The following is a 57122-nucleotide window of genomic DNA, read 5'->3' on the forward strand; positions in this document are numbered from 1 at the left end:
TCGTCACTGTGACGCCGACCTATTCAGGGTGTCCCGCAACATCCATCATCAACGTCGACATTGAGCGTGCGCTGGTTGAGAAGGGGCTTGAAAACGTCAGGCTGGAACGCGAGCTTTCGCCTGCGTGGACCACGGACTGGATCACCACTGAAGGCCGCGAAAAACTGAGGTCGTACGGGATTGCGCCGCCTATAGACGGTACCGCAGCCAATGGCGTGCTCATGAAACGGATTGATCGGCTGTCAGGCCGTTCGAACCTGTCAATCGCTTGTCCGCGTTGCGGATCGACCAACACCGAGAAAGTCAGCCAGTTCGGTTCCACGCCTTGCAAGGCGAGCTACCGCTGTAGCGATTGTCTCGAACCCTTTGATTACTTCAAGTGCATCTGACCCGAGGGCTCGCATATGGCAAGATTTCACTCGCTGACTGTCACCGATGTCCGCCACGAGACGCGAGATGCCGTCGTCGTCACACTCAAACCTAGCGACGAAGATCGCTCGGTTTTCGACTTCACCCAAGGGCAGTACCTGACATTTCGCCGAAAGTTCGATGAAGAGGAACTTCGTCGATCCTATTCGATTTGCGCTGGCAAGGATGAGGGCGTCCTGAAGGTCGGTATCAAGCGCGTTGATGGGGGCTCGTTCTCGACCTGGGTGAACGAAAATCTCAAGGCTGGCGACGTCCTTGAAGCCATGCCTCCGATGGGGACGTTTTTCACCGCTCTCGATCCCGATGCGCCGCGCCATTATCTTGGCTTTGCCGGAGGAAGCGGTATCACGCCGGTCCTTTCAATTATCAAAACCGTTCTGTCACGGGAGCCGAAGGCCCGGTTCACGTTAGTCTACGCGAACCGACAGATCAGCTCGATCATGTTCCGTGAAGAGCTGGAAGATCTGAAAAACATCTATCTCGGCAGACTTGCGGTCTTGCACATCCTCGAAAGCGAAGCTCAGGACATCGATCTGTTCACCGGCCGTGTTGATGCACAGAAGTGTGTCGCGCTGTTCAAAGGTTGGATTGATCTTGCGTCGGTCACGACAGCCTTCATCTGTGGTCCAGAACCCATGATGTTGGCCATCGCGGGATCATTGAAGGAACACGGCCTTCGTGACGACCAGATCAAGTTCGAGCTTTTCGCATCTTCGCAGCCTGGTCGGGCGCGGCAGAAGGCGGTCTCTGCAGCCGGTGCCGACCATGCCGCGACGTGTCGCGCCACGATCACATTGGATGGTGCGACGCGGACATTCAGTTTCCCGAAGCATGGTCAGAGTTTGCTTGACGCTGCGCTCGAAAACAACATGGACGCCCCATACGCCTGCAAAGCCGGGGTCTGTTCGACCTGCCGAGCGAAGGTCCTGGAAGGCGACGTCGAGATGGAAGTCAATCATGCCTTGGAAGATTACGAGGTCCGTCAAGGCTACGTCCTGACCTGCCAGTGCTTCCCGCTCACCGACAATCTGGTCGTCAGCTACGATCAGTAGGCCCGGCTCAAGCCAATGGGGGGCCAATGATATCAGATACGAGGCCCATCGAAGACGATATCGCGCAAGGTGGCGGTCTGTCGTCTCCAGACAACGTCACGCCACGATATCGCGGAGAGTTGTCGCGATTTTGGTGGCCAACTTCGTCGATCGCGAACTGGCGGCCTCTTCGGGGGGCGCAGAGGTGATCAACGATGCGCCTGGTATCCAAGAACGGATATCGGCGGCCCGCAGCGCTGCCAGCCTTGGCCACTCAGACCCCAACTGTTCGAGACCCAATCGCGCTTTGGCCTGCGTCATAAGCCAAACAAAACATCGCGTGCCGAATGGGTTGCTTCGGCGGATCAGCAGCTTGGCTCGCTTGGCCTGAATTGAAAAGGAAATTGCGATGAACATCAGTGTCAGGCAGCCGCGCCGCCTAGAAAGTTATGTCTGTGGCGGTTGGGTCGCCGGTTCGAAAGAAGGAAACGTTCTTCTCGACGCTTCGACCGGAGCACCGGTCGCCTTCATCGACTCGACCGGTATCGATTTCACGGACGTGCTGACTTACGGTCGAGAGAAGGGTGGGGCCGCCCTTCGACGGTTGTCGTTCCACGAGCGCGCCTTGATGCTCAAAGCACTCGGCCTGGCACTCATGGAAAAAAAGGATAAGTTTTACGCTCTTTCGACCGCAACTGGGGCAACCAAGGCCGATAGCTGGATCGATATTGAGGGCGGGATCGGCACATTGCTGTCCTATGCGTCGAAAGGACGACGCGAGCTTCCCAATAGCCGTGTCCTCCTCGATGGAGACGTCGAAGGGCTTTCGAAGGACAATTCATTCTCGGCACAGCACATTCTGACCCCACTACTTGGTGTGGCAATTCACATCAACGCGTACAATTTCCCTTGCTGGGGCATGCTGGAGAAACTGGCGCCGACGATCCTTGCGGGCGTTCCGGCCATCATCAAGCCAGCGAGCCAAACCGCCTATCTAACGGAGCTCATGGTCCGCGCGATCGTCGAGATAGGCATTTTTCCTGACGGTTCGCTTCAGTTGATCTGCGGTTCAACCGGTGATCTGCTCGATCATGTCGACAGTCAGGACATCGTCACCTTCACCGGATCGGCCGCAACCGGCCAGCGCTTAAAGACGGGCAAGGCAATCGTGGCGAACTCGGTGCGCTTCACGATGGAGGCTGACAGTCTCAATGCTGCGGTTCTTGGCCTTGATGCTGCACCTGGCACCGAAGAATTCGAACTTTTCGTCAAGGAAGTGGCGCGGGAGATGACCGTCAAGGCTGGCCAGAAATGCACAGCCATCCGTCGCGTTATTGCACCTCGCTCTTACACCGACGCTCTGGTCGCCGGTCTTCGTGACCGGCTGACCAAGACATCGGTCGGCAATCCGATCGATGAAGGCGTCCGCATGGGCCCATTGGCAAGCTTGGATCAGCGAGACGAAGTCCGTGCCCGTATCCGCGATTTGATGACAGATGCCGAGATTGTTTCTGGCGATCCGGAAAACCCTCTGGTTGTAAGCGGCGATGCCACGGATGGCGCATTCCTCAATCCCGTTCTGCTGTACTGCGACAAGCCTGCCGCCGCCGGAACCGTTCACGACGTGGAAGCGTTCGGTCCGGTCAGCACCGTCATGCCCTACGACACAGCGGACGAGGCCGTCGATCTCGTGCGTCGAGGCAAGGGGAGCCTTGTCTCGTCCGTCTTCACCAACGACGCCGATTTCGTTCAAGAAATGGTTCTGAGGCTTGCCCCTTATCATGGCCGGGTCATGATTGGTAACCGCGTCAGTGCGAAGTCATCCACCGGACATGGCTCGCCATTGCCGGGACTGGTGCACGGGGGGCCGGGCAGGGCCGGCGGCGGCGAGGAGCTGGGCGGCATGCGGGGTGTTAAACACTACATGCAGCGCACCGCAGTTCAGGGCGCTCCCTCGATGCTGACCGCGGTGACCGGGAAATGGTTCCCAGGAGCGGCGGCAAACAATGACGGACCGCATCCATTTCGAAAGTCGCTTGCGGAATTGAAGGTCGGCGACCAGCTGATAACTGCAAGTCGGGCAGTCGGGCTGGATGACATCGAGCACTTTGCAAACTTCACCGGTGACACCTTCTACGCCCACATGGACGAAGAAGCAGCAAAAGCGAACCCGTTCTTCGACGGCCGCGTTGCCCATGGGTATTTGATCGTTTCGTTTGCTGCCGGCTTGTTTGTCGATCCGGCCCCAGGCCCGGTCCTTGCGAATTATGGCGTCGACAACCTTCGCTTTTTGAAGCCGGTCAATCCTGGCGACGCACTTAAAGTCCAGCTGACGTGCAAAGAGATCAATCCGCGCGCAAGTGCTGAGCACGGCGAGGTTCGCTGGGATTGCTTAGTCACCAACCAGAACGCGGAGCCCGTTGCTCAGTACGACGTCCTGACGATGGTCGCTAAGACTTGGCCGTCTGCTTAAGTTCATATGTGGGCGGCTGATATTTTGGCCGCCCATTATTGGGCGAAGCGTGCCCCCAATCGGCGCGTATCACGGCACCATCCGGTCGTTGAGGTGCTAAGCTGGTCGCTACTGCAGCGTTAACAGAGGTTGAGCTCGATAGACGGCGGATGTTCGCCCAGGAGGATGGGCGGATCATCCTGGAGGAACTCAATTTTAACGAACAGCTTTGATGCCTTCTAATATCAGTGTTGTTGCGATGTCCGCATACTCGTCTCTGCTGATCGGGCCATTCGGCCGGAACCACATATAAACCCAGTTCATCATTCCGAAGAGTGACATAGTGACGGGCATCAGCAATGGGCGATCCTTGTTCAAGTCGGGATTGATTTCTCGAATGATTGAGGAGAATCGCTTCACAATTTGCCGTTCGATCTGTTGAAGCTCAGCCATCTGGCTCTCAGAAAGCGCCGAGGTGCCCATCAGCTGAACCTGATGCTCGTTGTCGCGACCTTCATAATTTCTCGAAACCGCTTTCACCAGCAACCGCAGCCGCACATGCGGGTCCATATCCGGCCTGTCGGCGGCTGCAATCGCTGCATCAAGTTCAGATAAGTGAATGCGGACGATGTCGAAGATCAGCGCGTCTTTGCTCTGATAGTAATGATAGAGCAGGGCCTTTGACACGCCGCCTTGGGACGCGATCATCGACATGGAGGCTTTCTCCATGCCCTCCTTAGCAAAGACAGCTGCGGCATTCGCGAGAATCCCTCGACGCTTTTCTTCAAAATCCGCCGCTCGTGTGCGTGCCATGCAACCCTGCTTCTCTCATTCGCGTCGTATCAGGAAAGTCATGTTTCTATAAACTGAGATTGAGGGCTCGGGCTGTCCCCGCGGACCAGTTCATTGCTTTAGTCGTTTGTCCACAACCCGCTTGGCTTTGCCTTCCGAACGGGCGACCGCGCCGGGAGTATGGACCTCGATTGTTGTTGAGACGCCCACGATACTCTTGATGTGATGCGCCAATTCCTCGGCCGATCCTGCCCGGGCACCGTCATCAGCCGCGTCATCGGTGCATTCGACATGCACGATCATCTTGTCCATACGATCAGCTCGTGTGAGTTCAATCTGGAAGTGCGGGGCAAGGCCACGACATTTCAGGATCTGCTCCTCGATCTGTGTCGGAAAAACATTCACGCCGCGCAGGATGATCATGTCATCAGAGCGCCCAGTAACCTTCTCCATACGGCGCATAGTCCGTGCTGATCCTGGAAGGAGACGTGTCAGATCGCGTGTCCTGTAGCGGATGATTGGTAGGCCTTCTTTCGTGAGCGTCGTGAAGACCAGCTCGCCGCGTTCACCGTCAGGCAGCACAGCTCCCGTCTCAGGATCAATGATCTCCGGGTAGAAGTGGTCCTCCCAGATGTGGAGACCGTCTTTCGTCTCAACGCACTCGTTGGCGACCCCAGGCCCCATCACCTCGGACAGGCCATAGATGTCAACGGCGTGCATATCGAAAGCCTGTTCGATTTCCTCGCGCATGGCGTTCGTCCACGGTTCGGCCCCGAAAATCCCGACAGCAAGGGAGCTTTCCCTGGGATCAACGCCCTGACGACGGAACTCGTCGAGAATCGAAAGCATATAGGACGGCGTTACCATGATAATGCGCGGCTTAAAGTCTTGTATCAGTGTCACCTGGCGTTCGGTCATCCCGCCCGAGATCGGAACGACCGTACAGCCGAGCTTTTCCGCACCATAATGTGCCCCAAGCCCGCCGGTGAAGAGGCCGTAACCATAGGCGACATGGACAAGATCCCCCGCTCTACCACCAGAGGCCCGGATCGAGCGCGCGACGACGGTCGCCCAGGTGTCGATATCCTTCTGCGTGTAGCCGACAACGGTGGGCTTGCCGGTCGTGCCTGAGGAAGCATGGATACGGGCGAGTTTTTCGCGGGGGACCGCGAACATACCGAATGGGTACGTGTCCCGGAGGTCCGTCTTCGTCGTGAACGGAAATTTGGCCAAGTCTGAAAGAGTCTTCAGATCGGATGGGTGTACACCTGCTTCGTCGAAGCGTTGGCGATAGAACGGCGAGTTTTCATAGGCGTGGGCCAGGGACCACGTCATTCGCTCCAGCTGAAGGCCGCTGATCTCGTCACGAGATGCAATCTCAATCGCTTCAAGATCGCCAGGGCACGGTTCAAGGCTTACCATATTGTCCTCCTCCAAGGAATAAAGCGTCAGCCGGTTACCGGTTTTCAGGAAGATGTGTGCCTTTGACCGTTCGCGAATGACCACGGAATTCGGCGATCTGTTCACCCTGCTGGTTGACGACGCTCACGTCATAAATACCTCCGCGACCCTGTCGGGAGACCTCTTTTGCACGGGCCGTCAGGACATCGCCTTCGAATGCCGGAGCGATAAACGTGACCGAACAATGCTGGGCCACTGTCCATTGGTTATAGCCGTTACACGCGAAGGCGAAGGCCGAGTCCGCCACCGTGAAAATGTAACCGCCGTGACAGGACTGATGGCCATTCAACATGCATCGCGTGACCGTCATTTGGACCGAAGCTCTGCCCGGTGCGACTTCGGTCAGCGTCATATTCAAAAACTGGGACGCATGATCATTTGCCCACTGGGCTTTCGCGCACGCCTCGGCAAGCTCTTGCGGTGAGAGCTGTTCAGATGCGTTCATTGTCCCTTGAACTCCGGCGTTCGCTTTTCGAGGAAGGCGGAAACGCCCTCGGCGTAATCGGCACTGTGACCAGCCTCACGCTGAAAGTCGCGTTCGAGATCCAGTTGCTGATCCAGAGAGTTCGTTGCTGCAGCCTGGATTGCGCGCTTCGTGAGCCCCAGTCCCTTCGTCGGACCGCTTGCCAGCTGCTGTGCGAGCTTCGTGGCCTCGTCAAGGAGCTGTTGGTCGTCAACAACCTTCCAGATCAGCCCCCAGTCAGCAGCCTTTTCGGCACTCAAAGGCTCTGCCGTCAGTGCTAGTGCTTTTGCGCGAGCTTCCCCGATCAGGCGGGGCAGGCTCCAGGTTCCGCCAGAGTCGGGAACGAGCCCGATCTTCGCGAATGCCTGAATGAAACGAGACGAGCGGGCAGCCAAGGTGATGTCGCAGGCAAATGCGATGTTTGCACCTGCACCCGCGGCGACCCCATTCACGGCGCAGACGACCGGCTTTTCGAGCATACGGATCAGGCGGAGGAGCGGATTGTAATAGGTCTCAATCGTGTGCCCCAGATCGGGCGTACCGTTGCGGGGATCGCGGTCTCCTAAGTCCTGGCCAGCGCAGAAGCCGCGGCCCGAACCCGTCAAAAGAACGGCGCGGATCTCCGCTTCGTCGCGCGCACGCTCAAAGCCCGCTCGAAGAGCGAGATGCATGTCCTCATTGAACGCGTTCAGCTTGTCGGGGCGGTTGAGTGTCAGACGCAAGACGCCGTGGCTGACGTCCTCAAGGACAGTATCGATCGCAGGCATGTTTCCTCCTCGGACGTAATACGGCGATAAAAAAGACTTGCATAAACCGACCGGCCGGTCAATTCTTGGCCTGAATGAGTGAGGGAGGCTTCTCTGAGCGAGTTGTTTGAAAGACATCGGGATCTGCTGGGGCGTGCGGTGCAGGCGACCCAGGAGCGGACCTACTGGTCGGCGTTTTCAGAAGTTCCTAGCGGGAAAATATACGGTGAGAGGGCAAAGGCGGAGGGTGCTTCAGCCTTCGAGGCGAGGCTTGGAAAGCCGTTCAACTTGGCCAATCATCCGGCGGAAGCGCCTGTCGGGAATGAGGTTTCACCCTACGGACGTCGCCTCGGCATCACTTATCCGGCCGCGTCCATCACCACTTTGATCAATGCCTCGCAGGCTGCCTCTAGCGTTTGGGCGGCAGCTGCGCCGGAGGGGCGTGTCGGGGTTTGCCTAGAGGCCTTAGTTCGCCTCAACAATCTCAGCTTCGAAATCGCAAATGCCGTGATGCATACGACTGGACAAGCGTTTGCGATGGCGTTTCAGGCTGGCGGGCCGCACGCTCAAGAGCGGGGGCTAGAGGCGGTGGCGTATGCCTACTCGGAAATGAAAAAAGTGCCTTCCACGGCCGTGTGGTCGAAGCCCCAGGGCAAAGGCGAGCCCATCGTCTTGGAAAAAAAATGGCGCATCGTTCCCAAAGGCGTTTCGGTCGTCGTTGGATGCAACACGTTTCCGACTTGGAATAGCTATCCCGGGCTTTTCGCGAGCCTTGCATGCGGCAACACCGTCATCGTCAAGCCTCACCCCTCCGCGATCCTCCCTTTGGCGATGACAGTCGATATCATCCGTCAGGTCCTTGCGGAGCAGGGGCTGCCCGAAGATGCAATTCTCCTCGCTCCCGATGCGGCTGGTTCCGAAATCACCCGGGATCTTCTGAAGCACCCGGCCGTCGCTATCATCGATTACACCGGTTCAACCGCGTTCGGCGAATGGGTCAGAAACAACGCCCAGGCCGATCTTTATACGGAAGAAGCCGGGATCAACTCGATCGTCATGGGATCAACGGACGATTTCGTCGGGATGTGCGATAATCTCGCATTCTCGCTGTCGCTCTACAGTGGGCAGATGTGCACATCGCCGCAGAACATCTTCATCCCGAGCAGCGGCATTGAGACGAACGAAGGCTCCAAGACGTTTGATGAACTTGCCGATGGAGTCGCCGCTGCGGTGGACAGGCTTCTTGCCGACTCCGTGAGAGCGGCAGGCGTCTGTGGAGCCATTGCCAACCCCGCCACGCTTGATCGGGTTAGCAATGCTAGAAAGCTCGGTCGTCTGGTCCGCGATTCCGCCGTGATTGAGGGGCAGGGCGATGCCAGAACCGCGACGCCACTGATCGTCGCGGTTGAGACCGATGCTTGCGACACCTATGGCGAAGAGCGGTTCGGCCCGATTTCGTTCGTGATACCGGTGGACGATGTTCGAGACGGCATCAACCGAGCGGCGGCACTGGCGTCGAAGAAGGGAGCGATAACCGCAGCGCTGTACAGCACGGACGATGACGTCATGAATTTCGCGGCTGACCAATTCGCCCGAGCCGGGGTAAACCTCTCGGTCAATCTCATGGGCGGAATTTTCGTCAACCAGAGCGCCGCGTTCAGCGATTTTCATGTCACAGGGGCGAATCCGGCGGGCAATGCGAGTCTAACCGACGCCGCATTCGTGGCGAACCGGTTTCGTGTGGCGATGTGGAGAAAACCGTTCCAGGAAGCGGCTGAATAGGTCGCCCGCCCGACGGAACCTTTTTCATCGACCACGTGAGATTTCCATATGACCGTGACCACTTCATACCAGGGCCCGATTGCCGTTGTTTCAATCGATAATCCGCCCGTCAACGCCTTGTCCAAGCAGCTGCGGCAGGACCTCTTAGACGCCGTTGTCCGCATGGATGCCGACCCGGCCGTTGAAGCGGTCGTGCTGTCGTGCGAGGGCCGCACGTTCATCGCTGGCGCTGACGTTAAGGAATTCGGCAAGCCGCCTGAGGCACCACATTTGCCGGATGTCGTCACCGCGATTGAGCATGCCGAGAAGCCCTGGGTGGGCGCGGTCCATGGCAATGTGCTCGGTGGCGGGTTAGAAATAGCTCTGGGCTGCACGTACCGGATTGCTGCGCCCAAAACGAACTTCGGGCTCCCAGAAGTGAAACTCGGGATTATTCCCGGTGCGGGTGGGACCGTTCGCCTGCCGCGACTGATCGGCGTTGAGGCTGCTGTTGATCTCGCGACGTCCGGAGCGGTCATCGGGACCGAGAAGGCGAAGGCTGTCGGTCTGATCGATGCCGTTGTGGAAGGGGATCTTCGCGAGGGTGCGGTCGCCTTTGCGCAATCGATTATCGGCCTGCCGAAGCCGCAGCCGATCTCCCTGCGGGCTGCTCCACAGAAGGACGGCGATTTTTGGAGCCAAGCCGAGTCGTCCGTCAGGTCGAAGGCAAAGCGTGAGGTCGCGCCTCTGAGAGCATTGGCGTCCGTTCGGAACGCGACCGAGGTCGACTTCGAAGCCGCAATGACTTTCGAGAGAAGCACATTCCTGGACCTTCGGGCGTCTGACCAGGCGGCTGCATTGCGGCATGTGTTCTTTGCGGAACGCGCGGCCCCGCGCCCTCCCGAATTGCAGGGCGTGCCAGCGGCGGAAATTCTCTCAGCTGCAGTTGTTGGCGGCGGCACGATGGGGGCGGGTATCGTTGCCGCTCTGAGGGACGCTGGACTTCCTGTTGTCCTCATCGAGAGGGATGCGGAGGCTGCAGAGCGTGGTCTGTCGAATGTCCGGGCGATTTTCGACGGCGCGGTGAAGCGTGGGCGGTTGACGGCTGAACTGGCGGCAGATCGCCTTGCGGGTGTGCAGACGAGCACCGATTACGGCGCGCTCACGGATGTCGATCTGGTTATTGAAGCGGTCTTTGAGGACTTGGCCGTAAAACAAGCCGTCTTTGCGAAGCTCTCTGGAGCGTGCAGGGCCGACGCCGTCCTGGCCACCAATACCTCTTACCTCGATCCCAATCAGATCGGTGCGGGCGTGAAGGTTCCGGCGCGTTTCCTCGGCCTGCACTTCTTCAGCCCAGCCAACGTCATGAAGCTCTTGGAAATCGTCCCCACCGCCACCACGAGTGTGGAGGCCGTCGCGACAGGTTTCGCTTTAGCCCGCTTGCTCGGGAAAATTCCCGTATGGGCCGGTATTTGCGATGGATTCATCGGCAACCGGATATTGAAGGTTACGAGAGCGCAGACCGAACGGCTTCTCCTGTCCGGCGCAACGCCGTCCGCTATCGACGCTGCCATGCGGCAGTTCGGGATGCCGATGGGGCCGTTTGAAGCGCAGGACCTCGGCGGACTCGATATCGCTGCATTTCAGAGAAGAGCGGCGAGAGACCGGGGCGAAGCGGTATTCGCGCCAATCGCAGACAAACTATGCGAGCTGGGGCGCTTCGGTCAGAAGACATCCGGCGGTTGGTATGATTACGCACCGGGCGACCGCACGCCACGTCCGTCGGATGTTGTGACGAAAATCATCGCCGGCAAAGCTGGTGATCACCTGGCCGGTGAATGGGACAATGAATCTCTCGCTGAGGCCATCATCTTCCCCATGATCAGTGAGGGAGCTGCGATTTTGGACGAGAAGGTCGCGCTTCGCGCCGCCGATATCGACATCGTGGAAATCCACGGATACGGGTTTCCGCGTTGGAGAGGTGGCCTGATGCACTACGGTGAATCGGTCGGTCTCTCCAAGGTCGTGGAACGGCTTCGCCAGCTATCCTCGAAGGGCCTCTCTGCAGCGCCGTCTCAGGGCTTGGTGCGAGCAGCCGCTTCCGACTCATTCGACGGCTGAGGCAGTGATTGGATAAGTGCTCCCAACACGCAGCTGCCGTACGCCTGCGGGAACGCCGCGTCTTTTATCGGCATGGTGTGGCGGCGGCTCAGCAAATGTCGGGATCGAAAAGGCCCTTAGCCAAGTTTATGATCCTCGCGGATTTTTCGAATTTGACATTGGATTCGATGGACGGCCCCAACTGGGATTCAAATGTCAGATTCAATCCACTAGGCAGATGCGTCTTTTGGGTGGGATTGACGTCAGTTTGTGATTGGGATGATGGTCCCTGATAATGAAAAACATACGATGTCGGAAAGCCTTTCACCATCGTCTTCGATGCGCTGTTGACGGCGATGGTCGCCAAGGTCTGCGGGCTTGAGGCAGGCGAATTCGTCCACACCCTCGGCGACGCGCATCTTTCCAGCGATCATCTCGACAAGGCCCTTTGCAATTGACCCGCGACCCGCTGCCGCTGCCGCCGCTCAAGCTCAATCCGGCGATCGACGACCTCTTTGTCTTCCGCTTCGAGGATATCGCGATCCAGGGCTACGAGGCGCATCCGCACATCCCGGCCAAGGTGGCGGTGTGAGTAGGGCGTCTGATACCGCACTCTCGATCGTCGCCGTCGTTGCGATGGCCGAGAACCATGTGATCGGCCGCGAGGGCGACATGCCCTGGTCGGTGCCGAGCGACCTGAAGCGTTATCGCCGCCTCACCATGGACAAGCCGATGATCATGGGGCGCAAGACACTCGAATCGATCGGGCGGCTCCTCGACGGGCGCGACACGATCGTTCTGTCGCGCGACGGCACGGTGCCGTTCGAGGGCGCTTATTCGGCCAAAACACCGGACGAGGCTCTTCAAATCGCCGCGGACTGCGCGCGCTCACGCGAAACGGACGAAATCGTGATCGCCGGCGGCGGCGAGATCTACCGCCTGTTTATGGACCGGATCGACACGCTTTACGTGACCGAGATCGCCGCATCGCCCGACGGTGACGCAAAGTTTCCGGATATCGATCCGGCGGTCTTTGAACGCGTGTCGCTTGAGGCCTGGGCGCAGGGCGAGCGCGACAGCGCCGCGACGCGCTTCGGTGTCTGGCGGCGTATTCAGCCCGCTGGTTGAGATGCCACCCATGCGGTGCCGGACCGTGCCGTAACCTTGTGCTCATCGTAGCCCGCGAAAAGGTCGCGGATGCGTTGAAAGCCAATTTCGCAGTTCCTATAAGGGCTGAGGACGTGTCACGCGGGGTTTTTAATCGGATCGGCTGCCGGTTTTCCGCTTCATTGAAAGGACATCGATGCCCTGGAGCAATCAGACCGGCAACGGGGGCTGGAAAGGTGGCGGAAGCGGGGGCCCTTGGGGCCAACGGCCACAGGGACCGCGGCCTTCGGGCAATGGCGGCGGCGGCAACAATTCGCCGGATCTCGAGGACATCTTGCGGCGCGGACAGGATCGGCTGCGCCGGGCAATGCCGGGCGGTGGCGGCTCGGGCGGCGGCGCGGCTTTCGGCTGGGTGTTGCTCGTTCTGATCGTTGGCGTCGTTCTGTGGCTCTTTAAGAGTGTCTACACCGTCCAGCCGGACGAAGTCGGCGTCGAGATGCTGTTCGGCAAGCCGAAGGCGGAGCTCTCCGAGCCGGGCTTGCATTTCATGATCTGGCCGTTCGAGACGGTGGATACGGTCCCCGTCGTCGAGAGCCAGATCACCCTCGGGTCCAACCAGCGCGGCGACAATTCCGGTCTGATGCTGTCGGGCGATCAGAACATCGTCGATGTGCAGTTTGCGGTCCTCTACCAAGTCGACAATCCGCAAGATTTCCTCTTTAACGTCGAGGATCCGGTGTCGATGGTGCAGCAGGTCTCCGAAAGCGCCATGCGCGAAGTGGTCGGCCGGCGTCCGGTGCAGGATGTTTTCCGTGACGATCGCGCCGGCATCGCCGAGGAAGTCCGCAAGATCACCCAGGAGACGCTGAACGACTACAAGATCGGCATTCGCATCAATGCGATCTCGATCGAGGACGCCGCCCCGCCGTCGCAGGTGGCCGACGCCTTCGACGAGGTGCAGCGCGCCGAGCAGGACGAGGATCGTTTCGTCGAGGAAGCCAATCGCTATCGCAACCAGCAGCTCGGTCAGGCGCGGGGCGAGGCGGCCCAGATCCGCGAAGATGCTGCGGCCTATAAGAGCCGCGTGGTCCAGGGCGCCGAGGGTGAGGCGCAGCGCTTTACCTCGATCCTCAAGGAATACCGCAACGCGCCGGAGGTGACCCGCAAGCGGCTGTTCCTCGAAACCATGGAAGGCGTTTTGCGCGAGTCCAACAAGGTGATCCTTGACGAAGACGTCAAAGGCAAAGGCCAGGGCGTCGTTCCTTATCTCCCGCTGAACGAACTCAACGGCAACACGTCCGAGCGCCAGGGCGGAACCGCAAACCGGAGCAAGACCAACTGATGGCCAATCGCTTCTACGCCGTTCTCATCATCCTGGCGGTCGGCGCTCTGCTGTTGTGGAATTCGCTGTTCGTCGTCAATGAAAAGGAGCAGGCGATCGTCCTGCGCTTCGGCGAGATCCGCCGGGTGATCGACGAGCCGGGCCTCTATTTCAAGCTGCCTTTCTCCTTCAGCGGCGCCGATACTGTGCAGATGCTGCCGGACCGGCTGCTGCGCTTCGATCTGGACAATATCCGCGTCCAGGTGTCGGGCGGCAAGTTCTACGAGGTCGACGCCTTCCTCGTCTACAACATCTCGGATGCGAAAAAATTCCTGCAGACGGTCTCCGGCTCGCTGTCGCAGGCCGAGCAGCGGCTGCGCACCCGCCTCGACGCGGCCTTGCGTCGGGTCTACGGCCTGCGCGGCTTCGAGGCGGCGCTGTCGGACGAGCGCGGCGAGATGATGCGCCAGGTGCGCGACGACATCCGGCCGGATGCGGCGAGCCTTGGCATCACCATCGACGACGTGCGGATCCGCCGGACCGATCTGACGCAGGAGGTCTCGCAGCAGACCTATGAGCGGATGAAGGCCGAGCGTCTGGCCGAGGCCGAGCGGCTGAGGGCCCGCGGCCAGGTGGCGGCGCGCGAGATCCGGGCGGCGGCCGACCGCGAGGTCACCGAGACGGTGTCGGCGGCCCGCAAGGACGCCGAGATCATCAAGGGTCAGGCCGACGCCGAGCGCAACAAGGTCTTCGCCGACGCCTATAAGGCCGATCCGGAATTCTTCGACTTCTATCGGTCAATGGAAGCCTATCGCAACGCGCTGGAAAACTCCGGCACGACCATGGTCCTGTCGCCGGATTCGGAGTTTTTCCGGTACTTTAAGCAGGATCGCGGCACATCTGCGCCGGGGCTTGGTGGCGCGCCGTCGGTAACCGGCTCGCAGCCGGCGCTGTCCGGCGCGACGGTGCCGGAGGCCTCTGCCGCGCCGGAAGCGGAGACCGCTTCGCCCGCGCCGGCGGCCAACGCCACCGGCAATCGCGGTGGGGCCAATGGCGCATCGTCCGCCGGCCCGCGAAATGCCGGTACGCCGGCAGGCGCGGCCAATGGCGCGGCGGCGGGCGGCGTGATTTCCGGCGCGAACGCTCCGGCGGCGGCGCAGTGAGATGATCGACTTCTTTGATGCCCTCGGTCTCCTTCTGGTGATCGAGGGCATCGTCTATTGCCTGTTTCCAACCTTGGTGAAACGCATCGCAACGCAGGCGACATACGCCTCGATCGAGCGGTTGCGGCTCGGCGGGCTTGGCGCGGCGATCGCCGGGCTTTGCATCATCTGGGCGGTGCGCGGCTGATCTGTCGCAGGGGCGAAGGGCGCTTTGACGGGGCGGCGCGATCACCATTTCTCCAGCCGCGCCGTATTCCCCTTGATTAAGTCGGATTTCTCGGGTCCGCTTTCCCCGACGCATCGGCCCGCCCATCGGCAAGGATGGGCACGGATCCGCTGCGAAAATGCGACGAGGCAGAGCTTTTGGCGGGCCTTGATTGGCCGCACAAGCGCATGTTCGGCCATGATGCCGAGCGCCTTTGAGCATCCTGTTGTTCCAGACTGTCGAAGGACACGCGATAATGGCCATGCGCGCCCCGATCCTGCTGCCCGTCTTGTTTGCCGCGCTTTTGGCAGGCGCAGCCCCGCTGCGCCATGCCGAGGCGCAGACGCCGCAGCTCGGCGGCAAGCCGGCACCGGCAACGCCCAAACTTCCGACGGCGCCATCGCCGGCGCAGCCGCCAAGCCCTGAAGGCGAGGCCAAGAAACCCCAGGCCGGCGCGCCGGAAGAGACGGTGCCGGCATTGCCCGTCCCGCCGGTGGAGGGCAAGAGCGGCGGCGCAAGCGAGGCATCGCCAAAGGCGCTGCCCGGCACGGCACCGGGCGCGGCAGCCTCCGCGCCGACGCCGATGCGCTACGGGCCGGCCTCGGTCGCCGATCTCGCCGACAAGCTGCTGCCGGCCGTCGTCAACGTCTCCACCGCCCAGGGCGTCAAGCAGCCGGGGCGCGGCGTGCCGCAATTGCAGGCCCCCGAGGGCTCGCCGCTGCAGGACTTCTTCGACGATCTCCTGCGCGACAAGAACGGGGCCGGCGAGCGCAGCGTCCAATCGCTCGGCTCGGGCTTCGTGATTGATCCGTCCGGTGTCATCATCACCAACAACCACGTCATCGGCGATGCCGACACGATCACGGTGAATTTCGCCAATGGCGATCAGTTCGACGCCAAGCTGATCGGCAAGGATCCGAAGACCGATCTCGCCGTCCTCAAGATCGACGCCGGCAAGCCGCTGCCATTCGTCAAATTCGGCGATTCCGAGAAGCTGCGGATCGGCGATTGGGTGATGGCGATCGGCAATCCCTTCGGCCTCGGCGGCTCGGTGTCGATGGGCATCGTCTCGGCGCGCGGCCGCAACATCAATGCCGGCCCGTACGACAATTTCATCCAGACCGACGCGGCGATCAATCGCGGCAATTCCGGCGGCCCGTTGTTCGACATGGAGGGTGACGTCGTTGGCATCAACACCGCGATCATCTCGCCGACCGGCGGTTCGATCGGCATCGGCTTTTCGATCCCCGCCAATCTCGCGGTCAATGTCATCGATCAGCTGCGTGAATATGGCGAGACCCGCCGCGGCTGGCTCGGCATCCGGCTGCAGGCGCTGAACGAGGAGATCGCCAGGGGTCTTGGGATCGACAAGGAGCATGGCGCGGTGGTGATGGGCGTCGTGCCCGGCGGACCGTCCGACAATGGCAGCCTCAAGGTCGGCGACGTCATCGTCTCCTTCGAGGGCCGCAAGGTCGAGGGCTCCAGTGATCTGCCGCGCATGGTGGCCGAAACCAAGGTCGGCACCACCGTCAAGCTCGGCATTCTGCGCAAGACCAGCCGCAGCGAACCGGCCAAGCCGCTGACCGTCGAAATCAAGCTCGGACGGCTTGAGGACGGCGAGAAGACAATGGCGGCGGCGGAGAAGCCGGGCGGTGACACGTCGCGCGCCAACAAGCCGGGCGGCACGAAGCCCGGCGACAAGTCGGCGACGCCGTCAAGCGCCGGCACGATCGAGACGCTCGGCATGACGATCACCAACATCGACGCGGCCAAGCGCAAGAGCTTCGAACTCCCGGACGATGCGAATGGGGCGCTGATCACCGCGGTCGATCCGAATTCCGACGCGGCCGAAAAGGGCGTCGAGGCCGGCATGCGGATCACCGAGGTGGCGCAGGAGACGGTCGCAAACGCCAGTGAGGTCAAAGCGAAGATCGACACGCTGAAACAGGACGGCCGGCGCAATGCGCTGCTGTTGCTGACGGCGAAGAACGGCGACGTCCGCTTCGTGGTGGTGCCGATCGAGTAAGGCCCGAACTCAAGACAGATCAAGGTCTTCACACCGCCAGATCGTTGTCGGCCTCTTCCTCAAGACTTTCGTCGGGCACGGCGATGGCGAGGCCAAAGGTCAGGACGCCGAGGCGGCCGACGATCATCAGGCCGATGATGATCAGCTTGCCGATGGCCGACAGATCGCCGGTCAGCCCCATCGACAGGCCGACCGTTCCGATCGCCGAGACCGCCTCGAACAGCACTGTCTCGAAAGGGTGGCCGGGATCGGAGAGGCAGAGCAGGAAGACGGCGGCGCACAGGACGCCGCCATAGCAGGCGAGCGAGGTCGTTGCTGCCTGCAGCTGGGCGGGCGTCACCTGGCGCTTGAAGAAGCGCACCGAGCTGCGGCCCTTCAGGGTCGAGCGCACCAGGCCGATGAGGGCGGCAAAGGAGGTCGTCTTCAAGCCGCCGCCGGTGCCGGCGGGGGAGGCGCCGATGAACATCAACACCAGGAGAACGACGATCGTGCTGTCCGGCAGGCCGCCGATATTGACGGTGTTGAAGCCGACGGTTGTCGAGGCGGACATCGCCTGAAAGAACGCTGCCTGCAGCCGCTGCCAGGCCGGCAGGGCGCCGAGCGTCATGTCGCTGACGAAGATCAGCAGCGTTCCGGCGGCAAGCAGCGACAAGGTCATGCGGGCGATCACCTTGCTGGTGAAGCCGAAATGGCGCGAGCGCCCGGCGACGCGCCGGACGGTGTCGACGATGACGATGAAGCCCATTGCGCCGACGATGCTGAGTACCGACACTGTGAGATTGAGCCCGACATTGCTGGCCTGAGAGGAAAAGCTGCTCTGATTGAGGCTGAAGCCGGCGGTACAGAAGGCCGAGACCGAATGGAAGATCGCGCTCCATAGGGGCGCCGGATCGCCGCTCGCCTTCAGGATCGCATAAAGCGCGATCGCCCCCGCCGTTTCGCAGGCGGCGGTGAAGAGAATCACCGAGCGGATGAAGAGCTTCGGCGAGATCGAATCGGGTAGAGAATAGGCGGTTTGGGCCGTCTGTTTCTGGGTCTTGCTGAGGCGATGGCGGAACGACAGGAACAGGAACGAGCTGCCGGTCATATAGCCGATGCCGCCAAACTGGATCAAAAGCATGACGATGATCTGGCCGGCGAAGGTATAGCTCGTGCCGGTATCGATGGTGGTCAGGCCGGTGGTCGAGACCGCCGAGACAGCGGTAAACAGCGTGTCGAGCGGCGAGAGTGGCTTGCTTTGCGAAAAGCCGAAGGACAGCATCATCCAGCCGATGGTGATGTAGGCGAGATAGCCGAGCAGCAAAAGCTTGGCCGGGCCGGCGCGCTTGCGCGAGACCTCGGCGGGGCTCGGCTCGGCCCCGACGGCGATTTTTAGCGATTGCAGCGAACGGTTCAGATTCATCGAAGCTTGGAGCGGCGGGATTTGGGCACGGGCATCGCGCGCGGACCTCTCGCGGATGATCACACTCCGACGACCGGGTCGCGGTCATGCCGAAGATCGACGGGAATGATAGGAAGCCGAAACGCTTCGGCCATTGCGCCGCGCGGACAGATGGACACAGGCGCCGCTGGCTCGTCGAGGTCGCGCTATCGCACCCGCGACGGACCGGCGCCCTGACCATGCTGTCATCCTCGGCGCGGTAGCCGACGATCCGGCCGGTCGCGCAGGCGGTGCAGGAGGGGCGCGGCCGAGCGTCGCAGTGCGCGAAAACTGGGCAGTCTGTCCTTTACCGATCTCCGCCGGCTTTCGAGGGACTGCGATGAACCGGACTTGCCATTGCGCTTCCAGTCATCGTTTTACCGCATGATGGGGCCGAAACATCACGGAACGTTTCGGCATCATTCTCTACAGCATCGGCCTGAACATCGGAATCGATTTTCGGCAAAGCACGATGCGCCGATTCAAAGGGTTAGCGACCTTTCTGCGTCCGACAGGACGCAGGGCGCTCTAGTTGTAGCGCGTCGTGGTGCCTTGGGCTGGGCCTTTGGGCGCGGGGATTGACTGTGGTGCGCTGCCGGTGGACGCGCCGCTGCCCGCGCCGCCGGTTTCGCCCTTTGGCTTCGGGAGCGGATTGCTCGGCGGGATGCCCGTGGAGGGCGCGTCCGCCGTGCCGCGGGTGCCATTTGTCGGTGCGGGGGGCGAGTTCGGGCTCATCTCGTCGGGCGAGGAGCCTTGCGGGGCCTCCTCGCCGGTCGGTGGCGGCGAGGGCGCCATGGTGTTCTTGTCCTGCGGGACCGGCGCCACCGTGCCGCCGAGCGTGCCGCTTTCTCCCTGCGTCGGCTTTTCCTCCGATTTATAGGTCGTGCCCTGGCCATTCTCGCCTGGCGCCACCGACTGGCCGATCGCGTCCTTGGAAACCGGGGCGGCCACCGGCTTCGGCTGCAAGGCGTTTTGATCCGGTCCGGTTTCGGCGGTCGGCTTGGCATTGCCGAGCAGAATGGCCTCCTTCGGCCCCGGATCGGGCGCCTTGCCGTCCTCGGTCAGCCCAACGAGATAATGGTCGAGCAGCTTGTAACCGCCGAGCGGTTTGTTGTTCCCCAGATGGCAGGTGCCGCAATGGGCCTTGGCGGGATCGCCAAGTGGGCCTTTACGCACCGCCGGGAACACGGTTTTCAGCGGTTCGATATAGTTGCTGTTGATGTCCCGTGCCATCCGGATGCCCCAATAGGCGATCCAGCGATAGGGCGTCGATTGGCTCCAATCACGGAAGGCGCGGGAGTTGTGACAGTAGGTGCAGTTGACGCCGAGGGAATTCGCCGTCTGCATCATGAACAGATAGAGGTCTTCGGCGTCCTGCTCCTCGACGACGCCGGGCCGTCCGCCTTCGCCGACCAGCGGCGTGGTCGACTGGATCCGGGCGCTGGCGTGCTGTTCCATCAGATATTTGTCGTAAGGCACGTCCGGGAAGAATTGCCGGATGGTCTTGGCCTTGAGGTGCCAGGGGCGCGGCTTGCCCATGAACTGGTCGTCGCCGGCATGATTTTGTTCGTACCACGTCCAGGGCGGCACGTTCTGGCCACGATGGCAGGTGTAGCAGGTCACCCCCGAGGGGGCGACGTGCTGGGGCCATTTCGAATTGATGTGGCGGACCATCTGCAGCATCCGCCGCGCCACCACCTTGGTGTAGCGCGCGTCGCTGGCAAAGCCTTCGTCCGAGCTGAGATCGTGGCAGTATTCGCAGCCCTGCTTCGGCGCCACCCATTCGGTGATGGCGAGCATCAGCCGGGTGAACTCGGCGTCGGTTAGATTGCCGAGCACCTTGACGTTCTTGTAGACCTCGCTGGCCTTCGGACTGCCCGCATTGTCGGCCGGCTCCAGCGGCTTGGGCTTGAGACTGTAGGGCAGCTGTCGATCGGGATCCTTGAACTGGACCATCTCGATCGCCGCCGGGCCGGTTTCCTGGGACTGGATCGGCGGAAACACCCAGGGCGGCACCGAGAGGCCGACTAGCACCAGGGCGGCGGCGATGACGCCGACGACGATCGGGCTGTAGCGGATGGGCTTGGCGCTCATTGCATCGCACTCCCCACGGCTTCATGGGGAACCGGGAAGGCTGGGTAGACCGACGGGTAATGCGGCGCGATGCCGTGCTTGACGCCCCACAGATACCAGTTGTCGACCACCGTGCCGGTGAGCAGCACGCCGATAGCGCCGCAGAAGGTGGTCAGCACCGCGAACCACCAGGCCCAGCGGTGGATCGACTCGAAGGTGGCGTTGAAGCCCATCGTCCAGCGCCAGAACAGGGCGGCGCGCTCGGCCGCGGTGCCGCGATCGACGATCTCCTCGGCCTCCCGTTCGCCCCCGAAGCGCGACACCGCCAGGATGGTCGCACCATGCATGGCGAAGAGCATGGTCGAGCCGTAGAGGAAGGTGATCGAGAGCATGTGGAACGGGTTGTAATACCAGTTGCCGTAGAGCACCGAGACCGAGGCCGTCCAGTTGAGATGGGTGATGATGCCGAAGGGCACGGCCTCGGACCAGGATCCCATCAAGATTGGCCGGAACAGGCCGAGGGAGAGATAGAGGAAGATTGCCGAGGCGAATGCCCAGGAGGTGTGGGTTCCCAGGCCGAGCGCCCGCGCCCTTGTGTAGCTGCGCACCCACCACAACAGGATCGAGGTGGTCAGGAAAAAGCCCGCGAGGATCCACCAGCCACCATCGCCGAGCGGCACGAGCGGGTTGAGGCCGTATTTCGCCGGCGGCGGATCGAGCGTTAAGAACGGCAGATTGCGGATGAATGCGTAAGGATCCCAGCCGACCGAGGCCCACATGTTGAGGCCGATGATCTCGATGGCGATGAAGCCGCAGGCGAGCGAGGCGACCCCTGACCAGCCGAGATAGAGCGGCCCGAGCTGCGGATCGCCGATCTTTCCGAGCCAGTAGGAGAAACTTTTCGCCTGGATCCGGGGGTCCGAGCTGCTTTTGAGCGGCACGCCCGGATCGAACGGCCCACGCACCTGAATGCGGTTGTAGATGCTGGCGTAAGTGGCCATCGCGCTGCCTCCCTCAATAATTGATGTTGCCGATGGCAGCGGGGGTTTTCAGGACGAAGTCGTAGAAATACGGCCAGCCCCTGTCCCAGAAGGGACCGGAAATGATGATGCAGACCGCGCTCCAGAAGCCAGCGTTCAGCGCAAAGAACAGGCCGAGCCGGTGAATGCCGTAGGGGCCGACGGAGTAGCAAATGTAGTCGCGGAAATACGCGTTCTCGTGCTCGCCGAACTTGACCGGCTCGTTCTTGCCGGGATTGACCGCCCCCAGAATGACGCCGGCATGCAGGCCGAGGAACATCGTGGTCGTGAAGAAGAAGGTCACCGCCAGCATATGCGCCGGATTGTAATGGAAGTGCAGGAACTGGTAGCCGACATTCGACACCCAATCGAGATGCGACATGATCCCGTAGGGAAAGCCGTGGCCCCAGGCGCCGAGCAGCAGCGGTCGGATCACCACCAGCGAGACATAGGCCAGGACAGCGAAGGAATAGGCGATCGGCACGTGCCAGCCGATGCCGAGCTTTCGGCAGATCTCGATCTCGCGAAGAATCCAGGAGAAAAAGGCGCCACAGGCGCACATGGTGACGAGCTGCCAGGTGCCGCCCTTGTCGAGTGGGGCGAGCCCGAGGCCGTAACTGATCGAGGGCGGATTGACGGAGAAGGCGAAGATGTTGGTCGCACCGCTCTGACTGATGTCGTAAAAGATCAGCAGGGCGCCGAGCAGGGCGAAGAACGCCGCGGTCACTCCGAAGAAACCCACGTAGAAGGGGCCGACCCAAAAGTCGAAAAGATCGCCACCGACGAGCGTGCCCCCGCGCACCCGATATTTGCGTTCGAACGACAGCATCGCCATGGTTTTCGTCCCATCTCTTTCAAGCCGACGTTGAAGCATGAAAAGACGAGGTCTGGCCGGTTCAGCCTCTCATCTCCGCGTTTGGCCGCAACGCCGCGCCATGGGCCACCGCGCGGTTGAAACACAGGCCGGTGGTGGCCTCGATCGCACCGACGCACGGGCGAGCCGTGGGCGGATCCGCGCGACCGAACACCACCACGCCGCCGCGTATCGGCGGGCGAGTGGCGAAGTTCATTCGCGGTCTGGTCGGCAGTCTTGAAGAGGCTCCCACCGTCCCACGTCCGTCGCCCGGATCAACTCCGGGATGGGGCGCGGCGGCAGCTCGAACCGCCCAACTCTGGGCCGATCAAATCTCGTCTTGTCATGCTTGTCGTTCCGGGACGGCGGCGGGCGCCGTCCCGAGGATCCTATCCGCTTCAGCCGAGCTGGATGAGCGGCGTGTCGAGCTGGCTGGTCTGCTGCGCTCCGCCAGCGGGCGGAGTCGGATTGGCCAGCCAGTTGAAGCGCGCCGTCGACAGAAGGATGAAGTGGATGAGCAGCGCCAACACCATCAGGAAGGTGAACAGCCCGATCAGGGCTCGGCGCGGATCGAACAGAAGCCACATTCTCCACATGATCTTGGCTCCTTAGCTCAGCATCGAGAGGAGAGGCTTGGCCATTTCGAGACTCGCCGTGTGCGCCTCGGGGGTCTGCAGCCAGGGCCGCCAGATCCAGACGAGAATATGCGCGACGATCGCGACGGCCAGGAAGACCAGGAAGGAGGTCATGAAAATTCCATGAAACTCCTGCGCCTCCCTTTCGGTCAGGCCGGACAGCGTTCCTGCTTCCCGGCCGGTGAGATTCTCTGCCATGTTCCTTTCTCCTTGTTTCCGGGATCTTCGGGCCGGCCACGCCAGAGGCGCCTCGGCCGCCGAAGCTTCTGCTCCCCGCCGCGCTATCGCATGAAGGCGTAGGGGAGGACGGAATGGGCCGCGGCCTTGGCGTCCCGGAACACGGCGAAGACGCCGCTTTGTCCGAACGGAGTCGGCCGCAGCCGGGCCGGCAGCAAGCGCGAGACCAGGGCGACCGTGAAGAAGATCGGGAAGGTCACGGCAAAGACCATCCGGTATTCCTGCCGTTCGGCTCGAAACTGCGACAGGCCACTGCGTTCAACGAGGCTCATGGAGACGTCTCCTTGGCGGGTTCGACGGCGGGTTCGATGGCCGTTCGGGCGGCGAGGGAAAATGCGTTCCGGTCATGCGAGCACCGTTGCGCGGGATGACGTGGTGAGATGACCGATTTCGACGGTGGCGGATTGGTCGCGGCGCGCCGCCGCTTCCGCCGCGTCCCGCAGGCGCCTTGCCGCGGAAATGCGCAGCATCACCGGCTCACGCTCGAGGGCGGCGTGCAGGGCGTCGTTGGCGGCGCTCGACCAAGCGAGTTCGCGGTCTGCATTGCGGGTTGGCCCGGCGGTCGTAACGGGGGTCGGTCCGACCTGATCCATGTCGGTGCCGAGCGGCAGGATATGAAACAGCGCATCGAACAGCGCGTTGCAGACTTCCTGCACGAGATAGGTGGCGCCGGCATAGCCCATGAAGGGAGTGCCGGTGTGGCGCCGGATCGCCGCGCCGGGGAAAGAGGCCGCAATGAAGGCGCCGCGCCCGCCGGTCTCGGCGAGATACATGCGCTCGTTATAGCTGCCGAAGAGAACCAGCGGCGGCGTCTCCCTGACCTTCTGGCGGACCTGGTCGTTCAAGGTCTTCTGGCCGGCGCGCCGCGGCACCGCGAAGCGGCAGGGCAGGCCCATCTCGTCTTCGAGGAAATGCCGCAGGCCGCGCGCATAGGTCTCGTTGGCGACGATGGCGAAGCTCGCCGTACCGAAGAAGTCCTGGGTCACCGAGCGCCAGAGATCCCAAAGCGGCTTGATCGTCGTGTGCTTCTCGCGGGTGATGAAGGGCTCGGGATCAAGGCCGAGGATGGCGCCGAGACTGCGCAGGAATGCCGTCGTCGAATGCAGCCCGATCGGCGCCTGCAGATAGGGGCGCTCCAGCGCCTCGCAGAGCTGGCGGCCATATTCGCGGTAGAGGCAGACACTGGCGTCGGCCTTGGCCAGCTTGGCTACGTCCTTCAGATGGCTGCCGATCGGGAAGACCAGATTGACCGTCGCGCCGATCCCCTCGATCAGCCGGCGGATCTCGTGAAGGTCCGAGGGCATGTTGAACATGCCATAGGCCGGACCGATGATGTTGACCGTCGGCTTGTCGCCGGCCTCACGCGGACGCGGGGCGGGGATCTTGCCCTTCTTCGGGCCATATTCGGTGAACAGCCACTTCAGCGCCCGGTCGGCGCATTGCCACTGATCCTCGTCGATGGTCCGGGGCAGGAAGCGCTTCAGATTGGTGCCCTCGGGCGTCACGCCGCCGCCGATCATCTCGGCGATCGAGCCGGTGACAACCACCGCCGGCTGGCTCGGATCAAGGGTCGCATGGGCGCGTTTCATCGCCCCTTCGGTGCCGGTCTGACCGAGGTTTTCTTCGCCAAGGCCGGTGACGACGATCGGCAATTCGTGCGGCGGCAGCGCGTCGGTGTAATGCAGCACCGATGTGACCGGCAGGTTCTCGCAGCCGACCGGGCCGTCGATGACCACCTGCAGGCCCTTTACCGCAGTGAAGACATAGACCGCGCCCCAATAGCCGCCGGCTCTGTCGTGATCGAGGACGAGCATCTCAGACGTCCCCCATGCCGGATTGATAGGCGGCGGTCTTGCCGGTGGCGCGGATGGCGACGTCGGTGCGGCGCTTTTGCGGCGCCGGGCGGGGCGGCACGTCCTCCCAGATGCCGCTGGCATGGCCGGCGCCGACACCCTCGAAAAACGCCGTCATCGCGTCAAAGCGGGATTTCGAATTGATCGCGCCATTGATCACCTCCGCGAGCGAGCCGGCGCCGGCTGGCCCCATCAGCGGCCGCGACGAAATCAGATTGGTGAAATAAAGCGCCGGCGTCCCGCACTGCTTTGCCTTTTGGACGACTGGCGTGGTGCCGATCGCCAGGTCCGGGCGGAATTCGTCGAAGGCCGCCAGATCGTTTTCCAGTGAGGCGCGGAATTTGACCGCGACGCCTTTGGCCTCGAGCCATTCGCGGTCGGCCTGTGACCAGATGGTCTTCGGGCAGGCGGTGCCGACATAGCGGACATCCGCGCCGCTTTCGACCAGCAACCGGGCGACGAGAAGCTCCGAGCCCTCATAGCCGGACAGGGTGATCCGGCCGGTGATCGGTGAGCCGGCAAGCGCGCCCTGGATCGCGGGGAGGATGACGTTTTGGGCGGCGGCGATGCGGCTTGCGGGCACGGCGGCGGCTTGGCCGATTTGCGCCAGCCATTCTGCCGTTCCCTCGACCCCGACGGGCGCCGAGCCGACGACCGGTCGTCCGGCGGTTTCGAACTCGCGCACGGACGCGGTGTAGAAGGGGTGAATGGCGCCGGCCACCGCGCAGTCGAGCGCAGCATAGAGCTCGCGCCATTCGCGGGTCGGCACCACCGGACCGGCGGCAAGCCCCAGCGGCTCAAGCAGCCGGCCGATCACCATCGGATCGGCGGGAAACATCTCGCCGATCAGCGCGACGCTCGGACGGTCGGAACGTGGCGTGCGGGGCGCGGCGACCGGGCCGGCTTCGGCTTCGCCCCTGGCATAGGCCAGCATGGCGCCGGCCAGAATGTCCTTGGCCTCGGCATGGGTCGGCACCCCAAAACCTGGCACGTCGATGCCGATGATGCGCACGCCGTTGATCGCCCTCGGCAACAGCCGCAGCGGCACGCCGGAGGCGGTCGGAACGCACAGATTGGTGACGACGATGGCGTCGTATTTTTCCGGATCGGCCAGCTGATGGACCGCCTCGCGAATGTCCTCGAACAGCTTTCCCGTGACCAGCGTCTCGGAATTGAAGGGCACATAGCCGACGGTCCGGCGGGCGCCGTAGAAATGCGAGGTGAAGGTGAGGCCATAGACGCAGCAGGCAGAGCCCGACAGAACCGTCGCGGTGCGTCGCATCCGCAAGCCGACCCGGAGGCTGCCGAAGGCCGGGCACATGGATTGCGGCTGGTCGTGCGGGCCGGCGGGATAGTCCTTGGCATAGCGCGCCAGCGTCGCACTGGCGCCGGCCTTCTCCGCGGCCGCGCGCATTTGCGCTTTACCGCCATGGCAACCGACATCGCCCTCGCGGGCAACCGGCGTCGCGGCAGCGTCCGGCGCGTCGACCGGCGGGCCGCTGCCATCGTCGCGTCTCAGTTCAGAGGGTAAAAAATCCATCGCCCGGCCCTCACGCGTCGTCATAGACGACTTCGAGGGACGGGCGGATCGTCACCGGGCGACCGAGCATGTCGGCGTCGCTCGCCGGATCGAGCACCACCTCGCGGCCGGTCTCCTCGTCGTCGAACAGGCCGAGGAGGCCATCCGGATCAAGCGGCGTCGGATGCAGCGGGGGCGCTTCGGCGACGTTGTTCGCCAACTCTTCGAACAGCGAAGCCCATGGGCCGCCGGGCTTGCCGACAATCTGGTAATTGGCGCTCTTGCGGCGGATGTCCTCGTCGGCGGGGATCGCCGCCAGCACCGGAATGCCGACGGATTGCGCAAAGGCGGCGGCCTCGCCGGTGCCGTCGTCCTTATTCACCACCATGCCGGCGACGCCGACATTGCCGCCGAGCTTGCGGAAATACTCGACCGCCGAGCAGACATTGTTGGCGACATAGAGCGACTGCAGATCGTTCGCCCCGACGACGATGACCTTCTGGCACATGTCCCGAGCGATCGGCAGACCGAAGCCGCCGCAGACCACGTCGCCGAGGAAGTCGAGCAGGACGTAGTCGAATCCCCAGTCGTGGAAGCCGAGCTTTTCCAGAAGTTCGAAGCCGTGGATGATGCCCCGTCCACCGCAGCCCCGGCCGACCTCCGGGCCGCCGAGTTCCATGGCGAAGACGCCGTCGCGCTTGAAGCAGACGTCGGAAATCGCGACGTCCTCGCCGGCCGCCTTCTTGGCGGAGGAGGTCTGAATGATGGTCGGGCAGGCCTTGCCGCCGAAGAGGAGAGAGGTGGTGTCTGACTTCGGATCGCAGCCGATCAGCAGCACCCGCTTGCCCTGACTCGCCATCATGTAGCTGAGATTGGCGAGGGTGAAGGACTTGCCGATGCCGCCCTTGCCGTAGATCGCGATGATCTGCGTTTGTTTGCTGACCGGGGCGGTCGAGACCGGATCCGGCCCGACGGCCGCCTCGGCGCGCAGCCGCTCCGCCATTGCGCCCGCCGGCCCGTTTGCGCTGTCGTGTCTCAGAGCGTTGGTCATAGCGCTCTCCAATCCAGAACCATTTTGAGGCAGTCGGCGTCCTCGAACGCCGTGCGATAGGCCGCTTCGGCCGTGTTCGGCCGACTGGCGTGGGTGAGGAGCCCGGCCAGCGACAGGTGGCCACCCGCCAGCAGCGCGCAGACCGCTTCCATATCCTCCGGCCGCCATTCCGCCGCGATCTTCATCCGCACCTCACGCATGAAGGCCGGCGGGAAGGCGAAGCTGACCGGGGTCTTATAGAAACCGGCGAGGACGATCTCGCCGCCACGCCCTAAGTGCGGCACCAGCCGGTCGAGGATCGTCGAGTCGCCGCTGACGTCGAGAATCTGCCGATAGTCCGTGCGATCCTCATCCTTTGGCGCGATCACGGCATAGCCGATCGCACCGGCCTGCCTGGCGGGCGCCGTCTCCCAGACGACGGGTTGGCCGCCGAGCGCGACGGTGAGGCGCGCGGCCAGACGGCCGAGTGCGCCATGGCCGACGATCAGCTCCGGCAAATCACGGCCGGAGGCGCGAACGGCATGATGGGCGGTCGCCGCCAGGGCGAGCAGCACGGCGTCATTGCCGAGGTCATCCGCCACCGGCACCAGGCGGCCTTCAGGCAGCTGGACATGGGAGGCCGAGGCCCCGAACAGGCCACGGGCATCGGCAAAGCCGTTGGAGCCGGGCACAAACACTCGATCGCCGACCTTCAGCCGTCGAGCGTCCTCGGCCTCGACGACCCGGCCAACGGCCTCGTATCCCGGCACCAGCGGATAGCCCATGCCGGGGAAGGGGGGCATCTCGCCGGTCCACAGCAGGCGCTCGGTGCCGGTCGAAATCCCCGAGGCTTCGATTTGCACCGCCACGTCGCCGGCCCGACGCGCCGCCAGCGCCAGCCGCCGCATGCCAAGGGCGCGTGGCTGATCGAAGACGATGGCATCGGATTGGGTCATCACGGTCATACACTCCCAACTTCGTTTGTAATTCTAAATTGACAGATAAGACTGTCAAGTAAATCTGACATTGCGGCGCGGAATTTCCCCAATCATGATGCTGGTGGCGATCGGCAGGGCGGTTGGAATGCGGTGCACACGCTGCAGTCCGGCGGCGTTCATCAGGCCGGCGATCTCGCTCGGCCTGCGCGGCCGGCCGCGGCCCATGGCCATGAGGTAGAAGCCGAAATAGGCGTCGGCGACCGCCGCCGAGTCGGCGCTGCCGGCCATCGGCTCGGCCACCACCACGACGCCGCCGGGCGTCAACGCATCGCGCGCCCGGGTCAACAGGCGGACCGCCTCGGCATCCTCATGGTCGTGGATGATCCGCACCAGACTGATGAGGTCGAAGCGGTCGGGATAGAGATCGGTGAAGAAATCGCCCTCGTGCACGATGATCCGCCGGCCGAAACGGGTGTCGCCGATCCGCTCGCGGGCGATCGCAGCCACCGGCGGCAGATCGAACAGGTGCAGCTCGATGTCGGGATGGGCAGCGGCGACCTTGCGCAGAAAGCGCCCGTCGCCGCCGCCCAGGTCGAGCATGCGCTTGGCCCAGGAAAGATCGTAGGCGGATAGGATCTCGTCAGCGACGAGATCCTGGCTGGCCGCCATCAGATCGGTGTAGGCGGCGACGTTGGCATCGGCCGGCGGTTGTCCCTTTGCTTCGGCTGCGTAAGGCCAGAGTTTCGCCAGCCGGGTCTCGCTGTGCCGCCCCCTCAGCAAGGCGACCGGATCGCTCAAGTCCTGATACAGATCCTTGTGATGGCGGATCATCGCCGTGGCGCCGGGATTGGCGACCAACGCCGCACCGAGCGCGGCCAGCGCATAGGTCGTCTCCTCGCCGCTGTCGTCGATCTCCACCAGATCGATGGATTGAAGCGCCCGCAGCAGGCGCTCGCAGGCGTCCTGCGTCAGACCGGCGGCGACCGCTACCTCCGGCAGGGTGCGGGGGCCGCGCGACAGGACCGTGAACAGCTCCAACTCGACGGCGGCTGTCAGGGCCTGAGAATAGACAAAGCCCGCCACCAGATCGAACAGCCGACGCGAGCTTCGTCGCGCAAAGGGCCGGGTCAGCGCGAAATTCGCGGCGCTGCGCTGAAAGTCTGGATCGGCGAGCTTGCGATTGCGGACGTCGCGCCACCAATCGCGGCTGGGCCGGAAGAAGCGGCGGATCGCGCGCATTGGATCTGCCCATCCGGACGGCCTGTCGGCGGAGCGCGGCGTGGGCTCAATTTCCGTAGCCGACATGGCGTAAAATCCATTGGACAGTCATTTCTGTCAATTTAATTGGACAACCAGATCGTCCCCGTGTCAATCTTCCTGTCGAAGGATCCGAGGATGAGCGGATGCACGTAGTGATCATCGGCGCCGGAATTGGCGGCCTTGCCGCGGCCATCAGGCTCGCCTGCGCCGGACTTCGGGTCACGCTGTGCGAAGCCTCCGCGGCGGTGGGCGGCAAACTCGGTGCGGTCGAGGTCGCGGGCCGGCCGGTCGATGTCGGGCCGACGGTGTTCACCATGCGGGACGTGTTCGACGCGCTGTTCGAAGCGGCCGGCGAAACGCTTGACGACCACTTGACGCTGCGGCGCTCCGAGACCATCGCGCGCCATATCTTTGCCGACGGCGCGCGGCTCGATCTTTATGCCGATCAGGCGCGTTCCGAAGAGGCGATCGCAGCTTTTGCGGGTGAGGACGCGGCGCGGGACTATGCCGGATTCTGCGATCGGGCCGCTGATATCTACGCCACGCTGTCGCCGATCTTCATACGGGCCGAGCGCCCGTCCGGCCCCTTCGGTCTGGCGCTGCGGGCGGGGCCGTCCGGCCTGCCGGGGCTGCTGCGGATCGGTGCACAGACGAGGCTCGCGAAATCCCTTAGCCAGCAGTTTGCCGATCCGCGGCTTGCCCAGCTGTTCGCCCGCTACGCGACCTATAACGGCTCTTCTCCCTATCTTGCACCGGCGACCTTGATGCTGATCGCCCATGTCGAAAAGGCCGGCGTCTGGCTGGTCGAGGGCGGTATGACGCAGCTGGCCGCAGCGCTCCGCGGCCTGGCCGAGCGCTGCGGCGTGACGGTTCGCTGTGGCGCATCGGTGGCGTCGATCGACACCGTGCAGGGACGGGCGAGTGGTGTGAGCTTGGTCGGCGGCGAGACGATCGCCGCCGATATCGTCGTGTCCAATGCCGATGTCGGCGCGCTGGCGAGCGGCCGGTTCGGCGAGGCGGCAGCGGCGTCAGTCGATCCGCCGCTGGCGTCGGCGGAGCGCTCGCTGTCGGCGGTGACCGTCGCCTTCGAAGCGCCGACGTGCGGGCTGACAGTGCTCCGGCACAACGTCTTCTTCTCGGCCGACTACCGGCGCGAGTTCGACGAGATCGTCCGTGAGCGACGGCTGCCATCCGATCCGACCGTCTATCTCTGCGCCTCGGACCGCGACGATCACGGTGCTTTGGCCGAGCCGGCCCGTCGGCGCGGACGCGAGCGGCTCTTTCTGATCATCAACGCCCCGGCCGACGGCGACGGGCCGGACTTCGACAAAGAGGAGGTCGAACGATGCGTGACGGCGGCGTTTTCAAGGCTTCGAGCCTCGGCTTTGCAGGTCGAGCGGCCGGATTGGGAGGCGATCAGGCTTTCGACGCCCTCAGATTTCGAGAGGCGCTTTCCGGCGACGGGCGGAGCGCTTTACGGGCGGGCCTCGCATGGGTCGACGGCTTCGTTCCAGCGCCCCGGCGCCAGAACGAAGCTCCCCGGCCTTTATCTTTGCGGCGGCAGCGTCCATCCCGGGGCCGGACTGCCGATGGCGGCCCTGTCTGGCAGGATCGCAGCCGAGGCCATCCTGGCGGACCGCGCTTCGACCAGACGGTTCCGCCGGGCGGCTATGCCTGGTGGTATGTGGACGCGCTCTCGGCCGACGGCCACCATGCCCTCACGCTGATCGGCTTCGTCGGCAGCGTGTTTTCGCCCTATTACCGCCTGGCCGGAAGGCGGCGCCCGGAAAATCACGTCGCGCTCAACGTCGCGCTGACCGGCGCGAGCGGCAAGCGCTGGACGATGACCGAGCGGCGCCAAAGCGCGCTCTACCGCGATGCCGGCACGCTGGCGGTCGGGCCGAGCGCCATGCGCTGGGACGGCAGCGGGCTGACGGTGACGATCGACGAGGTGACGCCGCTGTTGCCGAAGCGGGTGCGCGGGACGGTGAGGCTATATCCGGAAGCCGTCGTCAACCATCCGGTCGCGCTCGATTGCGACGCGCGCCATTGCTGGTGGCCGATCGCCCCGTGTGCGCGCGTCGAGGTCGAACTCGAGAACCCGCAACTGTCCTGGTCCGGCAGTGGCTATTTCGACTTCAACACCGGCGAGGTGTCGCTGGAGGAGAGCTTTCGCCGCTGGAATTGGTGCCGGGCGAGCGTGCCGGGCGGCACCGTCGTCCTTTACGATCTCCTCGATAGGGACGACCAATCCTGTTCGCTGGCGATCCGCTTCGATCCGAAGCGTGGCGTCGCCGATTTCGAGGCGCCGCCGCCGGCCCGCCTGCCGAAGAGCCTTTGGGGCATGCGCCGCTCCACCCGCTCGGAGCGCGGCGTCTCGGCGCGAATCATCGAAACCTTGGAGGATTCGCCCTTCTACACCCGCTCGGTCGTCGCCTCGCGGCTGCTCGGCCGGGACGTTACGGCGATACACGAAAGCCTTGATCTCGATCGCTTTGCCAATCCCATCGTCCAGTCGATGCTGCCCTATCGCATGCCGCGCCGCTTCGTCTGAGGCCAATGGCATGTCGGTGTCGTCACTCAAGCCCCCACGGCGGCCACCCATCGACGGCGATTTCGCATCGACTTTATCGCCGGCCAGACGCCTGCCTTGACCGCCAAAGGGATCTCGGCGCTTGCCGCGATCGTGACAGGGGGCAAGAGCGGCATGAAGGCGAGAGTTGCAAACAGCTGGCGCATCGGGGGGGAAGGGGCTGCTCCCGGCGGGCCCGAAGCTGGAATCCAGGGCAAATTTATCAAATGTCAGCGGCCGAATGCGGCGTTTTCCGGCAACGCCTCGTTCGCTACGCTGACGGCCAGATCGTGGCTTGGCTGCGCGGGCTCGGTGTCGCGCTCGAGAGCGGCGAGGATGGTGCCGGCGACCTCGTCCGGCGCTTCCTCATGGGCGAGATGGCCGAGGCCGGCGAGCGACACCACCTCGGCGTTGTGCACCATCCGCGCGACGCGCTCCGAAACCTCCGGCGGGATCGCCCGGTCGCGGGTGCCGACGATCAGGGTCAGCGGCATGGCGAGGCGCGGCAGGTCGCGGCCGAGGCTGTCGAGATCCCAATTCGCCATCATCGACAGGGCGCCGTCGACATGGGTGGGGGAAGCGAGCAGCCGCTTGTAATAGGCGATGCCGGCAGCGTCGATCTTCGAGCCGGTACTCTCCATCAACTGCGCGACGGCGCCGCCGCTGCGCGCGCGCCAGGCAAAGAAATGCGGCGCGACGGGATTGAGGAAGAGCAGCTTGGCCAGGCGCGGAAACAGATGGGCTGCGATGCCCGGAAAGGGCAGCAGCGCGCCGTTAAGCGAGACGATGCGGCGCGGGGCGATCTGGCCGTCGAGCGCCATCCGCAGGAGGATCGCAGCGCCCGCCGAATGGCCGGCCGCATAGGCCGGAGACACCTGCAGCGCATCGAGCAGCGAGAGCAACGCGCCGCTCATGCCGGTGATCGACACCCGACGCCAGGGCGGCGTGGCGGTGAAGCCGTGGCCCGGCAGATCCGGCATGATCACCCGGTAGCGCTCGGCCAGGCACGGCGCGAGATCGCGGAAGGAGTGGGTCGAGGCACCGGTGCCGTGGAGAAGGAGCAGCGGCGGTGCGTCTTCGGGCCCGAGCGTTTGGACGTGAAACCGCGTGCCGCCCGCTTCGACGAAGCGGCTCTTGTCGCGATGCGGCCAGTTTCGGCCCTCGCGGTCGAGATCGAGCGGCGCTCTCATGGCACGGTCCTTTGGCCGGCGACCCCGCGCGGCGTCGTCGCGACGGCCGCGGCGAGGGCGGCGGAATCGGCGCGTGGCAGTGCCAGATAGCGCGCGCCCATCGCCTCGGCGACCTGCCGGGCTTCGGGGCTCGGCCGCTGCGACAAGTCGATGACGAGGCCGGCGATGTTCGCCGAGCGCACCGCCCGCGCCGCGTCGTGTGCGTCCTGCGTCGCCTGCGGTCGGCCGGCGGCGCCGTTGCGGGCGATATTCGCCCGACCGTCGGTCAGCAGCGTGATCAGCGGCGTGCGCCCTTCACGCGCGGCGCTCTTTGCCAGATCTAGGGCGGAAAGAATGCCGCTGGCCAGCGGCGTGCCGCCGCCCGCCGGCAGCGCGGCCAGCGAGCGCTTGGCACGGGTCAGCGATTTGGTTTCGGTCAGCAACACATCGGCCCGGGTGCCGCGGAAGGCGACGAGCGCCACCCGGTCGCGCCGGACATAGCATTCGGCGAGGATCCGCTCGACCGCGCCCTTGGCCTCGGCGAGCCGGGCGAGCGCCGCCGAGCCGGAGGCGTCGACGGCGAAGATCGTCGCGGTCTCGGCTTTGCCCTTGTAGCGGCGCACGCGCAGGTCGGCGGCGCGGATGTCGAGGCGGTGGGGCTGCGGTTCCGGTTGTGTCTCGGCGCGAAATTCGGCCTGCCGGGCGCGGTGAATCGGCTGCCAGGGCGCGGCGGCGCGCAATGTCGCGATCAGATCGAGACGCTCGCGGCGCGGATCACCCGGCCGTGTGCCGACCACCCGGCCGCGCCGTGCCCGCGCGGCGAAGGCGCCTCTTCGGCCGCAGCCGGCACCTCGTGACAAAGGCGGACGGGCCCTGGCTAGCAGCGCGCGCAACAGATCCTCGGGCAAGCGGACCGCGGCGGCGTCGAGGGTGACGTCATCGGGCGTCTCCAGAGCCTGCGGATCGGCGTCGGTTTTGGACGCGTCGGTCTCCGCCGGCTTATCGTCCGACGGCGGGGTATCTAACGTCTCCGGCGGCGTGTCGGCCTCGTCCGGCTGCGGCTCGGCCGGCATTTCGGGCAGCGTCACGGCGCGCGGCAGCAGAACCAGGCGGATCGCGGTCTCGACGTCACTGCCGTCCGGCTGCGCTCGTCCGGCAAGGGCCGCCGAGGCCAAGGCCGCGCGGATCGCCAGATGTGGCGCCCGCAGCGAGACGATGCCGAAGGCCATCGCCGCCTGACAGAGGGTTTCGATCGCCGCGTCCCCGGCGCGAAGACCGGGGAGGCGGCGGCGGGCGGCGGTGATCGCCTTGGCGCTGGCGATGGGGTTGGAGACGCCGCGCGGATCGGCGCCGTCGAGCGACAGCCACAGGCCGAGGCGTTCGCACAGCGCCGGCGGCGGCGCCTCGTCCGGCTCAAAGCCCTCGTCGAGGGCGAGAACGCCGATCCGGGCCTCGATCGTCGCCGACATCCCGTCACGCTCGAGGCTGACACAGCCGCGATCGAGGGCAAGGCCGATGAGGCCGGCCGCCTCTGCCGTCATGCGCTCGGCCATCGCGGCGATCAGAATGCCGCCGTCGGCAGCCGCTATCAGCCCGCGTTCGAGCACCGGTGTCTTCTTCGCCAGGGAGGCGGGAAGATCGAGGCCGCCGAGCAGCGCCGCCTCGCCGGTGCCCGCCGGCATCTTGCGGGAGGGAACGCCTGCCGGCATCATCTTGTTGAAATGCTCAAGCGCGGTCCGCTGGACAGGCCCGGTCCGGCCGGCCAGGCGCAAGCCGATCCCGGGATCGACGGCCAACAGCGCCAGCGCCCGCACTGCCTCCAGCCAAAGCGCGTGGCCGTCGTCAGGCTTCGATTCCAGGCTGCCCGTCGCCGGGCCGTCGTTGACGGCGAGCGGGCGGAGCGCGCTCATGCCGCCGCAAGGTCGCCGAGCGCACGGGCGACGCGGATCGTCGACCCGGCTTCGTCCAGCGGGTCACGGCGCAGGCGGTGGGAGAGGGCGAGCGGCGCGAGTTCTGCCAGGTGCGGCCAGAGGACGGCGGCATCGCCCTTGAGCGCGGCCAGCGCCCGGGCGGCGCGCATCAAGGTCAACTCGCCGCGCAGCCCGTCGGTGCCGAGGCGGATCGACAGCTGCGCCGCCTTTTCCAGGCTCTCGTCGGACACTTCGACGTCGCCAAGGCGCTGCCGGGCCGCCGAAATCTGCTGCCGCAGAGCCGCGGTCTCGGCCTCGAACTCTGCCACGAAGCCGGTCGGATCGCGCTCGAAGGCGTCGCGGCGTTTGATGACGGTGATCCGCGTTTTCAGATCCTCCGGCGTCTTCACCTCGACCGACAGGCCGAAGCGATCGAGCAATTGCGGGCGCAATTCGCCCTCTTCCGGATTGCCGCTGCCGATCAACACGAAGCGAGCGGGATGGCGCACGCTCAGCCCCTCGCGCTCGACGACGTTTTCGCCGGAAGCGGCGACGTCGAGCAGGAGATCGACCAGATGGTCTTCGAGGAGATTGATCTCGTCGATATAGAGAAAGCCGCGATGGGCCTTGGCGAGAAGCCCCGGCTCGAAGCGCTTTTCGCCGGCCGACAGCGCCCGTTCGAGATCGAGCGCGCCGACGATGCGGTCCTCGGTCGCGCCGAGCGGCAGATCGACCACCGGCACCGGCCGCATCAGGCTTTTGCGGGCGCGGCGCGGTTTGGCCTTGCCGCGGCAGGTCTCGCAGGCCTCGTCCGGCCGGGCGGGGTCGCAATGATAAAGGCAGTCGGCTGCCTCGATCTCAGGCAACACCGCCGCCAGCGCCCGCACGGCGGTGGACTTGCCGGTGCCGCGATCGCCGAAGACCAGCACGCCGCCGACGCTTGGATCCACCGCCGCGATCGACAGCGCGAGCTTCATCTGATCCTGGCCGACGATGGCGGCGAAGGGAAAGGCGGTTCTCATAACCGGCAGGCTACCGGCTTTCGCCCCGTCTGAGAAGACGCGATCGCGCAAAGATGACAGGTCGGGTGTCATGTTATTTGGACATCTGTCGCAAAGGACAGCGGATCGGCGCGGTTGTCTGCGCCGGGCATCTGTGCTGCAAGGCGCTCTTTGGCAGATTGGCACGGGCTGGGGCGCAGACGAGCGACATGACGGTTCATTTCATCGGCGCGGGGCCCGGGGCGCCCGATCTCATCACCGTGCGCGGCTTGCGGCTGATCGAGCGCTGCCCCGTCTGCCTTTACGCCGGCTCCCTGGTGCCGCAAGCGGTGGTGAAGGCCGCGCCGGCGGACGCCATCGTGCGCGACACCGCGCCGATGACCCTCGACGAGATCATCGCCGCGATCGAGGCGGCGCATGCACGCGGCCAGGACGTCGCACGGGTGCATTCCGGCGACCCGTCGCTTTATGGGGCGATCGCCGAGCAGATCCGCCGGCTGGACGGGCTCGGCATTCCCTACGACATTACCCCCGGCGTCCCGGCCTTTGCCGCCGCCGCCGCCGCGCTGAAGCTGGAACTCACCGTGCCGGAGGTCTGCCAGACGGTGATCCTCACCCGCACGGCGATGCAGTCTTCCGCCATGCCCATCGGCGAAGAGCTCTCGACCCTCGGCCACAGCGGCGCGACGCTGGCGATCCACCTGTCGGTGCGCAACATTCCCCATATCCAGCGCGAGCTGACGCCGCTGTCCGCCTATGGCGAGGACTGCCCGGCGATCATCGCCTATCGGGTCGGCTGGGAGGACGAGGCCTTCATCCGCACCACCCTCAGCGCGCTGCACCGCGCCGCCCGCGAGGCCAAACTCACCCGCACGGCGCTGATCTTCGTCGGCCGGGCGCTCGGCGCGACGGACTTCATCGACTCAAAACTCTACGACGCCAACCACGTTCATGTCCTGCGGCCGAAGCGCAAGGCGCCGAAGGCGAGGTGAGGGGGGCTCGTGGCCGTCCGACGCATTGTGATTCAAGGTTGCGGTCGGCATTTGAAACAGAATACAGCAGTTCTGTTTCAAATGTCCCGCTTTATCGTACCTCCGGTGCGCACAATCGCACGGGCTTCGGCTGGCATGGGCAAGCCTTTAGTCGGCGCCCTAATAATCCGCCCGTTTGCCCAATCTCTTTCCCTGGCGGCTGGGCCTAACGCTCGCGCGGCGCTTGCTCGACGCGACCAAATCAGACCTTGCGGCTTTGGTATTATTTCAATGTCTTTTGCGTAATGTTCTTCAGTGCCCTTAAGGGCATAGAACATAGTTCCATTAAGGTTCCATATTTTCTCTTGTTGAATTACATCGTACTCCAGTGTTCCCAACACCTTTTCTGCTCGGTCTTTTATAACAAACGTTATTTCTTCATGAAATTCCTCGGGAATGTGCATTTTCCAGTTTGCATGATGATTTCCATTTGGTGCCTCCCATGTGACCCAATCAAGGAACGGGCCCGATAAAAGGCCTTTCTTTCGCTTGTAGTCCCACCATGACCAGACCCGTTTTCGTATTGACTGGAAGTCACTGGCTGGCTTCAGCTCGTCGCCGGCCTCACACCATCCAAAGTCTATCGTAGCGTTCCAGTTCAGCGGCATTCCCAGGTAATGCGAATGTCGACCCGCTCGGAGCATTTCTCTGGTTTGCCTCGGTCGGATGTGTTCGGATGGCTTCAATGGCTCTCTCTTTCTGACAAGTAGGGGCTCTTGTTACCATTATGCATTGCCATGGCCGGAGATATACCCTGACCGACGCGTTTACGAGTTTCGGGCGGCTTTCATCCCCGGAAACTTCCGCAGGGACTGAGGGCCACTTGCGGCGGGCAGTGCCAGCGATGCGGCTCGGTGCGAGAGAGGCATCTACCTGAAACAGAATTGGCAATTCTGTTTCAAGCTTCAGCCGTCCCGAGGCCGATCCCGATTTTCAGGCCGATGCTGCCGGACCGATTCCTTAACACTTGACGCTGCCCCACGCTCACACCGCCGACCCTCATCCCACGGACCCGCCGGCCACCGCCTCGACCATCGCGTCCACCGTTGCGACCACGGGTCCGTCCGGCGCCGGGGGGCGGGCGATCATGATCACCGGGAGAGCGAGCGTTCTCGCAGCCTCGACCTTGGCGTAGGATGCCGATCCGCCGGCGTTGCGGGTGACGAGGTGGGTGATGCCATGGGTTCGCATCAGCTGAGCTTCGCTGGCGGCGTCGGGCGCGGGGCGGGCGAGGCGAAGCGTCCAGCTGTCCGGCAAGGGCGGCTCGGGCGGCTCGATCATCCGGGCGAGCGGCAGAAGATCAAGGCGCCGGGTGAAGGGCTGCAGATGCTGGCGGCCGAGCGCCAGGAACGGCCGGGCGCCGGGCGGCAGCGCGTCGCAGGCGTCGCCGAGGCAGGAGACCTCCACCCAGCGGTCGCCGGGACCGGGCTGCCAGGGCGGGCGCAAGAGTTTCAGCCGGGCAATGTTGGCTTGATCGGCGGCCTTGGCGGCGTTGCGGGCGATGCCGGCGGCAAAGGGGTGCGTCGCGTCGAGCAAGAGGCCGATGCGTTCGGCGGCGAGGAACGCGGCGAGCCCCGCAGCGCCGCCAAAGCCGCCGCTGCGGATTTCCACGGCGTCGGGAACGACCGGCGCCGTGGTGCGCCCCGCAAGCGACAGGATCAGCCGGCGCCGCGGCCAGCGTTCGCGCAGGGCGCGCATCAGATCGTTCGCCTCGCCGGTGCCGCCGAGGACGAGGATCGCGGTATCGCCTTTCGCCTCAGACCCGCGCAAGCAGCCCTCCCTGGCGATCGGCGACGATGATCTCGACCGCCGCCGCGCCGCCGAGCCGCTCGGCGCAGACGGCCTGCGCCTTGCGGGCGATGACGGCGGGAAGGTCGATCGCGCCGGTTAGATCGAGCACGTCCTTGGCGGTGTTAGCGGCGAGAATGCGGGGCGCGAGCGTTTCGGCGAGCGCGGCATCGCAGGTGGCGACGGCTTTCAGCAGAAAGGCAAAATCGACCTGGCTGCGGCCGGAATGCAGATCCATCGCCCCCTGCGCCAGCTTGGTGAGCTTGGCGAACCCGCCGGCGATCGTCAGGCGCTCGACCGGATGGGTTTTCAGATATTTGATCAGGCCGCCGGCGAAATCGCCCATGTCGAGATAGGCGATCTGCGGCAGCGCGGGGTAGAGGCGCCGGGCGAGATCCTCGCTGGCCGAGCCGGTGGCGCCGACGACATGCGGCAGCCCGGCGGCCCGCGCGACGTCGACGCCGCGATGGATCGAATGGATCCAGGCCGAGCAGGAGAACGGATGAACGATCCCGGTGGTGCCGAGGATCGACAAGCCGCCGACGATGCCGAGACGCGGATTCCAGGTGTGGCGGGCGAGCGCCTCGCCGTCGGTGACGCCGATTTCGACGACGATGTCGGGCGGGCGGCGATGGGCCGCGCAAAGGTCTTCGACGATCGCCCGCATCATCTGGCGCGGCACCGGGTTGATCGCCGGCTCGCCGGGGGCAAGCGGCAGGCCGGGGCGGGTCACCATGCCGACGCCGGAGCCGGCCTTGAAGCAAACGCCCGAGCCCGGCGGGCCGAAGGCGACGGTGGCGACGATCTCGGCGAGATGGGTGACGTCCGGATCGTCGCCGGCATCCTTGATGATGGCGGCCGTGGCGCAGGTGTCGTCGCGCGCCTGGCGGTTGAGGCTGAAACTCGGCGTCTCGCCCTTCGGCAGGGTGATCGTCACCGGGTCGGGAAAGTCGCCGGTCAACAACGCGCTCAAGGCGGCTTTCGTCGCGGCGCTGGCGCAGGCGCCTGTCGTCCAGCCGCGCCGCAGCGGCCGGTCCGGTGATTTGCGGTCGTCGTCGCGCGGTGGAGCCATTGCGCGCTTATAGCCGAGTTCGCATAAGGTGCCATCGTCGGGGCGGGAGGCGCGCGTCGGCACGAACCGGATGAAGGAGCGAAAGTTTGGCCGGGCTGATGATCGCCGCGCCGTCGTCGGGGGCCGGCAAGACCACCGCGACGCTGGCGCTGATCGCGGCGCTTCGCGTGGCCGGGCACCGTGTGACCTCGGCCAAGGCGGGCCCGGATTATATCGATCCGGCCTTTCATGCCGCGGCGAGCGGTGCGGTTTGCGTCAATCTCGATCCCTTCGCCATGCGCCCCGGGCTGATCGCCGCCTTGGCCGACCGGCAAGGCGCGGCGGCTGACTGTTTTGTCATCGAGGCGATGATGGGCCTCTTCGACGGCGCGGCCGACGGCCGCGGTTCGGCGGCGGATCTGGCGGCGATGCTCGATGCGAAGATCGTGCTCGTCGTCGATTGCGCCCGGCAGTCCCACTCGGTCGCGGCGCTGGTCGCGGGCTTTCACAATTTTCGCGCCGGAACGAGGCTCGCCGGGCTGATTCTCAACCGCGTCGGCTCGCCGCGCCATCTGGAAATGCTGACCGAGGCGCTGCGCCCGCTCGGCCTGCCGGTGCTGGCGGCTTTGCCGCGGCGCGAGGATCTCAAGCTGTCGGACCGCCATCTCGGCCTTGTCCAGGCGGGCGAGCACGCCGATCTCGCCGGCTTCCTCAAGCGGGCGGGCAGCTGGATGACGGAGAATGCCGATCTCGATCAGCTGGCTCTTCTCGCAAGGCCTGCGGCGGGGCGCGATCGGCCTGCGATGCCGCCGCTGCCGCCGCTCGGCCAGACGATCGCGATCGCCCGGGACGCGGCCTTCGCCTTTGCCTATCCGCATCTTCTCGCCGGCTGGCGCACGGCGGGGGCGGCGCTGTCGTTCTTCTCGCCGCTCGCCGACGAGGCTCCGGCAAGAGATTGCGACGCATTGTTTCTGCCGGGCGGCTATCCCGAGCTTCATGCCGGGCGGCTTGCCGCGGCCGATCGGTTTCGCGCCGGCTGCCATGCGGCGGCGGCGCGGGGCGCTCTGGTCTATGGCGAATGCGGCGGCTACATGGCGCTTGGCGACGGGCTGATCGACGCGGAGGGGGCACGGCACCCGATGCTCGGGCTGTTGCCGCTCGAGACGAGCTTTGCCGAGCGCCGCCGGCATCTCGGCTATCGCCGACTGACGCCGCTGGGCGGGACGCCATTTAAAGGGGAACTGATGGGCGAAGAGGAGCTGATGGGGCACGAATTCCATTACGCGACGACGATCCGCGAGAAGGCCGGCGCGCCCCGGCTGTTTGCGGCCCGCGACGCGCTCGGTGCCGATCTCGGCGCGGTCGGACTTCGCCACGGCCGGGTGATGGGCTCCTTCTGCCATGTGATCGACCGGCAATGAGGGGTTCGGCGGCCGAACGGCATCGCGAAGCCTTGGCGACGGGCCTCTCCAAGCTCGCCGGAGAGACGACGTGATCACACGCCTTGCAATCCTTCTGGCGGGCCTCGTCCTCGACCGGCTGATCGGCGATCCGCCCTGGCTGTGGCGGCATGTCCGGCATCCGGTGGCGGCGATGGGCGAAGCGATCGGTGCTCTCGACCGGATCCTCAACCGACCCGATTTCACCGACGAGACCCGGCGCCGGGCGGGCTTCTTTGCGCTCGGCCTGTTGCTGCTCGCCGCGCTGCTGATCGGCGGTTTCATCGCCGCGCTCGCCGATGCCTTCGGCGCGCTTGGCATGATCGTCGAGACGCTGATCGTCGCGATTTTCCTTGCTCATAAAAGCCTTGTCGACCATGTCGGCGCCGTCGCGACTGCGCTGCGGAACGGCGGCCTTGCTGAAGGCCGGCGGACGGTCGCGATGATCATCGGCCGGGACCCGGAGCAGCTCGATCAGGCCGGGATCGTTCGGGCGGCGATCGAGAGCCTGGCCGAAAACGCCTCGGATGGGGTCGTTGCGCCGGCCTTCTGGTATCTGCTGCTCGGCTTGCCGGGGCTGCTCGCTTACAAGATGGTCAACACCGCCGACTCGATGATCGGCCATCTGAATGCACCCTATCGGGATTTCGGCTTTGCCGTGGCCAAGCTCGACGACATCCTGAATTTCGTGCCCGCCCGGCTCACGGCGCTGCTGTTGGCGCTTGCGGCGATGTTCGGCGGTAATGGCGCGGCGCCGCGCCTGGGCTTTTCCACCATCGTAGCGATCACCCGGCGCGATGCGCCTCTCCATCGCTCGCCCAATGCCGGCTGGCCGGAGACCGCGATGGCCGCCGCGCTTGGCCTTTCGGTCGGGGGACCACGCCGCTACGGCGATCTCGTCGTCGACGCACCGCAGCTCAATCCCGAAGGCCGACGCGAGGCGACGCCCGCCGACATTGCCCGCGCCATTGCCTTGTTCGAGCGGGCCATGGACGTTGTGCTGGCGATCATTGCCATCATTCTGGTTTTCGTCGTGCCCGGCGTTCTGTGAGAGACGGGGTCGGATCGGCTGGCGTCTTGCAGGGATGCAGACCCACCAACTGCGATCGCGGATCGGCCGCTTGAAGGACGCTTTGAAGAAAATGGATCTGCGCCGCGTCGTTCTGGTCGTCACGCTCCTCAATCTTGCTTATTTCGGCGTCGAGTTTTTTGTCGCGCTGTCGATCGGCTCGGTGTCCCTCTTCGCCGATTCTGTCGATTTCCTGGAAGACGCGGCCGTCAATCTGCTGATCGCGACGGCGCTGCGCTGGTCGCCGAAAAACCGGGCGCGGGTCGGAATGGGCATGGCCGTCGTCCTCCTGCTTCCCGTTCTCGGCTTTCTCTCGGCCCTCGTCGCCAAGGCCAGCCATCCGGTGCCGCCGGAGCCCTTCGCGCTGTCGGTGACCGGCGGCGGGGCGCTTGTCGTCAATCTCGCCTGCGCGGTGATGCTGGTGCGCTTTCGGTCGCATCGCGGCAGCCTGACCCGCGCGGCGTTCTTATCCGCGCGCAACGACGCGCTCGCCAATGTCGCGATCGTCGCCGCGGGCCTCGTGACTGCAACGCTATGGGCATCAATCTGGCCCGATGTGATTGTGGGACTCGGAATTGCCGCGATGAATGTCGACGCTGCGCGAGACGTGTGGCAGGCGGCCCGGAACGAGCACCGATCGCTACCGTCTTGAAGGCCGCGCCGGCAGCGGCCGGTCACGTTTGACCGCGAGGTGGCCCGACTGAGAGATCTTGGCAGCCCGAGCAGTGGCGTGAACTCGCAGAGCTGTTGGGCGGTGCCGAGGCTGTCGCCGGCATGGTCATTGAGAGGGAGGAGCGTTCGCCTTGCTTGCCTCATGCGGTGTTCGCAGCTATTTTCACGGAGACGTTGAGGATGGTCCTCGGAACAGGCCAAAGGGCGCAGCGCCTTGGATGATAAGTTCGGCTCCAGCGAAGGCGATCTGGCGCGTTTCGAAGTGCTGGGACGCCATGAGGATCGTGATCTGATCCAGTCCTTCGCCCATCGTTTGGCGGGCGACGGGGCTGACGCGGCTCGTCTGCGGACGATACTTGATCGCGAGACGGTCAAGGTGCCGTCTCAGACCGGCAGGATCTTGTCCGCACTGCGCCGTTCGCCGCTCGTTGGATCTGATCTCGATCTGTCCAGAGAGAGCGAAGAGCGGCCGTTGCCGCTGTGACGCGCTATCTTCTGGACACCAACATCATCAGTGACGTGACCAAGACGACGCCATCGGAACGCTTGATGGCTTGGATGGCGGCGCAGAAGGACGAAGACCTTTTCATTGCATCCCTGACCCTGGCCGAGATTTGCAAAGGCATCTTGCAAAAGCCGCAGGGTCGAAAGCGGCGGTCGCTGGAGGTCTGGTTCGCTGGACCGGAAGGGCCGCAGGCGTTGTTTGCCGGCCGGATTCTGCCGTTTTGTGAGGCGGCAGGGCTCGTCTGGGCGCGACTGATGGCTGACGGCAGAGCGATGGGGCGCCCCAGAAACGGGCTGGACATGATCATTGCCGCCGTGGCCGAAGCCTATGACTGCAAAGTGGTGACGAATAACGAGCGGGATTTTCCGCAGATCGCGATCGTCAACCCGATGCGCGCCGCCGATTGATCGCCTTGGCGCTCCGCGGTTTGCCGTGCCTGTCGACAGAGGGGGACAGCCCGATCGTGGCGCGTCTGCAATCGCTTATCTCCCCATTGCTAAGCCTAGCAAAACCGCGATTTCGCAGAGCTGTTGGGCGGTGCCGAGGCAATCGCCGGTCTGGCCGCCGAGCCGCCGAATGAGGGCGCGGCGAAAGGCGATCAAGGTCAGGGCGGCGAGAAGAATTGCGGCGACGCTCGGCAAGAGGCCGGCGAGGGGGAGCGCAATGGCGATGGCGATCAGGCTGCCGAGGATCAGCGCGACGCGCCCGCGCCGCGCGGAAGGCTGGCCGGCGCGGGCGGCAAGGCCGGTGTTTGTGGCGGGGGGGGTGAGCGCCCAGACGGCGGCCATGGCGCCGCGGCTGGCGGTGGCGGCGGCAAGCATCGCGCCAGCGGCAAGGATTGGCCGCGCCGCACCCAGTTCGGCCAGCAGCGCGGCGCGCAGGCCGAGCGACAGGATCAGTGCGATCGCCCCATAGTTGCCGACCCGGCTGTCATGCATGATGTCGAGGGTCCGCGTGCGGTCATGATGGCCGAACAGCCCGTCGGCGACGTCGCCGAGCCCGTCTTCATGCAGAGCACCGGTCATCGCCACCAGCGCGGCGACAGCCAGGATTGCGGTTACCAGTGGCGACAGGCCGAGCGGTGGCAGCGCGACAAGCAGGAGTGCCGCCGGTGCGGCGGCGATAAGCCCGACCAGCGGAAAGGTGTGGGCGTCGCCGCTGAGCTGATAGCAGGGGGAACTGCTGGCTTCGTTTTCGCCCGCAGCGGGCGCTTCGGCAGAGTCGGCAAGGTCTTCGAACGCAGCTGCGGGGATCGGCAGCCGTGTCAGAAACGCCGCCGCCCGCAAGGTGGCGCGATAAACTCCCGTGATCGGCTGCAAGGGCGTTCTCCGTGACGTTGCTTTCCTGCCGCCGCGATCGGCGCTACAGCATCGAGCCGCAGATCGGAATCGATGCCAGAGACCGACCATGCCACAACCGCCCTGCCATCAGGCTCGCTTACGCGTACGACACCGGGGGCGACGACGTGGTGATTGCCGGCCGGCACAGGCTGAATAGCAAGGAGCACGCGATGTCCACCACCGGCCTTCCATTCGACGACATTCGCGACCTCGTCCGCAGCATGCCGGGGCCGGACACCGCCGCCCGCCACGCCGCGCGTCATCGCGAGGAAGAGCTGACCAAGCCGTCCGGCTCGCTCGGGCGGCTGGAAGAAATTTCCGAATGGCTGGCCGCCTGGCAGGGCGGCGTGCCCCATGTCGACCGGCCGCTGGTCGCGGTTTTTGCCGGCAACCACGGAGTCACCGCCAAGGGCATCTCGGCCTTTCCCGCGGATGTGACGGTGCAGATGGTGGCGAATTTTGCCGCCGGCGGCGCGGCGATCAATCAGATTTGCGCGGCCTACGACATGTCGCTGAAGGTCTACGACCTCGCTCTGGAAATTCCCACCGACGATTTTACCGAGGGCCCGGCGATGGATGAGCGCACCTGCGCCGCGACGATGGCGTTTGGCATGGAAGTTCTGATGGATAAGCCGGATCTTCTTTGCATCGGCGAAATGGGCATCGGCAACACCACCATCGCCGCGGCGATCTACGCCGCGTTGTTCGGCGGTTCGGGGCAGGATTGGGCCGGCGCCGGCACGGGCCTTGATTCGGGTGGCCAGTCGCGCAAGGCCGAGGTGATCGATCAGGCGATCGCCTTCCACAACGGGCATCTTTCCGATCCGCTGGAGGTGCTGCGGCGCCTCGGCGGGCGCGAAATCGCCGGCATGGCGGGGGCGATTCTCGGCGCGCGGCATCAAAAGGTGCCGGTGGTCGTCGACGGCTTCGTCGCCACCTCGGCGGCGGCGGTGCTCTATAAGATGGACCCGCATGCACTGGATCACTGCCTGTTCGGCCATGTCTCGGCCGAGCAGGGCCACATCAAGGCGCTGGAGGCAATGGGAAAGGTGCCGCTTTTGGCGCTTGGCATGCGGCTCGGCGAAGGCACCGGCGCGGCGCTCGCCGCCGGCATCGTCAAGGCGGCGGCCCGCTGTCACCGCGACATGGCAACCTTTGCCGAGGCGGCGGTCTCGAACCGCGACTGAAGGCGTCTGTTCGACGCCGATGACGCGATCCCGACGCGGCAAGCCGATGCGCCACCGTGGCCGTATCGCAAATTTCGTAACGGAACTTTTGTAATCGCCGGCCGGTTTCTTCAGCCCAAGCCTTGAGACGAGGCCGACGGCCGCCTCTGGCGGCGGACGCGGCACCGGCTTGATCTGAAAAACCCATGGAGATTGCCTTGAAGCCGATTGTTTCTGCCGCCCTTGCTTTCACCCTGATCGCCGCTGTCGCCGGTTCCGCCGTGGCACAGGATGCGCAAAGCAAGGGTCAGGCCGTCGACCAGAGCGCTGCGGCGGCGAGCGGCGTGCTCGCGCCGATCTCTAAAGACGACGCGCCGGTGCCACAGCTCAACCTCATGGTCGAGCAGGTCGACGACATGACGATTGTCGGGCCGAATGGTGAAAAGGTCGGTGAGGTCGAGCATGTGCTCGGCGACGCGAATGGCAATGCCAAGGCGATCACCGTCGAGGTTGGCGGCTTTCTCGGCATTGGCGAGAAGACGGTCATCCTGATGCTTTCCGACGTCGCCTTGGACATGGGCCGGGTGAAGACCGCGCTGACCAAGGACGAGATCGAGAAGCTTCCGGCCTTCAGCAACTGACCGTGGTGCGCGGCCACTGAAGCGGCGCGCGGACCGATCCGGTCGATTCCGACGATTTTAAATCATCGCTGCGGCGCGGCTTTCCTGCCGCGCCGTTTTGCGTTTCAGTCATACTCGCGCCTGCGCCGCTACAAGCATCGGCCCGAGAATCGGGATCGATTTTCGGCACAGCGCGATGCGTCGATCCAAAGGGTGAGAGCGACCGTTCTGCGTCCGATCGGACGTTGAGCGTTCTAGATGTCGATATACAATTTAAAATAGAATATTAATTTCTTTTAAACGACAGGTTTACAGCGTTTCCGCTCGAAGTTATCGTCCTCGGCATTCGGCAACTAGAAGTTAAATCCGAGCCAATTCGCTTGACGGACGCTCAATGACGTTGGGTTGGCGTCCTTTTGTCGCGAAGGCGTCGTTGGCTTTGGGCGCCCGCGAGAGGTTTCGCTGGCAGGGAGGATCCTAATGTCTATGTTCCTGAATCGTCGCGCCATGCTACACGCGATGACGGCACTTGCGGGTGCGGCGGCGCTCTCGCCGCCGCTGCTCGGCAGCCGACCGGCACGGGCCGCAGAATTGCCACCCAAGCCAGACCTGCCGAAGGATTTCGGCAAGGGCAAGTCCGTGGCGATCCTCGGGGCGGGCGTCGCCGGTCTGACCGCGGCCTATACGCTGGCCGGTTTCGGCTTCAAGGTTCAGGTGTTCGAAGCAGATAGTCGCTACGGCGGGCGCAGTCTGACCGCCCGGCCGAGCAATGAAGACTATAAGGCCTGGTGGTTCTCGAAATACGATCCCGACAAGCTGTTTCCGGCGATGTATGTCGATCGCTATCAGGAGCGGCCTGACAGTCCGGCGCCGGATCTGCAAGTCTGCGAATTCATGGATGACGCCTGGGATCCGAAGATCAGCGATCATGGCCCGGTCGAACTATTTCTGAACGCCGGGCCGGGGCGGATCCCGTCCAACCACGTCAATCTGATCAATCTGTGCAAGGAGATCGGTGTCGCCCTGGAGCCATATATCTTCCAGTCGATGTCGAACCTCCTGCAAAGCGCCGAGTACAATCAGGGCAAGCCGGTCTCTTTCGCCCAGATCACCTACAGCCTCTATGGCGAGATGGCGGCCGACATGTATGCCAAGGTCGCGCATGAGGCCCGCAAGCTGAAGGGCGAGCCGGCGCACGCCACGGGGATGGTCAAGGTGGCCCATGAAACGCATAAGGCGAAGGCGCGCGCGTTTGGGGTAAACGACACCCGGCTGCAAAATCTCTATCGCCAGTTCGGCGACTTGAACGAGCACGGCAAGTTCCAGGACACGACCAGAATCGGTTTCAGCGATGTGCCAGGCGGCTGGCGCGACAAGGGAAAGGTCCGGGACGTGGTTGCCATGGACAAGATCCTGGATTCGCGATTCATCGGCAATGCCGACGAAAATCCGGAATTGTCACCAGGCTCCTTTCTGTTCAATAGCTTCAACATCGATTGGCAGCCGACCTTGATGCAGCCGATCGGCGGCATGGACCGGGTCTGGCAGCGTCTGCTGGTGCAGGACGTGCCGGCCTCGGCGCTTTGGTCGACCGAGGCTCCCCCCAAGGCGCCGAAAGTCGGGGACCTTGTGCGGCTGAAGGCCGAGGCGGCGAAGGTTGTCCCCAGTGCCGATAAGGTCGAGGTGAGCTGGAAGGCGGATGGCAACAAGATGGAGTCGGCAACCTTCGACTTCTGCATCTCGACCATGGCACCGTCCCTGCTGAAGGCCATTCTTCCAAAGGAAAACAGCCTGCCGAAGGCGTTCAACGCCGGGCTCGAGGCCTTTTCAAAGACTGGAAAGTGGCATGGCGACCCGACGCCGGATCTCTGGACCCCGGCGATCAAGGTCGGCTGGCAGGGCAAGACGCGGTTCTGGGAAACCGACGATCAGATCTATGGCGGCATTTCCTGGACAACCGACATCATCGGCCAGATCTGGTATCCAAGCGAAGACTTCAACGCTCACACCGGCATCTTGACCGGCGCCTACAACCGGGGAACAGACGCAGCGACATATGCCAAGCAGAACAACGCCGCCCGGCTCGAAACTGCGCGCAAGGGACTCGGGCTTCTGCATCCAGGCAAGCAAGATGCGGTCGAGTACGGCATGTCGATCGCCTGGCAGTATATGCCGCATCAGGTCGGTGGATGGGCGTCGGACACGGCCTCCACGAACGAAAAGATCTATGAGCAGATCACCACCTTCGAAAAAGACAGCCGATTCTTTTGCGCCGGCGACACCTGGAGCTATTGGCCGGGCTGGCAGGAAGGGTCGATCACCTCGGCCTATTGCGCGATCTACGGTATCGCGCGGACGATGCAGCCGGCGAAATATTCAGACTGCTCATGCTTCGGATGACCGTGAACGCGCCGGGATGGCGGGGCGCCTTCAGCCAAACAGACTGCGCTCTTCCTCGACGGCGGCGCGGATGAAGTCGGCGACCGCCGAGACCCGGCGCACGTCGCGCGCGCTCTCGTGATAGACCAGCCAATAGCTGCGCTCCATCTTGTGGGCCGGCAGGATGGCTTTAAGATCGCTTCGGCCCTTGGCGAGAAAGCGATGGAGAATGCCGATGCCGGCGCCGGCCGCGACCGCCTCGGTCTGGCCGATGGCGCTGGAGACTTCGAAGCGCGACGGCCAGGCGTGCAGGAGGTCGGCGTGATAGGCGAGCTGCGGGGAATAGAGCAGATCGTCCACCGCCCCGACCAGCCGGTGACGCCCGAGATCATCGAGCGTTGCCGGCGTGCCGGCCGCGTCGAGATAGGCGGGGCTTGCATAAAAGCCAAGCCGGTAGTCGGTTAGTTTCGACGCGACGAGGCGGCCCGTCGCGGGGCGCTCGATGGTGATCGCGATGTCGGCCTCGTGACGCGACAGCGAGAAGGCGCGGGGCACGGGCACCAGCTGCACCGTGAGATCGCCATGTCCTTCCGCAAATCGCCATAGCCGTGGCGCGAGAAAGGCCGTGCCAAAGCCGTCCGGCGCCCCGACCCGGACCGTTCCCGAGAGCTGCACGTCGCGCCCGCCGACCTCCGCGCGTCCGGCGGTCATCGCCGCTTCCATCGCTTCGGCATGATCGCGAAACACCCGGCCCGCCTCGGTGAGTTCGCAGCCGCCCGGGCTGCGCTCGAAGAGTTTCGCGCCGATATCCTCCTCCAGCGCCGACAGCCGGCGGCCGACCGTGGCGTGATTGAGATCGAGCCGCCGCGCCGCCGCCAGGATCTGGCCGGCGCGCGTGACCGATAGAAAGATGCGGATGTCGTCCCAATTCATCGCAAGAGCCCGTCGAGGAAGCCGTTAAGACTATAAATTTCGCACAATGGATGGGCTTCGCAAGACCTTTATGACCGCATCATTGTGCGCGAAACTGAATGCAGCACACAATAGGGAGGTCCATCCATGTACGACATCGGTCATTTCATCGGCGGCAAGCACGTCGCCGGCACAAGCGGCCGCAACGCCGAGATCTTCAATCCGGCGACGGGCGAGGTGCAGGGGCAGGTCGCGCTTGCCAGCGCCGACGAGCTGCGCGCCGCGGTGGAGAACGCCAAGGCGGCGCAGCCGGCCTGGGCGGCGACCAATCCGCAGCGCCGCGCCCGGGTGATGATGAAGTTCGTCGATCTGCTCAACCGCGACATGGACAAGTTGGCCGAGGCGCTGTCGAAGGAACACGGCAAGACCTTCCCGGACGCCAAGGGCGACGTGCAGCGCGGTCTGGAAGTCGCGGAGTTCTGCATCGGCGCGCCGCAGATGATGAAGGGCGAATTCTCCGAGGGCGCCGGCCCCGGCATCGACATCTATTCGATCCGCCAGCCGCTCGGCGTCGTCGCCGGCATCACGCCGTTCAACTTCCCGGCGATGATCCCGATGTGGAAGTTCTGCCCGGCGATTGCCGCGGGCAACGCCTTCATCCTGAAGCCCTCGGAGCGTGATCCGTCGGTGCCGATGATGCTGGCCGAACTGATGATGGAGGCCGGGCTTCCGGCCGGCATTTTGAACGTCGTCAATGGCGACAAGGGCGCGGTCGACGCGATCCTCGACGATCCGGACATCGCGGCCATCGGCTTCGTCGGCTCGACGGCGATCGCGAAATACATTTACGGGCGGGGCTGCGCCAACGGCAAGCGCGTCCAGTGCTTCGGCGGCGCCAAGAACCACATGATCGTCATGCCCGATGCCGACATGGACAAGGCGGTCGACGCGCTGATCGGCGCCGGTTACGGCGCGGCCGGCGAGCGCTGCATGGCGGTGTCGGTTGCGGTTCCGGTGGGCGAGGAGACCGCCGACCGGCTGATCGAGAAGCTGGTCCCCAAGGTCGAAGCGCTGAAGATCGGACCCTATACGGCCGGCAACGACGTCGACTTCGGGCCGCTGGTGACTCGCGAGGCGCAAAAGCGCGTCCTCGGCCTCGTCGATCGGGGTGTCGAGGAGGGCGCCAAGCTCGTCGTCGACGGCCGGACCTTCAAGATGCAGGGCTATGAGGACGGATTCTTCGTCGGCGCCTGCCTGTTCGACAACGTCACGAAGGACATGGACATCTATAAGACCGAGATCTTCGGTCCGGTCCTGTCGGTCGCCCGCGCCAAGGATTACGAAGCGGCGCTCGATCTGCCGATGAATCACGAATATGGCAACGGCGTCGCGATCTTCACCCGCGACGGCGACGCCGCCCGCGATTTCGCCAGCCGCATCAATATCGGCATGGTCGGCATCAACGTGCCGATCCCGGTGCCGCTCAGCTACTACACCTTCGGCGGTTGGAAGGCGTCGGGCTTCGGCGACCTCAACCAGCACGGCGCCGACGGCTTCCGCTTCTACACCCGGACCAAGACGGTCACGAGCCGCTGGCCGTCGGGCATCAAGGATGGCGCGGAGTTTTCGATCCCGACGATGAAGTAGGCTGATCACCCCTGTGCGCACTGAAGCCACGATGAGGCAAGACAAAAACTGGGGCGGCCTTTGAGCCGCCCCTTTTTTGATCGGTTCACCGGTGCTCGTGCTCGATGCTGCCGCCCGGCGGGCAGCCTCACGCCCTGGCTTGACGGGCCGGTCGTCAGAACAGCGCAGCGCCCTTGGCCAGCGCGATCCACACGCCGATCAGGAACGGCACGCCGATGCCGACCCAGGCGAGAACGCCGAGCAGGCCGAACTCGCCACGGGCCGCGGCCTTGGCGCTGGCGGCCGGGGTATTGTCATGCTGCAGCGCCCGTTCCCTTGCCAGCTCCTCGCCGCTCATGTGGTGGTGCTCGGCGACCGGCCGCACCAGCGCGTTGCAGATGAGACCGATGAGCAAAAGCCCGGCCATGATGTAGAGCGTGCGGTCGTAGACCAGTGCCTTCTCGATGCCGCTGTCGAGCTGGTACTGCCGGATATTGGCGATCAGCACCGGGCCGAGAACGCCGGCCACCGACCAGGCGGTGAGCAACCGGCCGTGAATCGCGCCGACCATCTGGGTGCCGAAGATATCGGCGAGATAGGCCGGCGCGGTGGAGAAGCCGCCGCCATACATCGAGAGAATGACGCAGATCGACAGGACGAACATCGCCGGGATTAAAAGGTGACCCCAGGTCGGCAACAGGACGTAGAGCACGATGCCGAGGACGAAGAAGCAGAAATAGGTGTTCTTGCGGCCGATCTTGTCCGACAGCGAGGCCCAGAAGATGCGCCCGAGGCTGTTGAACAAGCTGATCAGGCCGACGAGACCGGCCGCCGCCGCTACGATGGCGGCTTTCTGTGCGTCTGCCGAAAGACCGGCACCGTTGTTGCTGAGAAGGTTCGTGCCGAAGACATCCTGCAGCATCGGACTGGCCATCGAAATCACGCCGATACCGGCGGTGACGTTGAGACAGAGAACGAGCCAGATCAGCCAGAACTGCGGCGTCTTCGTCGCCTGATTCAGATGCACGTGGCGATGGGTGATCATCGCCCGGCCGGCGTCCTTCGGTGGCACCCAACCTTCCGGCAGCCATCCGGTCGGAGGAACGCGGAAGCCGAGAGCGCCGATCGACATGACGATCAGATAGATGACGCCGAGCACCATCAGCGCCGCCGCGGCATTGGGCTGCCCTTCGGTGCCGAAATAGCCCATCAGCCAGACCGCCAAAGGCGCGCCGATCATCGCGCCACCGCCATAGCCCATGATGGCGAAGCCGGTGGCCAGGCCGCGGCGATCAGGAAACCATTTGATCAGGGTCGAGACCGGCGTGATGTAGCCGAGGCCTTGGCCGACGCCGCCGAGCAGGCCGCAGCCGAGATAGAACAGCCAAAGCTGATGCATCGACACGCCGATGCCGCCGATGATCAGGCCGCCGCCCCAGCAGAGCGCGGCGATGAGGCCGGCCTTGCGCGGGCCGGCATGTTCCAGCCAGCCGCCCCAGATGGCGGCGGCGATGCCGAGCACGGCGATAAACGTCTCGAAGACGTGGGTTTCGGCCGGGATGCTCCAATTGCAACTTGTCGTTGTCAGCTCGGCGAAGAAGCTGAGATTCTGGCAAGCTGCTGCGTCGGCGCCGGCGACCATATGGCTCATCGGCAGCCAGAACACCGAAAACCCGTAGGCCATGCCGATGCACAGGTGAATACACAAGGCCGCCGGCGGGACCATCCAGCGATTAAAGCTGGGTTTCGCCACCGTATGCCCGCGCGACAGCCACCCTCCCGATGCCGTCGATCCTGCTGCAACTGTTGCCATTTTTATCCCTCCCACTGGGTGCGCGCCCAAATCCTGCACGGCCTTATAGGGATTCAATAACATGACAATATAGTCACGGCGAATGCGAAACGATCGCCGGCGACAACTTTAAGCGAATCCGCGCGGCACAATCAGCGCTTTTGCGCGGCGCCGTGGATTTGCCGCACGATCCTCGATCGGGTGAACGCTTCGGGCCGTACGACGAAAGCCGTTAGCCCGCCTCGGCCTTATCGCGCGAGGATTTTGTTGGGCGAAACCTGGGAGCCGTAGATACCGGCGCGCGCGGCCATCGGCCGGCTTTCGGCCGGAACTGCGGCCCGTGTCGGATCGATCGGCCGTTCCGCCTTTGCACCGAGAGCAACCTTTTGCGCTACGCCCCACCAGTCGAGATAGCGAGCCAGCGTAAATTGCAGGGTGATGCCGGCGGCGATGATCAAGGTGTCGAAGAGGAAATGCGGCTGGGCATCGAACTTAAAGACCTGCGCAAACAGCGAAAGCACCGTTCCCGTGGCAAAGACGGGGAGCGAGTGGCGACCGAGCATCGCGAAGGGATTTTCGCGGCGGATCGACGCCAGCGGCGAAGCCGCGGCTGCGTTGGCGAAGATGTAGACGACGGCCAGCACATGCAGCAGGCGTGGCAGGCTGACATAGGTCTTGTCGAAGCCGGTCAGAAGAGTCGGAAACGGCAAGGCGCCCCACCAGGACCACAGCTGGAAGCGGACGGTCAGGAAGGCGATCATCGCATAGACGCCGGCCAGCGCCATCAGCCAAGGCTTGAAGGCGACCGAATAGCCGCGCTCGATCCGGCGGAAGCCGCAGAACAAGCCGAAGGCGAAGATCAGCTGCCAGGAGAAGGGGTTGAAGAACCAGCCGCCCGGCAGCGGGTAGTTCGGCATGTCGATCGAGAAGATGCCGGCGAGCAGCCAGACCGCGATCGAGCCGCCGAGCATCAGCCTGAGATCAATCCGGGCCAGGAACAGCAGGGCCGGCAGCATGAACAGCATCGCCGCATACATCGGCAGGATGTTCACGTAGCCGAGCTGATGGCCGAGGGTGGCAAAGCCGACCATCGTCTCGATCGGCGCGCTGTTGAAGGATGCGAGCCCGATGCGGGTGAGCAGCTCGCCCTGGCCGAGCACCAGCGCCCCCCAGCAGGAGATGCCGATCGCAAACAGCGTCAGCATCGCTTGGACGAGGAACAGCACGCCGGCGCGGCGCCAGGCCTTCAGGGTCGCGACGAGCCGGTGGCCGCCAAGAAACAGCCGGCCATAGGCATAGGCCGAGGCAAAGCCGGCGAGAAACACGAACAGCTCGGCGGCATCGGAAAAGCCGAAATTGCGCGAGGTGAAGTTCTCGTAAAGATTGCCCGGGATGTGATTGATGAAAATCATCACCAAGGCGATGCCGCGCCAAAAATCGACGCGGTGGTCACGGCCCTGGGTGGGGCGGGGCAAGGCAGCGATGTTCATGGGGTGCGTCGCCAGTTCAAGCGGGGTCAGGCAATCCCTCAGACTGTTCCATCATGGCTTTCTGAGGGCGGGGTTGCGAAACGAGCTCAGAAAGCTTTTCACGCCACCGCGAGCTCGCAAGGATCACCGGTTCGGGGTGTTCCTCAAACGGAGTCGTGAACAGGCTGGTCCAACGCAGCATGTCACCAAGGGCCGGATTGCCGGTGAGGCTGATCATCAGCGGCGCGGTAACGAGTGGCACAGCGATCGGCAGCGTCCAAAGCATCAAGTCCGGCGCGTATGTGTAGGTGGAAAACAGCACCACCGCGCCGCTCAACACCATCCACCACGATGCCTTGAAGGCCGTTGATAACGGCATATAGTCGTCGTCGCGATCGGTCGACGGCCAGCCGGCATCGGCACCGATCAGGATCTCGTAGACCGCCTTTGACTGGAACATCATCATGATCGGCGCCAGAATACTGGTCAGGATCAGTTCCACAAACGCGCCGAACAGCACCACAAAACCGCCGCCAAAGTCTTTGCGCCGCTCGGTAAAAGCCGAACCGAGGGAGATCAGCGTCTTTGGCAGCAGAAGCAGGACGAAGATGCCGAACAGCAGAAGCAGCGCCTTGTTGGTCTCCGGTTGCGGGAAAACCGGGAACAGGGAATTGGCCGGGAAATAATTCGGCTCCGGCGCCAGCACCGGATCAAGCAGGCTGACGATCAGGAACATCAGCCAGATCGGCGAGGCGAGATAAGCCATGATGCCGGCGACAAGCGAGATCCGGCTCCACATCTTCAGACCGGGCGCGGCGAGAATGCGGGCGTGTTGCAGATTGCCCTGACACCAACGGCGATCGCGCTTGGCATATTCAATGATGTTGGTTGGTGCCTCTTCGTAGGAACCCTCAAGGTCGGGGTCGACCCGGACCTTGTAGCCGGCGCGCGCGAGCAGCGCTGCCTCGACATAGTCATGGCTGAGAATGTGACCGCCGAAGGGCGGCTTGCCCGGCAAGGTCGGCAGGCCGCAGCTCGCCGCGAAGGCGCGCACGCGGATGATGGCATTGTGGCCCCAGAACGGACCCTCATGACCCTGAAGACCGGCGATGCCGCGCGAGAAAATCGGCGAGAACAGGGCGGCCGAAAACTGCAGCGCGCGGCCAAAGGGGGTGCGCCGACCGATGATCAGAGGCTGGCTCTGCAGCAGCGCCAGATCCTCTTCCTCGTCCATACGTCCGACCATTTCAATGATCGTTTCGGCGCGCATCAGGCTGTCGGCGTCGAGGATCAGCATGTAGTCGTAAGCACCACCGCTATTGGTGACGAAATCAGCGATGTTGCCGGCCTTGCGGCCGATATTCTTCTCGCGATTGCGATAATAGATGCGGCCGGCGGCGGACAATTCGCCGAGCAGGAGCTCATAGGTGCGCCGCTCTTCCGTCACGTTCTCCGCCTTGGTGGAGTCGCTGAGAATGTAGACGTCGAAGCGGTGGAAATCGCGCGTTTGACGCAGCTCTTCATACATCGCGGCGACGCGCGCGAAGACAGCGGTCGCGTCCTCGTTATAGATCGGCATCAGGATCGCGGTGCGGCTCGTCGCCGGTACCGGGCGTTTTTCCGGGGAAGGCTGGCGATCGGAGCTTAAAATCCCCACGAGGGCGGTGATGAACCCCCAGGACAGCCAGAGGCAGCAGACCAACAGCAGTCCGATCTG

At 64.2% G+C, this 57122-nt stretch carries 49 protein-coding genes and 2 pseudogenes (2 of these 51 cut by a window edge); 24 read left to right on the top strand and 27 right to left on the bottom strand.

Annotated elements, in window-relative coordinates; genetic code table 11:
- The 4 genes and pseudogenes from paaD to paaZ all read left to right on the top strand — a co-directional run.
- On the top strand, nucleotides 1-389 hold the 3' portion of the coding sequence (gene paaD / locus J1C48_RS03955; RefSeq protein WP_207256424.1) for a 1,2-phenylacetyl-CoA epoxidase subunit PaaD. The gene continues 139 nt to the left of window position 1, outside the view; 389 of the gene's 528 nt are visible here — the last part of the coding sequence; the start codon falls outside the window, past its left edge; its stop codon occupies nucleotides 387-389.
- Nucleotides 390-404: 15 nt separating this feature from the next.
- On the top strand, nucleotides 405-1481 hold the full coding sequence (locus tag J1C48_RS03960; protein WP_207256425.1) for a 2Fe-2S iron-sulfur cluster-binding protein: 1077 nt from the start codon (nucleotides 405-407) through the stop codon (nucleotides 1479-1481).
- A 29-nt stretch (nucleotides 1482-1510) separates the two neighbouring features.
- Nucleotides 1511-1713 (top strand): annotated as a pseudogene (locus J1C48_RS18855) (Phenylacetic acid catabolic protein); the annotation flags it as partial.
- Between the two features lie 156 nt (nucleotides 1714-1869).
- Complete coding sequence (paaZ, locus tag J1C48_RS03965) at nucleotides 1870-3933, top strand: phenylacetic acid degradation bifunctional protein PaaZ (RefSeq protein WP_207256426.1); 2064 nt, start codon at nucleotides 1870-1872, stop codon at nucleotides 3931-3933.
- Nucleotides 3934-4128: 195 nt separating this feature from the next.
- Here the strand turns inward: paaZ and J1C48_RS03970 are convergent, their stop codons facing one another.
- The 4 genes from J1C48_RS03970 to paaG all read right to left on the bottom strand — a co-directional run bounded on the left by J1C48_RS03970 (nucleotide 4129) and on the right by paaG (nucleotide 7395).
- A complete protein-coding gene (locus J1C48_RS03970) occupies nucleotides 4129-4725 on the bottom strand; it encodes a TetR/AcrR family transcriptional regulator (protein WP_207256427.1) in 597 nt (198 codons plus the stop codon).
- A 90-nt stretch (nucleotides 4726-4815) separates the two neighbouring features.
- Nucleotides 4816-6126, bottom strand: coding sequence for a phenylacetate--CoA ligase PaaK (gene paaK / locus J1C48_RS03975; protein ID WP_207256607.1), 1311 nt, complete (start codon nucleotides 6124-6126; stop codon nucleotides 4816-4818).
- Between the two features lie 34 nt (nucleotides 6127-6160).
- Nucleotides 6161-6610: a hydroxyphenylacetyl-CoA thioesterase PaaI gene (gene paaI, locus J1C48_RS03980; protein WP_207256428.1), complete on the bottom strand. Its 450-nt coding sequence runs from the start codon at nucleotides 6608-6610 to the stop codon at nucleotides 6161-6163.
- Entirely contained in the window at nucleotides 6607-7395 is a 789-nt protein-coding gene (gene paaG, locus J1C48_RS03985; RefSeq protein ID WP_207256429.1) for a 2-(1,2-epoxy-1,2-dihydrophenyl)acetyl-CoA isomerase PaaG, read from the bottom strand. Before paaG ends, paaI begins: the two co-directional genes overlap by 4 nt.
- 93 nt (nucleotides 7396-7488) lie before the next feature.
- On the opposite strand from paaG, the gene paaN reads away from it, so the two are divergent.
- The 8 genes and pseudogenes from paaN to J1C48_RS04030 all read left to right on the top strand — a co-directional run bounded on the left by paaN (nucleotide 7489) and on the right by J1C48_RS04030 (nucleotide 17057).
- The gene (gene paaN, locus J1C48_RS03990) at nucleotides 7489-9156 is read left to right on the top strand and encodes a phenylacetic acid degradation protein PaaN (RefSeq protein WP_207256610.1); all 1668 of its coding nucleotides are present in this window, start codon (nucleotides 7489-7491) and stop codon (nucleotides 9154-9156) included.
- Nucleotides 9157-9204: 48 nt separating this feature from the next.
- Complete coding sequence (locus J1C48_RS03995) at nucleotides 9205-11256, top strand: 3-hydroxyacyl-CoA dehydrogenase NAD-binding domain-containing protein (protein ID WP_207256430.1); 2052 nt, start codon at nucleotides 9205-9207, stop codon at nucleotides 11254-11256.
- Between the two features lie 290 nt (nucleotides 11257-11546).
- Nucleotides 11547-11827: pseudogene (gene thyA / locus J1C48_RS04005) on the top strand (thymidylate synthase); the annotation flags it as partial.
- Complete coding sequence (locus tag J1C48_RS04010; RefSeq protein ID WP_343217678.1) at nucleotides 11824-12363, top strand: dihydrofolate reductase; 540 nt, start codon at nucleotides 11824-11826, stop codon at nucleotides 12361-12363. The pseudogene thyA and the gene J1C48_RS04010, both read left to right, overlap by 4 nt.
- A 175-nt stretch (nucleotides 12364-12538) precedes the next feature.
- Nucleotides 12539-13684, top strand: coding sequence for an FtsH protease activity modulator HflK (gene hflK, locus J1C48_RS04015; protein WP_207256431.1), 1146 nt, complete (start codon nucleotides 12539-12541; stop codon nucleotides 13682-13684).
- Entirely contained in the window at nucleotides 13684-14826 is a 1143-nt protein-coding gene (gene hflC / locus J1C48_RS04020; RefSeq protein ID WP_207256432.1) for a protease modulator HflC, read from the top strand. Before hflK ends, hflC begins: the two co-directional genes overlap by 1 nt.
- Nucleotide 14827: 1 nt before the next feature.
- Entirely contained in the window at nucleotides 14828-15013 is a 186-nt protein-coding gene (locus J1C48_RS04025; protein ID WP_207256433.1) for a DUF2065 domain-containing protein, read from the top strand.
- A gap of 274 nt (nucleotides 15014-15287) precedes the next feature.
- Nucleotides 15288-17057, top strand: a complete 1770-nt coding sequence (locus J1C48_RS04030) for a DegQ family serine endoprotease (protein WP_207256434.1) — start codon at nucleotides 15288-15290, stop codon at nucleotides 17055-17057.
- 28 nt (nucleotides 17058-17085) lie between these two features.
- On the opposite strand, the gene J1C48_RS04035 is transcribed toward J1C48_RS04030, so the two are convergent.
- The 12 genes from J1C48_RS04035 to J1C48_RS04090 form a co-directional block, all read right to left on the bottom strand.
- Nucleotides 17086-18459 carry a TrkH family potassium uptake protein gene (locus J1C48_RS04035; RefSeq protein ID WP_207256435.1) on the bottom strand — a complete coding sequence of 458 codons (1374 nt, stop codon included), beginning with the start codon at nucleotides 18457-18459 and terminating at the stop codon, nucleotides 17086-17088.
- Between the two features lie 546 nt (nucleotides 18460-19005).
- Nucleotides 19006-20571: a photosynthetic reaction center cytochrome PufC gene (gene pufC / locus J1C48_RS04040; RefSeq protein ID WP_207256436.1), complete on the bottom strand. Its 1566-nt coding sequence runs from the start codon at nucleotides 20569-20571 to the stop codon at nucleotides 19006-19008.
- Complete coding sequence (pufM, locus tag J1C48_RS04045; protein ID WP_207256437.1) at nucleotides 20568-21551, bottom strand: photosynthetic reaction center subunit M; 984 nt, start codon at nucleotides 21549-21551, stop codon at nucleotides 20568-20570. Before pufM ends, pufC begins: the two co-directional genes overlap by 4 nt.
- Nucleotides 21552-21564: 13 nt before the next feature.
- On the bottom strand, nucleotides 21565-22404 hold the full coding sequence (gene pufL, locus J1C48_RS04050; protein WP_207256438.1) for a photosynthetic reaction center subunit L: 840 nt from the start codon (nucleotides 22402-22404) through the stop codon (nucleotides 21565-21567).
- 416 nt (nucleotides 22405-22820) lie between these two features.
- Entirely contained in the window at nucleotides 22821-23018 is a 198-nt protein-coding gene (pufA, locus tag J1C48_RS04055) for a light-harvesting antenna LH1, alpha subunit (protein WP_207256439.1), read from the bottom strand.
- Between the two features lie 12 nt (nucleotides 23019-23030).
- The gene (gene pufB, locus J1C48_RS04060; protein WP_207256440.1) at nucleotides 23031-23255 is read right to left on the bottom strand and encodes a light-harvesting antenna LH1, beta subunit; all 225 of its coding nucleotides are present in this window, start codon (nucleotides 23253-23255) and stop codon (nucleotides 23031-23033) included.
- Between the two features lie 83 nt (nucleotides 23256-23338).
- Nucleotides 23339-23566: a hypothetical protein gene (locus tag J1C48_RS04065; RefSeq protein ID WP_207256441.1), complete on the bottom strand. Its 228-nt coding sequence runs from the start codon at nucleotides 23564-23566 to the stop codon at nucleotides 23339-23341.
- A gap of 72 nt (nucleotides 23567-23638) precedes the next feature.
- Nucleotides 23639-25108: a chlorophyllide a reductase subunit Z gene (bchZ, locus tag J1C48_RS04070; protein ID WP_207256442.1), complete on the bottom strand. Its 1470-nt coding sequence runs from the start codon at nucleotides 25106-25108 to the stop codon at nucleotides 23639-23641.
- 1 nt (nucleotide 25109) lies between these two features.
- Nucleotides 25110-26687, bottom strand: coding sequence for a chlorophyllide a reductase subunit Y (bchY, locus tag J1C48_RS04075; RefSeq protein WP_207256443.1), 1578 nt, complete (start codon nucleotides 26685-26687; stop codon nucleotides 25110-25112).
- Nucleotides 26688-26697: 10 nt separating this feature from the next.
- Nucleotides 26698-27717: a chlorophyllide a reductase iron protein subunit X gene (locus J1C48_RS04080; RefSeq protein WP_231081560.1), complete on the bottom strand. Its 1020-nt coding sequence runs from the start codon at nucleotides 27715-27717 to the stop codon at nucleotides 26698-26700.
- Nucleotides 27714-28652, bottom strand: a complete 939-nt coding sequence (bchC, locus tag J1C48_RS04085) for a chlorophyll synthesis pathway protein BchC (RefSeq protein ID WP_207256615.1) — start codon at nucleotides 28650-28652, stop codon at nucleotides 27714-27716. Before bchC ends, J1C48_RS04080 begins: the two co-directional genes overlap by 4 nt.
- 54 nt (nucleotides 28653-28706) lie before the next feature.
- Nucleotides 28707-29873, bottom strand: a complete 1167-nt coding sequence (locus J1C48_RS04090) for a methyltransferase (RefSeq protein WP_207256444.1) — start codon at nucleotides 29871-29873, stop codon at nucleotides 28707-28709.
- 164 nt (nucleotides 29874-30037) lie between these two features.
- On the opposite strand from J1C48_RS04090, the gene crtD reads away from it, so the two are divergent.
- Both crtD and J1C48_RS04100 read left to right on the top strand, forming a co-directional pair.
- Nucleotides 30038-31621 (top strand): 1-hydroxycarotenoid 3,4-desaturase CrtD, encoded by a 1584-nt coding sequence (gene crtD, locus J1C48_RS04095; protein ID WP_207256445.1) that lies wholly within the window; start codon nucleotides 30038-30040, stop codon nucleotides 31619-31621.
- Entirely contained in the window at nucleotides 31579-32448 is an 870-nt protein-coding gene (locus J1C48_RS04100; protein ID WP_231081561.1) for a carotenoid 1,2-hydratase, read from the top strand. The genes crtD and J1C48_RS04100 overlap by 43 nt, the downstream gene beginning before the upstream one ends.
- Nucleotides 32449-32696: 248 nt before the next feature.
- Here the strand turns inward: J1C48_RS04100 and bchO are convergent, their stop codons facing one another.
- Genes bchO through bchI form a run of 3 tightly spaced genes read right to left on the bottom strand, consistent with a single transcriptional unit; the run spans nucleotide 32697 to nucleotide 36567 of the window.
- Entirely contained in the window at nucleotides 32697-33656 is a 960-nt protein-coding gene (gene bchO / locus J1C48_RS04105) for an alpha/beta fold hydrolase BchO (protein WP_207256446.1), read from the bottom strand.
- Nucleotides 33653-35545 (bottom strand): magnesium chelatase subunit D, encoded by a 1893-nt coding sequence (locus J1C48_RS04110; protein ID WP_231081562.1) that lies wholly within the window; start codon nucleotides 35543-35545, stop codon nucleotides 33653-33655. The genes bchO and J1C48_RS04110 overlap by 4 nt, the downstream gene beginning before the upstream one ends.
- Nucleotides 35542-36567: a magnesium chelatase ATPase subunit I gene (bchI, locus tag J1C48_RS04115; RefSeq protein ID WP_207256447.1), complete on the bottom strand. Its 1026-nt coding sequence runs from the start codon at nucleotides 36565-36567 to the stop codon at nucleotides 35542-35544. The genes J1C48_RS04110 and bchI overlap by 4 nt, the downstream gene beginning before the upstream one ends.
- A 188-nt stretch (nucleotides 36568-36755) precedes the next feature.
- Here bchI and cobM point away from each other — a divergent pair, with 188 nt between their 5' ends.
- Complete coding sequence (gene cobM / locus J1C48_RS04120; protein ID WP_207256448.1) at nucleotides 36756-37538, top strand: precorrin-4 C(11)-methyltransferase; 783 nt, start codon at nucleotides 36756-36758, stop codon at nucleotides 37536-37538.
- Between the two features lie 77 nt (nucleotides 37539-37615).
- Here the strand turns inward: cobM and J1C48_RS04125 are convergent, their stop codons facing one another.
- The 3 genes from J1C48_RS04125 to J1C48_RS04135 all read right to left on the bottom strand — a co-directional run bounded on the left by J1C48_RS04125 (nucleotide 37616) and on the right by J1C48_RS04135 (nucleotide 40437).
- Nucleotides 37616-38185 carry a hypothetical protein gene (locus J1C48_RS04125; RefSeq protein WP_207256449.1) on the bottom strand — a complete coding sequence of 190 codons (570 nt, stop codon included), beginning with the start codon at nucleotides 38183-38185 and terminating at the stop codon, nucleotides 37616-37618.
- Between the two features lie 391 nt (nucleotides 38186-38576).
- Nucleotides 38577-39347, bottom strand: a complete 771-nt coding sequence (locus J1C48_RS04130) for a cobalt-precorrin-6A reductase (RefSeq protein WP_231081563.1) — start codon at nucleotides 39345-39347, stop codon at nucleotides 38577-38579.
- Complete coding sequence (locus J1C48_RS04135; RefSeq protein ID WP_207256450.1) at nucleotides 39334-40437, bottom strand: cobalt-precorrin-5B (C(1))-methyltransferase; 1104 nt, start codon at nucleotides 40435-40437, stop codon at nucleotides 39334-39336. The genes J1C48_RS04130 and J1C48_RS04135 overlap by 14 nt, the downstream gene beginning before the upstream one ends.
- Before the next feature lie 86 nt (nucleotides 40438-40523).
- Between J1C48_RS04135 and J1C48_RS04140 the strand changes: the two genes are divergently transcribed.
- The 5 genes from J1C48_RS04140 to J1C48_RS04160 all read left to right on the top strand — a co-directional run bounded on the left by J1C48_RS04140 (nucleotide 40524) and on the right by J1C48_RS04160 (nucleotide 44508).
- Entirely contained in the window at nucleotides 40524-41837 is a 1314-nt protein-coding gene (locus J1C48_RS04140) for a cobyrinic acid a,c-diamide synthase CobB (RefSeq protein WP_207256451.1), read from the top strand.
- Nucleotides 41838-41907: 70 nt separating this feature from the next.
- On the top strand, nucleotides 41908-42906 hold the full coding sequence (gene cbiB / locus J1C48_RS04145) for an adenosylcobinamide-phosphate synthase CbiB (RefSeq protein ID WP_343217679.1): 999 nt from the start codon (nucleotides 41908-41910) through the stop codon (nucleotides 42904-42906).
- A gap of 91 nt (nucleotides 42907-42997) precedes the next feature.
- A complete protein-coding gene (locus J1C48_RS04150) occupies nucleotides 42998-43576 on the top strand; it encodes a cation efflux transmembrane domain-containing protein (protein WP_207256452.1) in 579 nt (192 codons plus the stop codon).
- A gap of 234 nt (nucleotides 43577-43810) precedes the next feature.
- Nucleotides 43811-44080 carry a hypothetical protein gene (locus J1C48_RS04155; RefSeq protein WP_231081564.1) on the top strand — a complete coding sequence of 90 codons (270 nt, stop codon included), beginning with the start codon at nucleotides 43811-43813 and terminating at the stop codon, nucleotides 44078-44080.
- Nucleotides 44077-44508, top strand: a complete 432-nt coding sequence (locus J1C48_RS04160) for a PIN domain-containing protein (RefSeq protein WP_207256453.1) — start codon at nucleotides 44077-44079, stop codon at nucleotides 44506-44508. The genes J1C48_RS04155 and J1C48_RS04160 overlap by 4 nt, the downstream gene beginning before the upstream one ends.
- A gap of 75 nt (nucleotides 44509-44583) precedes the next feature.
- Here J1C48_RS04160 and J1C48_RS04165 read toward each other — a convergent pair whose 3' ends face one another.
- On the bottom strand, nucleotides 44584-45420 hold the full coding sequence (locus tag J1C48_RS04165) for an adenosylcobinamide-GDP ribazoletransferase (RefSeq protein ID WP_207256454.1): 837 nt from the start codon (nucleotides 45418-45420) through the stop codon (nucleotides 44584-44586).
- A 191-nt stretch (nucleotides 45421-45611) separates the two neighbouring features.
- Between J1C48_RS04165 and cobT the strand changes: the two genes are divergently transcribed.
- The 3 genes from cobT (at nucleotide 45612) to J1C48_RS04180 (ending at nucleotide 49627) form a co-directional block, all read left to right on the top strand.
- Nucleotides 45612-46628, top strand: a complete 1017-nt coding sequence (gene cobT / locus J1C48_RS04170; protein ID WP_207256455.1) for a nicotinate-nucleotide--dimethylbenzimidazole phosphoribosyltransferase — start codon at nucleotides 45612-45614, stop codon at nucleotides 46626-46628.
- 185 nt (nucleotides 46629-46813) lie between these two features.
- Nucleotides 46814-47248 (top strand): PRC-barrel domain-containing protein, encoded by a 435-nt coding sequence (locus J1C48_RS04175; RefSeq protein ID WP_207256456.1) that lies wholly within the window; start codon nucleotides 46814-46816, stop codon nucleotides 47246-47248.
- 459 nt (nucleotides 47249-47707) lie between these two features.
- On the top strand, nucleotides 47708-49627 hold the full coding sequence (locus J1C48_RS04180) for a flavin monoamine oxidase family protein (protein ID WP_207256457.1): 1920 nt from the start codon (nucleotides 47708-47710) through the stop codon (nucleotides 49625-49627).
- A gap of 30 nt (nucleotides 49628-49657) precedes the next feature.
- On the opposite strand, the gene J1C48_RS04185 is transcribed toward J1C48_RS04180, so the two are convergent.
- Entirely contained in the window at nucleotides 49658-50539 is an 882-nt protein-coding gene (locus tag J1C48_RS04185; RefSeq protein ID WP_207256458.1) for a LysR family transcriptional regulator, read from the bottom strand.
- Nucleotides 50540-50665: 126 nt separating this feature from the next.
- On the opposite strand from J1C48_RS04185, the gene J1C48_RS04190 reads away from it, so the two are divergent.
- Nucleotides 50666-52165 carry a CoA-acylating methylmalonate-semialdehyde dehydrogenase gene (locus tag J1C48_RS04190; protein ID WP_207256459.1) on the top strand — a complete coding sequence of 500 codons (1500 nt, stop codon included), beginning with the start codon at nucleotides 50666-50668 and terminating at the stop codon, nucleotides 52163-52165.
- Nucleotides 52166-52319: 154 nt separating this feature from the next.
- Here J1C48_RS04190 and J1C48_RS04195 read toward each other — a convergent pair whose 3' ends face one another.
- The 3 genes from J1C48_RS04195 to mdoH all read right to left on the bottom strand — a co-directional run.
- Nucleotides 52320-53957: an L-lactate MFS transporter gene (locus J1C48_RS04195; RefSeq protein ID WP_207256460.1), complete on the bottom strand. Its 1638-nt coding sequence runs from the start codon at nucleotides 53955-53957 to the stop codon at nucleotides 52320-52322.
- 227 nt (nucleotides 53958-54184) lie between these two features.
- The gene (locus J1C48_RS04200) at nucleotides 54185-55426 is read right to left on the bottom strand and encodes an OpgC family protein (RefSeq protein ID WP_207256461.1); all 1242 of its coding nucleotides are present in this window, start codon (nucleotides 55424-55426) and stop codon (nucleotides 54185-54187) included.
- A gap of 16 nt (nucleotides 55427-55442) precedes the next feature.
- A protein-coding gene (gene mdoH / locus J1C48_RS04205; protein WP_231081565.1) for a glucans biosynthesis glucosyltransferase MdoH crosses the window boundary here: on the bottom strand, nucleotides 55443-57122 show its 3' portion. 120 nt of this gene lie beyond the right edge of the window; the window shows 1680 of its 1800 coding nt (coding positions 121-1800); its start codon lies beyond the right edge, outside the window; the stop codon is at nucleotides 55443-55445.

It is taken from the genome of Jiella flava, from assembly GCF_017349315.1.
In the GTDB taxonomy this organism is placed as follows: domain Bacteria; phylum Pseudomonadota; class Alphaproteobacteria; order Rhizobiales; family Rhizobiaceae; genus Jiella; species Jiella flava.

What these genes read in the sequence shown, in the direction of transcription:
- J1C48_RS03960 (WP_207256425.1), top strand. Translation starts at nt 405, where the DNA reads ATGGCAAGATTTCACTCGCTGACTGTCACCGATGTCCGCCACGAGACG.
- paaZ (WP_207256426.1), top strand. Translation starts at nt 1,870, where the DNA reads ATGAACATCAGTGTCAGGCAGCCGCGCCGCCTAGAAAGTTATGTCTGT.
- J1C48_RS03970 (WP_207256427.1), bottom strand. Translation starts at nt 4,725, where the DNA reads ATGGCACGCACACGAGCGGCGGATTTTGAAGAAAAGCGTCGAGGGATT.
- paaK (WP_207256607.1), bottom strand. Translation starts at nt 6,126, where the DNA reads ATGGTAAGCCTTGAACCGTGCCCTGGCGATCTTGAAGCGATTGAGATT.
- paaI (WP_207256428.1), bottom strand. Translation starts at nt 6,610, where the DNA reads ATGAACGCATCTGAACAGCTCTCACCGCAAGAGCTTGCCGAGGCGTGC.
- paaG (WP_207256429.1), bottom strand. Translation starts at nt 7,395, where the DNA reads ATGCCTGCGATCGATACTGTCCTTGAGGACGTCAGCCACGGCGTCTTG.
- J1C48_RS03995 (WP_207256430.1), top strand. Translation starts at nt 9,205, where the DNA reads ATGACCGTGACCACTTCATACCAGGGCCCGATTGCCGTTGTTTCAATC.
- hflK (WP_207256431.1), top strand. Translation starts at nt 12,539, where the DNA reads ATGCCCTGGAGCAATCAGACCGGCAACGGGGGCTGGAAAGGTGGCGGA.
- hflC (WP_207256432.1), top strand. Translation starts at nt 13,684, where the DNA reads ATGGCCAATCGCTTCTACGCCGTTCTCATCATCCTGGCGGTCGGCGCT.
- J1C48_RS04025 (WP_207256433.1), top strand. Translation starts at nt 14,828, where the DNA reads ATGATCGACTTCTTTGATGCCCTCGGTCTCCTTCTGGTGATCGAGGGC.
- J1C48_RS04030 (WP_207256434.1), top strand. Translation starts at nt 15,288, where the DNA reads ATGGCCATGCGCGCCCCGATCCTGCTGCCCGTCTTGTTTGCCGCGCTT.
- J1C48_RS04035 (WP_207256435.1), bottom strand. Translation starts at nt 18,459, where the DNA reads ATGAATCTGAACCGTTCGCTGCAATCGCTAAAAATCGCCGTCGGGGCC.
- pufC (WP_207256436.1), bottom strand. Translation starts at nt 20,571, where the DNA reads ATGAGCGCCAAGCCCATCCGCTACAGCCCGATCGTCGTCGGCGTCATC.
- pufM (WP_207256437.1), bottom strand. Translation starts at nt 21,551, where the DNA reads ATGGCCACTTACGCCAGCATCTACAACCGCATTCAGGTGCGTGGGCCG.
- pufL (WP_207256438.1), bottom strand. Translation starts at nt 22,404, where the DNA reads ATGGCGATGCTGTCGTTCGAACGCAAATATCGGGTGCGCGGGGGCACG.
- pufA (WP_207256439.1), bottom strand. Translation starts at nt 23,018, where the DNA reads ATGTGGAGAATGTGGCTTCTGTTCGATCCGCGCCGAGCCCTGATCGGG.
- pufB (WP_207256440.1), bottom strand. Translation starts at nt 23,255, where the DNA reads ATGGCAGAGAATCTCACCGGCCGGGAAGCAGGAACGCTGTCCGGCCTG.
- J1C48_RS04065 (WP_207256441.1), bottom strand. Translation starts at nt 23,566, where the DNA reads ATGAGCCTCGTTGAACGCAGTGGCCTGTCGCAGTTTCGAGCCGAACGG.
- bchZ (WP_207256442.1), bottom strand. Translation starts at nt 25,108, where the DNA reads ATGCTCGTCCTCGATCACGACAGAGCCGGCGGCTATTGGGGCGCGGTC.
- bchY (WP_207256443.1), bottom strand. Translation starts at nt 26,687, where the DNA reads ATGGATTTTTTACCCTCTGAACTGAGACGCGACGATGGCAGCGGCCCG.
- J1C48_RS04080 (WP_231081560.1), bottom strand. Translation starts at nt 27,717, where the DNA reads ATGACCAACGCTCTGAGACACGACAGCGCAAACGGGCCGGCGGGCGCA.
- bchC (WP_207256615.1), bottom strand. Translation starts at nt 28,652, where the DNA reads ATGACCCAATCCGATGCCATCGTCTTCGATCAGCCACGCGCCCTTGGC.
- J1C48_RS04090 (WP_207256444.1), bottom strand. Translation starts at nt 29,873, where the DNA reads ATGCGCGCGATCCGCCGCTTCTTCCGGCCCAGCCGCGATTGGTGGCGC.
- crtD (WP_207256445.1), top strand. Translation starts at nt 30,038, where the DNA reads ATGCACGTAGTGATCATCGGCGCCGGAATTGGCGGCCTTGCCGCGGCC.
- bchO (WP_207256446.1), bottom strand. Translation starts at nt 33,656, where the DNA reads ATGAGAGCGCCGCTCGATCTCGACCGCGAGGGCCGAAACTGGCCGCAT.
- J1C48_RS04110 (WP_231081562.1), bottom strand. Translation starts at nt 35,545, where the DNA reads ATGAGCGCGCTCCGCCCGCTCGCCGTCAACGACGGCCCGGCGACGGGC.
- bchI (WP_207256447.1), bottom strand. Translation starts at nt 36,567, where the DNA reads ATGAGAACCGCCTTTCCCTTCGCCGCCATCGTCGGCCAGGATCAGATG.
- cobM (WP_207256448.1), top strand. Translation starts at nt 36,756, where the DNA reads ATGACGGTTCATTTCATCGGCGCGGGGCCCGGGGCGCCCGATCTCATC.
- J1C48_RS04125 (WP_207256449.1), bottom strand. Translation starts at nt 38,185, where the DNA reads ATGCCGCTGAACTGGAACGCTACGATAGACTTTGGATGGTGTGAGGCC.
- J1C48_RS04135 (WP_207256450.1), bottom strand. Translation starts at nt 40,437, where the DNA reads ATGGCTCCACCGCGCGACGACGACCGCAAATCACCGGACCGGCCGCTG.
- J1C48_RS04150 (WP_207256452.1), top strand. Translation starts at nt 42,998, where the DNA reads ATGGATCTGCGCCGCGTCGTTCTGGTCGTCACGCTCCTCAATCTTGCT.
- cobT (WP_207256455.1), top strand. Translation starts at nt 45,612, where the DNA reads ATGTCCACCACCGGCCTTCCATTCGACGACATTCGCGACCTCGTCCGC.
- J1C48_RS04175 (WP_207256456.1), top strand. Translation starts at nt 46,814, where the DNA reads ATGGAGATTGCCTTGAAGCCGATTGTTTCTGCCGCCCTTGCTTTCACC.
- J1C48_RS04180 (WP_207256457.1), top strand. Translation starts at nt 47,708, where the DNA reads ATGTCTATGTTCCTGAATCGTCGCGCCATGCTACACGCGATGACGGCA.
- J1C48_RS04185 (WP_207256458.1), bottom strand. Translation starts at nt 50,539, where the DNA reads ATGAATTGGGACGACATCCGCATCTTTCTATCGGTCACGCGCGCCGGC.
- J1C48_RS04190 (WP_207256459.1), top strand. Translation starts at nt 50,666, where the DNA reads ATGTACGACATCGGTCATTTCATCGGCGGCAAGCACGTCGCCGGCACA.
- J1C48_RS04195 (WP_207256460.1), bottom strand. Translation starts at nt 53,957, where the DNA reads ATGGCAACAGTTGCAGCAGGATCGACGGCATCGGGAGGGTGGCTGTCG.
- J1C48_RS04200 (WP_207256461.1), bottom strand. Translation starts at nt 55,426, where the DNA reads ATGAACATCGCTGCCTTGCCCCGCCCCACCCAGGGCCGTGACCACCGC.